Here is a 57,671-nt window from a genome sequence, read left to right on the forward strand (position 1 = left end):
CGTAAGGACACTAACACCTGAAGCTAGCGCGTCTACCAATTCCGCCACCTTCGCATACCATCGACACTAAAAAGTATCGTTACCACGGAGGCGCATTCTAGTGGTTTTCGGCGACACGTCAATAGTTAATTATGCAGGTTTTCTCGATTGCTGCAAAAATGGGCTATTCAGAGCGAAGGGAAGGCCTGGCGGCACGTCGAGCATGCCGCCGATGGGAAAAGAAGATTATTTCCTGGCCTGGCGAGTCATCACCGTGCGGTAAACTTTGAAACGGCCGGTTTGGGCGATCACTTCGTGGAAGCCAAACGTCTCATCCAGCACCTGCGGATACGGCAGGAAGGCATTGGCAACGATGCGCAGTTCGCCGCCGCTGTTCAGATGGCGGACCGCGCCGCGGATCAGCGCCTGCGCCGCTTCAAGACTGGTCTGCAGGCCGTCATGGAATGGCGGATTTGAGATGATCATGTCAAAACGGCCGTTGACTTCAGAGAAGACGTTACTGGCAAAAACCTCGCCTTCAAAACCATTCGCGGCAAGCGTCGCGCGGCTGGCTTCGACCGCCGGAGCGCTGACGTCGCATAGCGTCAGGCGTACCTTCGGTGAATGACTGGCCAGTACCGTGGCAAGCACTCCGGCGCCGCAGCCGACATCGAGCACTTTACCTTTGGTGTGCGGTTGCAGGGTCGACAGCAGCAGCTGGCTGCCGACATCAAGGCCGTCGCGGCTGAACACGCCCGGCAGCGTTTTAATGGTCAGATTATCGAGCGTGTACTCGTTCCAGTACTGTTCGGCGTTGAAGGAGGGCTGTTTTTCCAGACGGCCGTGGTAGAGACCGCAGCGGCGGGCGCTATCCACTTTATTCAGCGGCGCGTATTCGGCGAGCATTTGCTCGGCGCTACGTACGCCGCTGCGGTTTTCGCCGATCACAAAAATATCGCTCCCCACCGGCAGCAGAGAGAGCAGGTTCATCAGTTGGAACTGCGCTTCTGGCTTGTTCTTCGGCCAGTAGTAGATCAGGGTATCGCAATCGGCGACGTCGGCGGCCTCGGCCACTAAGCTAAAACGAACGTTGTCGCCCATCTGGCGATTCAGGACCTGCCAGTGGTGGAATTGTTGGGTATGAGCGCGGCTGCCCGCGGTATCCAGACGTGCAGGCAGGTCATCCTGCAGGTCACCGGCAAACAGAACGCGGGCGGACTCGAAATCATCACTGTGGCGCAGCAAGACTTCACTTGCCGGGGTAAAAGCTGACATGAAACACTCCTTCAATAAGACTGGCGCCGATTATAGTAGTTTGTTGGCGCAGATACGACGGATTTGCTATATTGCGCGCTTGTTTAACAGGAGTGTTTCGCTATGACTTCCCGACGAGACTGGCAATTACAGCAACTGGGAATTACCCAGTGGTCGCTGCGTCGCCCGGGGGCGTTGCAGGGCGAAATCGCTATCTCGCTTCCTGAACATATTCGTCTGGTGATGGTGGCGGAAACCCCGCCGTCGCTGACTGAACCGCTCATTAGCGATATTCTGCGCGCGCTCTCGATTCGCGCCGATCAGGTACTGCAGCTTACGCCGGACCGGGTAGCGATGCTGCCGCAAAATAGCCGCTGCAACAGCTGGCGACTGGGCTGCGAGACGCCGCTGTCGCTGGCGGGCGCCCAGGTCTCGACGCCCGTTTTTGATGAACTTCAGAGCAGCGTGCCGGCTCGCATCGCGCTCTGGCAACAAATCTGCGCACATGAACACGATTTCTACCCTCAGCACGGCTGATTTATCCAAAGCCTGGCAAATCGAAAAACGCGCCCACGCTTTTCCGTGGAGCGAACAAACCTTTGCCAGTAATCAGGGTGAACGTTATCTGAATTACCAACTGGCAGTGGATGGAGAAATGGCGGCATTTGCCATTACTCAGATTGTCCTTGATGAAGCGACGCTTTTTAACATCGCCGTCGACCCCGCCTACCAGCGCCGCGGCCTGGGACGGGAACTGCTGGAACATGTTATTGATGAAGTAGAAAAACTCGGCGTCGTCACGCTGTGGCTGGAGGTGCGGGCATCGAATGTCGCCGCCATCGCGCTCTACGAAAGCTTAGGCTTTAACGAGGCGACTATCCGCCGCAATTACTACCCTACGGCCGACGGGCGTGAAGACGCAATTATCATGGCTCTGCCAATCAGTATGTAAGACAAGGTGAAACGATGAAATGGGACTGGATTTTCTTTGATGCCGATGAAACGTTGTTTACGTTTGACTCTTTCAGCGGTTTACAGCGGATGTTTCTCGACTATAGCGTGACATTTACCGCCAAAGATTTTCAGGACTATCAGGCCGTTAATAAGCCGCTGTGGGTGGATTATCAAAACGGTGCCATCACCTCGCTACAATTACAGCATCAGCGTTTTGATAGCTGGGCGGAACGTTTGAACGTCCCTCCGGGCGAACTGAACGACGCTTTCATGAATGCGATGGCGGAAATCTGCGCGCCGCTGCCGGGCGCTGTATCGCTGCTGAATGCGCTGCAGGGCAAGGTAAAAATGGGCATCATCACCAACGGTTTTACCTCGTTGCAGCAGACTCGTCTGGAGCGAACAGGCCTGCGCGATCACTTTGATTTGCTGATTATTTCTGAGGAAGTCGGCGTCGCGAAGCCGGATGCGCGTATCTTCGATTACGCGCTGGCGCAGGCGGGTAATCCGTCGCGCGACAGGGTATTGATGGTTGGCGATACCGCCGAGTCGGATATCCGCGGCGGCGTTAATGCCGGGCTTGCCACCTGTTGGTTGAATGCGCACCAGCAAACGCTGCCAGCAGACCTGCAGCCAGACTGGACGGTGATCTCTTTAAGCGAACTGGAGCAACTCCTGTGTAAACACTAATTGCCTCCCCCCCATTGATGGGTAAAATAGCCGCAATTTTTCGTATTCCACATGCGCGGCCCATTGCCGCGTTTACTTAGAAGATTGAATTATGACGTTGTCTCCTTATCTGCAAGAGGTGGCTAAACGCCGCACTTTTGCCATTATTTCTCACCCGGATGCCGGTAAGACCACCATCACTGAAAAAGTGCTGCTGTTCGGACAGGCGATTCAGACCGCAGGTACCGTGAAGGGCCGTGGTTCCAGCCAGCATGCTAAATCCGACTGGATGGAAATGGAAAAGCAGCGTGGGATCTCGATTACCACCTCGGTGATGCAGTTCCCGTACCATGACAGCCTGGTTAACCTGCTGGATACCCCGGGGCACGAAGACTTCTCCGAAGATACTTACCGTACCCTGACGGCGGTTGACTGCTGTCTGATGGTTATCGATGCGGCGAAAGGCGTCGAAGATCGTACCCGCAAGCTGATGGAAGTTACCCGTCTGCGCGATACGCCGATCCTCACCTTTATGAACAAACTCGACCGTGATATCCGCGATCCGATGGAATTGCTGGATGAAGTCGAAAATGAGCTGAAAATCGGCTGCGCGCCGATTACCTGGCCTATCGGCTGCGGCAAGCTGTTTAAAGGGGTTTATCATCTTTATAAAGATGAAACTTACCTCTATCAGACCGGTAAAGGGCACACTATTCAGGAAGTGCGCGTGGTTAAGGGGTTGAATAACCCTGAACTCGATGCCGCGGTGGGCGACGATCTGGCGCAGCAGCTGCGCGATGAACTGGAACTGGTGCAGGGCGCTTCGAACGAGTTCGATAAAGAACTGTTCCTGGCGGGCGAAATTACTCCGGTGTTCTTCGGCACCGCATTAGGTAACTTCGGCGTGGATCATATGCTGGATGGTCTGGTGGAGTGGGCGCCGGCGCCGATGCCGCGTAACACTGATACCCGTGAAGTGACGGCTGCAGAAGAGAAATTCACCGGCTTCGTGTTTAAGATTCAGGCCAACATGGACCCGAAACACCGCGACCGCGTGGCCTTTATGCGCGTGGTTTCCGGCAAATACGAGAAAGGCATGAAGCTGCGTCAGGTGCGTATCGGCAAAGACGTGGTGATTTCCGACGCGCTGACCTTTATGGCGGGCGATCGCTCGCACGTTGAAGAAGCCTACCCTGGCGATATTATCGGTCTGCATAACCACGGCACCATTCAGATTGGCGACACCTTTACCCAGGGCGAAATGATGAAGTTCACCGGTATTCCGAACTTCGCGCCGGAACTGTTCCGTCGTATTCGCCTGAAAGATCCGCTGAAGCAGAAACAGCTGCTGAAAGGGCTGGTACAGCTGTCTGAAGAGGGCGCGGTACAGGTCTTCCGTCCGATCGCGAATAACGATCTGATCGTTGGCGCCGTCGGCGTGCTGCAGTTTGACGTGGTAGTAGCGCGTCTGAAAAGCGAATACAACGTTGAAGCGATTTACGAATCCGTCAACGTGGCCACCGCGCGTTGGGTTGAATCGACAGACGTGAAGAAATTCGAAGAGTTTAAGCGTAAGAACGAAGTTCAGCTGGCGCTGGATGGCGGCGATAATCTGACCTATATCGCCCCGACGATGGTGAACCTGAACCTGACGCAAGAGCGTTACCCTGACGTGGTGTTCCGCAAAACCCGCGAACACTAATATCTCTCTGGAGCGCGGCGATGCTGCGCTCCAGCCTGTTTTGCCCGTCTCCCTCCTTACCATAGAAAGTTCTTAAATCTGCGCGAATCGTAGCTTTTTTATTCAAACCCTCCGCCGCATCTCCGCTCATCTACTATATTTATTAAGCACTTTTCAGAAACCTGGCTGAATAAACAGCCATGTGTTTTACCAAAGCAGACATCGTGAGGGCATACCAATGACCAGACTAAAGAGCGCCAGGCTATTGCTGCCTCTCTTCTTAGGCTCAGCGTTGATAAGCGCCTCGACCTATGCGGAAACCACCGTCACCGATAGCGCCAAGGCTGCCGCGACCAGCGCCGGAGACAGCGTCGATAAGTCGATCAACAAGGTTGGCGATTTTATGGATGACAGCACGATCACCGCCCGTGTTAAGGCGGCGCTGATCGATGACAAAAGGATCCGTAGTACCGATATCTCGGTGAAAACGGAAAACAAAGTGGTGACCTTAAGCGGAACGGTGGAGAGCGCTGAGCAAAAATCACAGGCCGTTAGCGCGGCGAAAGGCGTCGAAGGGGTGAGTTCGGTAAGCGACAAGCTGACCGTGGCAGGTGAAAAATCGGCAAGCCTGAAGGGCTATGCTGGCGACACCGCTATCACCAGCGAAGTCAAAGCTAAACTGCTCGCGGACGATATCGTTCCGTCGCGTAAGGTGACGGTGGAAACCAGCAACGGGGTGGTACACCTCTCCGGAACCCTGGAATCGAGCAAGCAGGTCGATCGTGCGGCAGACATTGCCAAAGCGGTTACCGGTGTTAAGAGCGTGAAGAACGATCTTAAAGTGCAGTAAGGGTATTTATTAAAAGATATTCGCCAGCGGCGAGACCGCTGAGCGAGTTGTACGCAGGGTTGATGTATGCGCGGCCTGAGCGCGCAGAAAAGCGACCGTTAATCATATGGTAAGGAGAACAGTATGTTTAGATGGGGCATTATTTTTCTGATCATCGCGTTAATTGCCGCCGCATTGGGTTTTGGTGGTCTGGCGGGTACCGCGGCGTGGGCGGCTAAAATCGTCTTTGTTGTCGGTATTATCATTTTCCTGGTCAGCCTGTTTACCGGGCGAAAACGACCCTAGAGGCGATGTGCCGAAAGGCGTGAATCAATAACCGCGCAGTGATGACATAACGTCTTACATAAAGCCAGTCAATGTGACTGGCTTTTGCGGTTTCAGAGGACGACAATTTACGTTACTTTAATGACAGAAAATAAACAAACAGGAAAGCAGGGTGGGGCAGCGCATTCCCGTGACGTTGGGCAATATCGCCCCGTTAGCGGTAAAACCCTTCCGTCCAGGCAAATTGGCTCTGGTGTGCGAAGGCGGTGGTCAGAGAGGTATTTTCACAGCCGGGGTTCTGGACGAATTCATGCGCGCCGGATTTAACCCTTTCGACCTGATGCTTGGTACTTCCGCTGGCGCGCAAAACATCTCCGCTTATATCTGTAATCAGCAGGGCTACGCCCGTAAAGTCATTACGCGTTACACCACCTCGCGGCAATTTTTTGACCCGATGCGCTTCGTACGCGGCGGCAATCTTATCGATCTCGATTGGCTGGTCGATTCCACTGCACAACAAATGCCGCTGGCGATGAACTATGCCGAGGAGCAGTTCGCGCTGGGTAAAGAGCTGTGGATGTGTGCCTGCCGCGGTGACGACTACACGGCAAACTATTTTTCCCCTACCCGCCAGACCTGGCTTGATCTGATCCGCGCCTCCAGCGCCATTCCAGGTTTTTACCGTAGCGGTGTCCTGCTGGATGGCGTGAACTACCTCGATGGCGGCGTCAGCGACGCGATCCCTGTGCAGGAGGCAGCGCGCCGCGGCGCGCAGACTATTGTGGTTATCCGTACCGTCCCTTCGCAGATGTTCTACACTCCGCAGTGGTTTAAACGGATGGAGCGCTGGCTGGGGGAAAGCAGTTTGCAGCCTTTTGTGAACCTGGTACAGCACCACGAAACCACCTATCGCGCGACGCAGCAGTTTATTGAAAAGCCGCCGGGTAAACTGCGGATATTCGAAATCTATCCGCAGCGGCCACTGCGCAGTATGGCGCTTGGCAGCCGTCTGCCGGCGCTGCTGGAAGATTATAAAACCGGACGCCAGTGCGGCCGCTACTTCCTCGCTACGGTAGGGAAACTGCTGACCGAGCAACCGCCGCTGTTACGTCATGCGCCGCGTGTGGCAATGCCGACGCCGGTAGTGGTGCCGCCGCTGCCGGTAGCTAACGAAACGCCGCAACAGGCGATTATCACCGCGCCGCAGGCTAATGACCCTAGCTTTAATAACGAGGATCTGGCGTGACGTTACGCTTTATTGATACCCACTGTCATTTCGATTTTCCCCCATTTACAGAGGATGAACCGGCGAGTATCGCACGGGCGTCGCAGGCCGGCGTTGGGCGCATAATCGTGCCGTCGATATCCGCCGCGCGCTTTGCTCGCGTGCTGGCGCTGGCGGAGCAACACGAGCCGCTGTATGCCGCGTTAGGGATGCATCCCATTGTTATCGAACAGCATGATGACCGCGGGTTAGCGCAACTGGAAAGCTATCTTGCACAGCGTCATCCGAAACTCGTGGCCGTCGGGGAGATTGGCCTCGATCTCTACCGCGACGATCCGCAATACGATCGCCAACAGGCGCTGCTGGAAGCGCAATTGCGGCTGGCAAAGCGTTACGATTTGCCAGTGATCCTGCATTCGCGCCGCACCCACGATAAGCTGGCGATGTTGCTAAAAAAACATAACCTGCCGCGCGCCGGGGTGGTGCATGGTTTTGCCGGCAGCCTGCAGCAGGCGGAACGTTTTGTACAGCTGGGCTATAAGATTGGCGTTGGCGGTACCATTACCTATCCCCGCGCCAGCAAAACTCGCGATGTTATGGCGCGTCTGCCGCTTTCTTCGCTGCTGCTGGAAACCGATGCTCCGGATATGCCGCTGAATGGTTTTCAGGGACAGCCGAACCGCCCGGAACAGGCGGCCCGCGTCTTTGACTCGCTCTGCGAACTGCGCGCGGAACCGGCGCAGGAAATTGAAGCGGCACTACTGGCGAATACCAAAAACCTCTTTACCGCGCTAACCCTCTAACGACCCACATACTGGACAACGTCGTCCCCGGTTCTGGTCGGGTGTGACAATCCCATCATTTTTTATAAATATAAAATCCATTAAGTTTCAATCAGAAAGTATATTTATGGCCAGGATTTGCACAATTTGTGCGCCATGACGTCGAGATAACTCGTTTTGATATGTTAGAATAATAACATCACCATGAACTTCGGTTTGCCGATTATGCTTAAACAGGAGATGACGGTGAGGCTGGCGGGAAGTGCTGGTTAATTGTGATTTTTATCACATTACAGTAATGCAAATTAGTAATTAGTTTTCATTAACTGTGATGAATGTCGAAGTGTAATGGCGAGCGGTTGTTACAATAGTAACAGGCTCGCAAGGTGAACAAACTATTGAACCGGCAATACGCCGTCGGAGTATGAAATGACTGATTTGAAAGCAAGCAGCCTGCGCGCGTTGAAACTGATGGATCTGACCACCCTGAACGATGACGACACCAATGAGAAGGTGATCGCTCTGTGTCATCAGGCGAAAACGCCGGTGGGAAATACCGCTGCGGTCTGCATCTACCCGCGTTTTATCCCGATTGCCCGTAAGACGCTGAACGAACAAGGAACGCCGGATATCCGCATCGCGACGGTGACTAACTTCCCGCATGGTAATGACGATATCGATATCGCGCTGGCGGAAACCCGCGCGGCAATCGCTTATGGCGCGGATGAAGTGGATGTGGTTTTCCCGTACCGCGCGCTGATCGCGGGTAACGAGCAGGTGGGTTTTGATCTGGTGAAAGCCTGTAAAGAAGCCTGTGCGGCGGCGAATGTGCTGCTGAAAGTGATCATCGAAACCGGCGAACTGAAAGAAGAAGCGCTGATTCGTAAGGCGTCTGAAATCTCTATTAAAGCGGGCGCGGATTTCATCAAAACTTCTACCGGTAAAGTGCCGGTGAATGCGACGCCGGAAAGCGCGCGCATCATGATGGAAGTGATCCGCGATATGGGCGTTGAGAAAACCGTTGGCTTTAAACCTGCCGGCGGCGTGCGCAGCGCGGAAGATGCGCAACAGTTCCTGGCGATTGCTGATGAACTGTTCGGCGCCGACTGGGCCGATTCCCGTCACTACCGTTTCGGCGCATCCAGCCTGTTGGCTAGCCTGCTGAAAGCCCTGGGTCACGGCGACGGTAAGAGCGCCAGCAGCTACTAATCCCTTGATACGCCGGATGGTGCTGCGCTTATCCGGCCTACGAATGGATGCCTGTAGGCCGGATAAGGCGCTCGCGCCGCCATCCGGCAATTTATACTATTTGGGAGGTTACCGTGTTTCTCGCACAAGAAATTATTCGTAAAAAACGTGATGGTCATGTATTAAGCGATGAAGAAATTCGCTTTTTCATCAACGGTATCCGCGATAATACTATCTCTGAAGGACAGATCGCCGCGCTGGCGATGACCATCTTCTTCCATGATATGTCTATGCCGGAACGTGTCTCGCTGACCATGGCGATGCGGGATTCAGGAACCGTTCTCGACTGGAAAAGCCTTAACCTCAACGGCCCGATCGTCGATAAACACTCGACCGGCGGCGTGGGTGACGTCACCTCGCTGATGCTGGGGCCAATGGTTGCCGCCTGCGGCGGTTACGTACCGATGATCTCCGGGCGTGGTCTCGGCCATACCGGCGGTACGCTTGATAAACTGGAAGCGATCCCGGGTTTTGATATTTTCCCGGACGACGCGCGTTTCCGCGAAATTATTAAAGATGTCGGCGTGGCGATTATCGGGCAGACCAGCTCGCTCGCGCCGGCTGACAAACGTTTCTATGCCACCCGCGATATTACCGCGACGGTGGATTCCATCCCGCTGATTACCGCGTCTATTCTGGCCAAGAAACTGGCGGAAGGTCTGGACGCGCTGGTGATGGACGTTAAAGTCGGCAGCGGCGCCTTTATGCCGACTTATGAGCTTTCAGAAGCGCTTGCCGAAGCGATCGTTGGCGTCTCCAACGGCGCCGGCGTGCGCACGACCGCACTGTTAACGGATATGAACCAGGTGCTGGCCTCCAGCGCGGGTAACGCCGTTGAAGTTCGCGAAGCGGTACAGTTCCTGACCGGCGAATACCGCAACCCGCGCCTGTACGACGTCACCATGGCGCTGTGCGTGGAAATGCTGATTTCCGGCAAGCTGGCGGCGGATGACGCCGAGGCGCGCGCGAAATTGCAGGCGGTGCTGGATAACGGTAAAGCGGCAGAAGTCTTTGGCCGCATGGTGGCGGCGCAGAAGGGGCCGAGCGACTTTGTCGAAAACTATGCGAAATACCTGCCGACGGCAATGCTGAGCAAAGCGGTCTATGCTGAAGGCGCCGGATTTGTCTCTGAAATGGATACCCGCGCGCTGGGGATGGCGGTGGTGTCGATGGGCGGCGGTCGTCGCCAGGCTTCCGATACTATTGACTACAGCGTTGGCTTTACCGATATGGCGCGCCTTGACGATAAAGTTGATGGCGAACGTCCGCTGGCGGTGATTCATGCGAAAGATGAATCGAGCTGGCAGGAAGCGGCTAAAGCCGTGAAAGCGGCAATAAAACTGGACGCCCACGCCCCAGAAATTACACCGACGGTCTATCGCCGTATCACCAAGTAGCGATATACTGATCTGATCGCTTTTTTGCAGCGCATGATGTATGGAGAACAAGATGAAACGTGCATTTATTATGGTGCTGGACTCCTTTGGGATTGGCGCAACGGAAGACGCTGACCGCTTTGGCGATGTTGGCGCCGATACTCTGGGCCACATTGCGGAAGCCTGCGCCAAAGGTGAAGCTGACAATGGTCGTAAAGGCCCGTTGAATTTACCTAACCTGACCCGTCTGGGTCTGGTGAAAGCGCATGAAGGTTCTACCGGTAAAATTGCCGCCGGTATGGACGGTAATGCCGAAGTCGTTGGTGCCTATGCCTGGGCGCATGAACTCTCTTCTGGTAAAGATACGCCGTCTGGCCACTGGGAAATCGCCGGCGTGCCGGTGCTGTTTGACTGGGGCTACTTCAGCGACCACGAGAACAGCTTCCCGCAGGAACTGCTGGATAAACTGGTTAAGCGCGCGAACCTGCCGGGCTACCTCGGCAATTGCCACTCTTCCGGTACCGTGATTCTGGACCAACTGGGTGAAGAGCATATGAAAACCGGGAAACCGATTTTCTATACCTCTGCTGACTCGGTGTTCCAGATCGCCTGTCACGAAGAGACTTTCGGCCTCGACAAGCTGTATGAGCTGTGCGAAATCGCCCGTGAAGAGCTGACCGAAGGCGGCTATAACATTGGCCGCGTGATTGCTCGTCCGTTTGTTGGCGACAAAGCCGGTAACTTCCAGCGTACCGGTAACCGTCACGATCTGGCGGTCGAGCCGCCGGCGCCGACCGTGCTGCAGAAGCTGGTCGACGAGAAAAACGGCCACGTGGTTTCCGTGGGTAAAATCGCCGACATCTACGCCAACTGCGGCATCACTAAGAAAGTGAAAGCCACCGGACTGGACGCGTTGTTCGACGCGACCATCAAAGAGATGAAGGAAGCGGGCGACGAGACTATCGTCTTCACTAACTTCGTCGATTTTGACTCCTCCTGGGGCCACCGTCGCGACGTCGCTGGCTACGCGGCGGGTCTGGAGCTGTTCGACCGTCGTCTGCCGGAGCTGATGGAGCTGGTTGGGGAAGACGACATTCTGATCCTCACCGCCGACCACGGCTGCGACCCGACCTGGACCGGTACCGACCACACCCGCGAACACATTCCGGTGCTGGTGTACGGCCCGAAAGTGAAGCCGGGTTCGTTAGGCCACCGCGAAACTTTCGCCGATATTGGCCAGACGCTGGCGACATACTTTGGTACGTCGCCAATGGAATACGGTAAAAACATGCTGTGATACCCGTTGTCTTTCGCGCTGTAGATGCGTTGACTTCATTCGCTCACCCTGGTCACATAGTTAATCTATGCTCCCGGGGATTCACGAATTCGTCGCCTTCCTACGACGCGAAATCCTTAGGGTATTTGAATACGTTTTGTAGGCCTGATAAGGCGTAGCCGCCATCAGGCCCGAACAATTTATATAAGGATAAAACGATGGCCACCCCACACATTAACGCAGAAATGGGCGATTTTGCTGACGTAGTTTTGATGCCGGGCGACCCGCTGCGCGCGAAGCACATTGCAGAAACCTTCCTCGAAGACGTACGTGAAGTGAACAACGTGCGCGGCATGCTGGGCTTCACCGGTACCTACAAAGGCCGCAAAATCTCCGTGATGGGCCATGGTATGGGGATCCCATCCTGCTCTATCTACACTAAAGAGCTGATCACCGATTTCGGCGTGAAGAAAATCATCCGCGTCGGCTCCTGCGGTGCGGTACGTGAAGATGTCAAACTGCGTGATGTGGTTATCGGCATGGGCGCGTGCACCGACTCTAAAGTCAACCGTCTGCGTTTCAAAGACCACGACTTCGCGGCGATTGCCGATTTCGGCATGGTGCGTAATGCGGTAGACGCGGCGAAGGCGCTGGGCGTTGACGCGCGCGTTGGCAACATCTTCTCCGCTGATCTGTTCTATACGCCGGATCCGTCTATGTTCGACGTGATGGAAAAATACGGCATTCTGGGCGTGGAAATGGAAGCGGCCGGCATTTATGGCGTAGCGGCTGAGTTCGGTGCGAAAGCGCTGACCATCTGCACCGTTTCCGATCATATCCGCACTCACGAGCAGACCACTGCCGCTGAGCGTCAGACCACCTTCAACGATATGATCAAAATCGCGCTGGAATCCGTACTGCTGGGTGATAAAGAGTAAGACCTGTTGTGCCGGGTGGCGGCTTCGCCTGACCCGGCCTACGGTTTCCAGGCCCGCTAAACGCAGCGGGCTTTTTTATTAGCGCACCGCGCCGGCCAGCCACGCCGACAGTTCTTTCAGTTCCGCTTCCTGCTCAGGGAAATCGGCGAGCAGCGCCTCACACTGCTGCTGTAATATTTCCGCCCGATACTGACAACCGACTAACCGTGCCGCCAACGCCTCGAGCGGCGCCGGGTTCAGGCTATCGGTAAAAGCCTGGGCGCGGGTGATATGGCCCTTCTCGACGTCAAAATGCAGCTCGACGCCGCCCCAGCGAAAGCGCTCATCCAGCAGGTGGGAGAAAGCGGGCGCCTGGCCGAAGTTCCACTCCCAGCTGCTCTGGCGGGCGAAGGTCTCGGCAAAATTCGGCAGATCCGGCGTGTTGTCCGGCGAAATGACTTCCGCCTCTACCCGTTCGCCGTAATGGCTGAAAAATGCCTCCTGAATGGCTTCGCAACTCTGCTGATGGGTAATGCCCGGCAGGAGTTCAACCAGGTTCGCTACGCGCCCGCGTACCGAGGTAATGCCCTTGGCCTGCAGCTTTTTTTTGTCCGGATTAAGATAGTTGGCGAGACGGCTTAAGTCGGCGTTTAGCAGCAGGGTGCCATGATGAAAACCGCGGTCCATCGTTTCGCGATAGGCGGATCCGGAAACCTTGCGGTCGCCATTGTCGGTTTTCACGACCAGATCGTTGCGCCCGGAAGCCTCGGCGGTCACGCCAAGCGAATTCAACGCCGCGAGCACGATAGCGGTAGAAACGGTTTTGTCGTATTCCGGTTTGCCCGCCATAAAGGTAAAGCAGGTATTGCCGAGGTCGTGGAATACCGCGCCGCCGCCGCTGCTGCGCCGGGCCAGCCGGACGTGGTCCTCTTCCATGCGCCGGGTATTGCACTCCTTCCACGGGTTCTGCGCGCGGCCAATCACCACGGTGTCGGCGTTGCGCCACAGAAACAGTACCCGTTGGGTGGCCGGCATCTGGCGGAAAATACACTCCTCGACCGCGAGGTTAAACCAGGGGTCGTAGGAATCGGAGAGCAACAGGCGGAGCGTCGGCATAGGATATCCTTTTCTGATTAATCTTTATCTTCGTCCTGGACGGGCTTATTGGCGGTGAGCAGGAAGGGCGACTGCTGCCAGCGGGTACGTTTGCCCTGCAGCAACGTACGGGTCAGCACCACGCCGATGGCCAGCGACAACAGCAGCATCAGGCGTAAGATATTGGTGGTATTATCCACCTGTTTCGCCTCGGTGGCCAACGTGTGGGTATCCAGCGTCAGGCGCAGATAGCCGACCGGACCGTTTTTGCCGAGGATCGGCTCGACGATTTGCTGGTTAAAGTAGCCGCCAGCTTTTTTGCCATCCAGCGCCAGGCGGTCGCGCACATCGACGCTTTCGCCGGAGCGGGCCACCAAATCGCCTTGTTCATCATATACCCCGGCATCGAGCACCCGGCTTTTGTCCGTCAGCTGTTCCAGCAGGCGGGTAATGCGCTTTTCGTCGGGCGTTTCGCTACGCATCAGCGGCGCCAGGTTCAGCGTAACCTGCTGCGCCAGCGTTCGCGCCAGCTCTTCCAACTGCGGATTACGCTGCTTTTGGCTATTCTGACTGAACCACGAGGCGCCCTGCATCAGCGCGACGAGAAGCGCGAGACAGATCAGAACAATGACGGCGCGATGCAGTCGGAATTTCAGTTTTGCTCGTACCATATTCCACCTTTGAAAATTTGCAGCTTAATGTTGCCAGAAGCGCTGGTTACAAGGTAGCCTCATGCGTTATTTTCCTCGCCTGAATGAAGAGATGTGGAGCCGTAATGCCTAACAGTTTGACCTGGTGCGACCTGCCCGAAGATGTTTCCTTGTGGCCTGGGTTGCCGCTTTCCCTGAGCGGCGACGAGGTCATGCCGCTGGATTATCACGCCGGGCGCAGCGGCTGGCTGCTGTATGGTCGCGGTCTCGATAAACGTCGGCTGACGGCGTGGCAGCGCGAGCTCGGCGCGGCGCTGGTCATCGTCTCTTCCTGGGTCGTGGAAGACTATCAGGTGATTCGCCTGGCGGGTTCGCTGACGCAGCGCGCCACGCGCCTGGCCCATGAGGCCGGGCTGGACGTCGCGCCGCTGGGGAAAATCCCGCATCTGCGCACGCCGGGCCTGTTGGTGATGGATATGGACTCCACGGCGATTCAGATCGAATGTATCGATGAAATCGCTAAGCTTGCCGGCACCGGCGAACTGGTCTCGGAAGTGACCGAACGCGCGATGCGCGGCGAGCTCGACTTCACCGCCAGCCTGCGCCAGCGCGTCGCCACTCTGAAAGACGCCGACGCGAACATTCTGCTGCAGGTGCGGGAAGCGCTGCCGCTGATGCCGGGGCTGACCCAACTGGTGCTGAAGCTGGAAACGCTGGGCTGGAAGGTAGCCATCGCCTCCGGCGGCTTTACCTTCTTTGCCGAATATCTGCGCGATAAGCTGCATCTCGACGCGGTATTCGCCAACGAGCTGGAAATTATGGACGGCAAGCTCACCGGCAACGTGATCGGCGACATCGTCGATGCTAAATATAAAGCCAACACTCTGCGTAAACTGGCGGAAAAATATGAAATTCCGTCGGCGCAAACCGTGGCGATTGGCGATGGCGCCAACGATCTGCCGATGATCAAGGCGGCAGGTCTCGGCATTGCCTATCATGCGAAACCAAAAGTCAATGAACAGGCGGAAGTCACCATCCGCCACGCTGACCTGATGGGGGTATTCTGTATTCTCTCCGGCAGCATGAATCAAAAGTAAGAGGTTAACGTGGCGAAAGCTCCAAAACGCGCATTTGTCTGTAATGAATGTGGTGCGGATTATCCGCGCTGGCAGGGGCAGTGCAGCGCCTGCCATGCCTGGAACACCATCACCGAGATGCGCATCGCCGCCTCGCCGCAGGTGGCGAGAAACGAGCGTCTGTCAGGCTACGCCGGGAATGCCGGCGTGTCTAAGGTACAGAAGCTGTCGGAGATAAGTCTGGAGGCGCTGCCGCGTTTTTCCACCGGATTTAAAGAGTTCGACCGCGTACTCGGCGGCGGCGTCGTGCCGGGCAGCGCCATTCTGATCGGCGGTAACCCCGGCGCCGGGAAATCGACGCTGCTGCTGCAAACCCTCTGTAAGCTGGCCGAAGGGATGAAAACGCTGTACGTCACCGGGGAAGAATCCCTGCAGCAGGTAGCGATGCGCGCGCATCGTCTCGGGCTGCCGACGGCGAATCTGAATATGCTCTCGGAGACCAGCATCGAGCAAATTTGCCAGATTGCCGATGAAGAAAAGCCGCAGCTGATGGTCATCGACTCCATCCAGGTGATGCATATGGCTGATGTCCAGTCGTCGCCGGGGAGCGTGGCCCAGGTACGTGAAACTGCGGCCTATTTGACGCGCTTTGCCAAAACTCGCGGCGTGGCGATTGTGATGGTCGGCCACGTCACCAAAGATGGCTCGCTGGCCGGTCCGAAAGTACTGGAACACTGTATTGACTGCTCGGTGCTGCTGGACGGCGATGCCGATTCCCGTTTCCGCACGTTGCGCAGCCATAAAAACCGCTTTGGCGCGGTCAACGAACTTGGCGTCTTTGCGATGACCGAGCAGGGCCTGCGCGAAGTCAGCAACCCCTCCGCTATCTTCCTCAGCCGCGGCGATGAAGTCACCTCCGGCAGCTCGGTCATGGTGGTATGGGAAGGCACCCGCCCGCTGCTGGTTGAGATTCAGGCGCTGGTCGATCACTCGATGATGTCTAATCCGCGTCGCGTAGCGGTAGGCCTGGAACAGAACCGTCTGGCGATCCTTCTGGCGGTGCTGCACCGTCATGGCGGCCTGCAGATGGCCGATCAGGACGTCTTCGTCAACGTGGTTGGCGGGGTCAAAGTCACTGAAACCAGCGCCGACCTGGCGCTGCTGCTGGCGATGGTCTCGAGCCTGCGCGATCGTCCGTTGCCGCAGGATCTGGTGGTTTTTGGCGAAGTCGGATTAGCCGGTGAAATTCGCCCGGTGCCAAGCGGCCAGGAGCGCATTTCCGAGGCGGCGAAACATGGGTTCCGTCGCGCCATCGTACCAGCGGCCAATGTGCCCAAAAAAGCGCCGGAAGGGATGCAAATCTTTGGCGTGAAAAAACTGGCCGATGCGCTGAGCGTTTTTGACGACTTATAATGATACCCGTCATACTTTAGGGTATGACGGGTAGCAAACCCGAGTTTGCAGGAGGCACGCATAAACTATGTCGTCATTCGACTATCTGAAAAACGCCATTAAGCAAAAGGGTTGTACGCTGCAGCAGGTGGCGGAAGCCAGCGGGATGACCAAAGGTTATCTCAGTCAGCTATTAAACGCGAAAATCAAAAGCCCGAGCGCCCAGAAACTCGAAGCGTTACACCGCTTTCTCGGCCTTGAATTCCCGCGCAAACAAAAAAGCGTCGGGGTGGTTTTTGGTAAATTTTATCCGCTGCATACCGGGCATATTTACCTGATTCAGCGCGCCTGTAGCCAAGTCGATGAGCTTCATATCATCATGGGCTATGACGACACTCGTGACCGCGAGCTGTTCGAGGAGAGTGCCATGTCGCAACAGCCGACGGTTCCCGATCGTCTGCGCTGGCTGCTGCAAACCTTTAAATATCAAAAAAACATTCGCATCCATGCCTTCAATGAAGAGGGGATGGAGCCGTACCCGCACGGCTGGGATGTCTGGAGCCGTGGGATCCGCGCCTTCATGAGTGAAAAGGGAATCGAGCCAAACTGGATTTATACCTCAGAAGAGGCCGATGCGCCGCAGTATCTGGAGCATCTGGGGATCGAAACCGTGCTTATCGATCCGAAGCGAACCTTCATGAGTATCAGCGGCGGCCAGATCCGCGAAAACCCGTTCCGCTATTGGGAATATATTCCGACTGAGGTAAAGCCGTTCTTTGTGCGTACGGTGGCGATCCTCGGCGGCGAGTCGAGCGGTAAATCGACGCTGGTGAATAAGCTCGCCAATATCTTCAATACTACCAGCGCCTGGGAGTATGGCCGCGATTACGTCTTCTCACACCTCGGCGGCGATGAAATGGCGTTGCAGTATTCCGATTACGATAAAATCGCGCTGGGGCACGCACAGTACATTGATTTCGCGGTGAAATACGCCAATAAGGTGGCGTTTATCGATACCGACTTCGTCAGCACTCAGGCCTTCTGCCTGAAGTACGAAGGCCGCGAACATCCGTTCGTGCAGGCGTTAATCGATGAATATCGCTTTGATCTGGTGATCCTGCTGGAAAACAACACGCCGTGGGTGGCCGATGGGTTGCGTAGCCTCGGCAGTTCGGTAGATCGCAAAGAGTTTCAGACGCTGCTGGTGTCGCTGCTGAAAGAAAACGACATCGAATTTGTCCACGTGGAAGAGTCGGACTACGACGCCCGGTTCCTGCGCTGCGTTGAGCTGGTGAAGCAGTTGATGGGCGAGCAGGGGTAGGCTTTTTGCCGGATGGCGGCGTGAACGCCTTATCCGGCCTACAAGTGCTACACGCCTGGTAGGCCGGATAAGCGTAGCGCCATCCGGCACTTACAGATTACTTGGCAATGCGTTTGTACTTGATACGCTTCGGCTCCAGCGCATCGGCGCCGAGGGTGCGTTTCTTGTACTCTTCGTACTCGGTAAAGTTACCTTCGAAGAACTCAACTTTACCTTCATCCTGGTAATCCAGAATGTGGGTCGCGATACGGTCAAGGAACCAGCGGTCGTGCGAGATAACCATGGCGCAACCCGGGAACTCCAGCAGGGCGTTTTCCAGCGCGCGCAGGGTTTCGATATCCAGGTCGTTGGTTGGTTCATCGAGCAGCAGGACGTTACCGCCGACCTGCAACAGCTTCGCCAGGTGCAGACGACCACGCTCACCGCCGGACAGTTCGCCAACGCGTTTGCCCTGGTCGACGCCTTTGAAGTTAAAGCGGCCAACGTAGGCGCGGCTCGGCATCTCGGTGTTGCCGATCTTCATGATATCCAGGCCGCCGGACACTTCTTCCCAAACGGTTTTGCTGTTGTCCATCGCGTCGCGGAACTGATCGACGGAAGCCAGTTTAACGGTTTCACCCAGCGTGATGGTGCCGGAATCAGGCTGTTCCTGGCCGGACATCATGCGGAACAGGGTGGATTTACCCGCGCCGTTCGGACCGATGATACCGACGATAGCGCCTTTCGGTACGGAGAAGCTCAGATCGTCAATCAGTACGCGGTCGCCGTAAGATTTGCGCAGATTGCTGACTTCCAGAACTTTATCGCCCAGACGCGCTCCTGGCGGAATGAACAGTTCGTTGGTCTCGTTACGTTTCTGGTATTCGACGTTGTTAAGCTCTTCAAAGCGCGCCAGACGGGCTTTACCCTTAGACTGACGGCCTTTCGCGCCCTGGCGAACCCACTCGAGTTCTTTCTCGATAGATTTGCGGCGTGCAGCTTCCTGAGAAGCTTCCTGCGCCAGACGCTGATCTTTCTGCTCCAGCCAGGAGGAGTAGTTGCCTTCCCACGGAATACCTTCGCCGCGGTCAAGTTCGAGGATCCAACCGGCGACGTTATCGAGGAAGTAACGGTCGTGGGTAATCGCTACCACGGTGCCTTCGAAATCGTGCAGGAAGCGTTCCAGCCAGGCGACGGATTCGGCGTCGAGGTGGTTAGTCGGTTCGTCGAGCAGCAGCATGTCTGGTTTTTCCAGCAGCAGACGGCACAGCGCGACGCGGCGGCGTTCACCACCGGAAAGATTGGCGATTTTCGCATCCCAGTCCGGCAGGCGCAGGGCATCAGCCGCACGCTCCAGCTGTACGTTCAGGTTATGGCCGTCGTGCGCCTGGATGATCTCTTCGAACTTGCCCTGTTGCGCGGCAAGCTTATCGAAGTCGGCATCCGGCTCGGCGTATTTGGCATAAACTTCGTCCAGGCCTTTCAGCGCGTTAACCACTTCGGCGACCGCTTCTTCAACGGATTCGCGCACGGTGTGCTCCGGATTCAGCTGCGGCTCCTGCGGCAGATAGCCGATTTTGATGCCGGGCTGCGGGCGCGCTTCACCTTCGATCTCGGTGTCGATACCGGCCATGATGCGCAGCAGGGTAGATTTACCGGCGCCGTTCAGACCGAGAACACCGATTTTCGCGCCAGGGAAGAAACTGAGGGAGATATTTTTCAAAATATGACGTTTCGGCGGAACCACTTTGCCGACACGATGCATGGTATAAACGAATTGAGCCACGTTGGACTTCGCCTCTTTCTATTCTGATAGATAGTTCAAAGGCGAAGTGTAGCCTTTTTCGCGCGGTAATCCCAGCGAGGCGACAGGATTCACAGAAGCGTAAAAAAATGTTCAGGACATGGCATGTTTTCAGTTGTCTGATTAGCATAACTAAGCAATACCTGAATTTTTTGAAGCGGCACGATGCCGCGGTGATGCACCAAACTAGAGGAAGAGCTTGTGGAAAAAGCCAAAACTACGGCATGGCGTCTTCTGGCTGCCGGCGTGAGTCTGCTGACGCTAAGCCAGCTGGCGCATGCGGATTCACTGGATGAACAGCGCAGCCGCTATGCTCAAATTAAACAGGCGTGGGACAACCGCCAGATGGATGTCGTCAACCAGTTGATGCCCACGCTCAGCAGCTATCCGCTGTATCCCTACCTGCAATATCGACAAATTACCGATGACCTGATGAACCAGCCGCCGCTGGTGGTCACTAATTTCATTGCGGCGAACCCGACCCTACCGGCGGCGCGTTCGCTGAAATCACGCTTTGTTAATGAGCTGGCGCGGCGCACCGACTGGCGCGGCTTACTGGCGTTCAGCCCGGATAAACCGGCGACAACCGAAGCGCAGTGTAACTACTACTACGCCAAACTCAGCGTCGGCCAATCGCAGGAAGCCTGGAGCGGGGCGAAAGAGCTGTGGCTAACCGGCAAGAGCCAGCCAAATGCCTGCGATCCGCTGTTCAGCGCGTGGCGCGATTCCGGGCAGCAGGATCCGCTGGCCTATCTCGAACGAATTCGTCTGGCGATGAAGGCGGGCAATACCAGTCTGGTCCGCGTGCTTGCTCAACAGATGCCGTCAAACTATCAGAGCATCGCTTCGGCGGTGGTGGCGTTAGCCAACGATCCCAATAGCGTGATGACCTTTGCCCGCACCACCGGGGCCACTGACTTTACCCGCCAGATGGCGGCGGTCGCTTTTGCCAGCGTCGCGCGTCAGGATGTAGAAAACGCTCGTCTGATGATCCCGTCGCTGGTGCAGGCGCAGCAGTTGAATGAGGATCAAACCCAGGAGCTGCGCGATATTGTCGCCTGGCGCCTGATGGGCACCGATGTGACCGAAGCGCAGGCGGAGTGGCGCGATGACGCCATCATGCGTTCGCAATCAACCTCGCTGGTGGAACGCCGGGTACGTATGGCGCTCGGCAACGGCGATCGTCATGGGCTGAACACCTGGCTGGCGCGTCTGCCGATGGAGGCGAAAGAAAAAGACGAGTGGCGCTACTGGCAGGCGGATCTGCTGCTGGAGCGCGGGCGCGATGACGAAGCGAAGACGATCCTGCATTCGCTGATGCAGCAGCGCGGCTTCTATCCGATGGTTGCCGCTCAACGTCTGGGCGAAGAGTACACCTTCCGCATTGATAAAGCCTCCGGCACTATTGACCCGGCGCTGGCCTCTGGCCCGGAGATGGCGCGCGTTCGCGAGCTGATGTACTGGAACATGGACAACACCGCGCGCAGCGAATGGGCGAACCTGGTGAGCAGCCGGACCAAATCGCAGCAGGCGCAGCTGGCGCGTTACGCGTTTGATCAACACTGGTGGGATCTCAGCGTGCAGGCGACGATCGCGGGTAAATTGTGGGATCAACTGGAAGAGCGCTTCCCGCTGGCGTACAACGATCTGTTCGCACGTTACATTAGCGGCAAAGATATTCCGCAGAGCTACGCGATGGCGATTGCGCGTCAGGAAAGCGCCTGGAACCCGAAAGTGCGTTCACCGGTCGGCGCCAGCGGCTTGATGCAGATTATGCCGGGCACGGCGACGCATACCGTCAGCATGTTCAGCATTCCTGGTTATAGCGGCCCGTCTCAGCTGCTGGATCCGGAAACCAATATCAACATTGGTACCAGCTACCTGCAGTACGTCTACCAGCAGTTCGGCAATAACCGCATTTACGCTTCCGCCGCCTATAACGCCGGGCCAGGACGCGTACGCACCTGGCAGGGCAATAGCGCCGGGCGCATCGATGCGGTGGCATTTGTCGAGAGTATTCCGTTCTCGGAAACCCGCGGGTACGTAAAAAACGTCCTCTCTTACGATGCCTATTACCGCTACTTTATGGGCAAGCAGGATAACTTGCTGAGCGACGCCGAATGGCAACAGCGTTACTGATCGTCCGTAAGTATGTTATTCTTTGTACTCGTTGATGAGTACATTCGACGGGCAGCCTGGCTGCCCGTCTCAACATGGCGACGTAACATGACCCAACAATCTCCCTATTCAGCGGCAGTGGCCGAACAACGTCATCAGGAGTGGCTGCGCTTTGTGGCGCTACTGCAGCAGGCCTACGCCGAAGATCTTCACCTGCCGTTACTGCAGCTGATGCTGACGCCCGACGAGCGCGAAGCGCTGGGCACCCGGGTGCGTATTATTGAAGAGCTGCTGCGCGGCGAGATGAGCCAGCGCGAGCTGAAAAACGAACTCGGCGCCGGTATTGCCACGATTACTCGCGGCTCAAATAGCCTGAAATCGGCACCGGTAGAGCTACGCCAGTGGCTGGAACAGACGCTGCTTAACGATAAATAGCGTTATGGAATGGGCTGAGCGCCAGTACTACCGCCTGATGGTAGACGCTGCTGCGCGTCAGCTTACCCGCGGTAAAGACGCCGATAGCGCCCTCTTTGCGGCCTATCTGGTCGATCCCGGTATGTTGCGACATGACCGGCCCCAGCGCTTCTCCGGCGCGAACCTGCGCAAGGATCGCCTCCGGCAGCGGCAGGGTTGCCGAGCGCGCTTCGCCACGCTGCTGCCGGCTCTCAATCACTACCCAACTGAAGGTGCTGCCTTCGTCGATCCCGGCTTCGATCGCTACCCAAAAATCGGCTTCCGGCTGTGCGATCCGGGCATTAGCGACACGATTTCGTGCGCCAGCCCGCGTTTCCTCGCTGCCGAAGGGTTGTTCCGGCACGCCGCTCTCGACGGCGACGGACTCAATATGGCAGGATCCTTCGCCGAAGATCTCGTTAAAAGCCTGCAGAATTGCCTGAATTTTGGCGGGATTAGTGGTAGCTGAGACAACATGGTGCATAATCAAAACAACTCAGAATTAATTAACGTCATCGCAGTATACTCTAAATCACTCTGGCGGCAGCCGATCGCGCTGCTCGTTGAATGATGAAGGGTTCAGAACGGAAAATAAGCATGTTACAGGTATACCTTGTTCGCCACGGTGAAACGCAGTGGAACGCCGAGCGACGTATTCAAGGCCAGTCCGATAGTCCGCTGACCGCTCACGGTGAGCGCCAGGCATGGCAGGTTGGCGAGCGCGCCAGAACGCTGGGGATTACCCATATTATCGCCAGCGACCTCGGCCGTACCCGCCGCACGGCAGAAATTATCGCCGAAGCCTGCGGTTGCGGCGTGGTCACCGATTCACGCCTGCGCGAACTGGATATGGGGGTGCTGGAGAAGCGACATATCGACTCGCTTAGCGAAGAAGAGGAGGGCTGGCGCCGTCAGCTGGTCAACGGTACGCCGGATGGCCGCATTCCGCAGGGCGAATCCATGCAGGAGCTGAGCGAGCGTATGCGCGCGGCGCTATCGTCTTGTCTGGAGTTACCGCCAGGGAGCCGGCCGCTGCTGGTGAGTCATGGGATGGCGCTCGGCTGTCTGGTGAGCACGATCCTCGGACTGCCTGCTTATGCGGAGCGTCGTTTGCGCCTGCGCAACTGTTCGATTTCACGTGTTGATTACCAGCAGAGCCCGTGGCTGGCGTCAGGATGGGTGGTGGAGACTGCGGGGGACGTTTCGCATCTCGATGCCCCCGCGATGGACGAACTGCAGCGTTAGCGACGAATCGGAATCAGGTACTCGCAGCGCAGCTGAATTGGCGTGGCCTGGTTCCGGTTATCATCTTCCGGATAGAAGCGTTCAATATCCAGGCCCTTACGGCGGGTGAGGTTGAGCATCGGCATACAGGTGCCGTACACCGTCAGGATAAACTCCTGCAGCCCGGTACCTAACCCTTCGTAGGTGAACATCACATACTCGCCGCCTTCCAGAATCACCGGATGGGAATTATGCAGGTGGCCGTTCGCCAGCTCTGGCGTCAGCGCGGTGGTGTAGAACACCTCCTGCTCGTCATCTTTTTCCAGGCTTGGACGCGGTTCATGCAGGCCGTACAGCGTCGGCGGAATGCTGGGCGCGTTGCCGAGGAATTCGCGCCAGAACTGAACGCGCATCTGGTTACGGAATTCAGAAATCTCTTCCAGCTTACAGGTATAGCTTTGGGTCACGCCGACCAGTTGCGTGGTGCTCAGGGTCACGAATTCATGCTTCGGCATGGTAAATTCACCGAGGCGCAGCGGCGGACGCATCCCAAACGAGCTCCAGTCCGCAGAACGGCGATAGAGCGCGGGGGTCAGGTTAAACTGTTTTTTAAAGGCGCGGGTAAACGTCTGCTGAGAATCGAAGCGGTACTGTAGCGCGATGTCGAGGATCGGACGTGCGGTCAGGCGTAGCGCAACGGCGGATTTTGACAGGCGACGTGCGCGAATATAGGCACCGATAGCTTGACCCGTGACGTCTTTAAACATACGTTGCAAATGCCACTTGGAATAACCTGCCTTCGCCGCCACATTATCCAACGAGAGGGGCTGATCCAGGTGACCTTCCAGCCAGCTCAGGAGATCGCGAATAATCCCAGCTTGATCCATAAAATGTCCCCATCCTTTAAACTCAGGTACCTATATTAAGGTAGCGGATAATAGCATTTTTTGATGTTTTAGCATTCAGTGTTTTTTTTGCTTTTAAATGCGATTATCTGGTGGATATCGTTAGTAATTTTGTAAAGCTGTGATCTTTAAACCTTTTCCACAGCGTTTGTGATTATCACGCAGCGGAATTTTAAGAAATGGTAACAATATGAAATACAAGAAGTTAGTAGCAGGGTTGTTCTTACTGGCGGCGGGCCAACTGGCGCACGCCGAGCAAATTGGCTCCGTCGATACGGTATTTAAATGGCTGGGGCCGGATCACAAAATCGTAGTCGAAGCCTTCGACGATCCCGATGTACAGAACGTCACCTGCTATATCAGCCGGGCGAAAACCGGCGGTATTAAAGGCGGGTTGGGACTGGCGGAAGATACCTCAGACGCCGCTATCTCCTGTCAGCAGGTCGGGCCGATTGAGCTGACGGACAAGATCAAAAACGGCAAAAGTCAGGGCGATGTCGTGTTCCAGAAACGTACCTCGCTGGTGTTCAAAAAACTGCAGGTCGTTCGCTTCTTTGACGCTAAACGTAATGCGCTGGTGTATCTGACCTATTCGGATAAAGTGGTCGACGGCTCGCCGAAGAATGCCATCAGCGCCGTGCCAATCATGCCCTGGAATAAATAAACGGGAGTCGCAATGCAACAGCCACGGATTTGGTTAGTTGAGGATGAACAGAGTATCGCCGATACCCTTGTTTACATGCTGCAGCAGGAAGGATTCGACGTGACCGTTTTCGGGCGCGGGTTGCCCGCGCTTGATGCGGCGCTGCATCAGATCCCGGATTTAGCGATCCTCGACGTTGGTTTGCCCGATATTAGCGGCTTTGAACTATGCCGACGACTGCTGGCGCGCCATCCGGCATTGCCGCTATTGTTTCTGACCGCACGCAGCGAAGAGGTTGATAAGCTGCTGGGACTGGAAATTGGCGCTGATGACTACATCGCCAAACCATTTTCGCCGCGCGAAGTTTGCGCGCGGGTACGTACCGTTCTGCGTCGGCTACAGAAATTTTCAGCTCCTTCGCCGGTGGTGCGCGTTGGCGAGTTCCTGCTGGATGAGCAGGCGATGGCGATAAGCTGGTTTGGCTAACCGTTGAATCTGACGCGTTACGAATTCCTGCTGCTGAAAACCCTAATCAACGCCCCCGGTCGCGTATTCTCCCGCCAGCAGCTGATGGAACTGGTATGGAGCGATGCCTACGAGAGTATCGATCGCACCGTCGATACCCATATCAAGACCCTGCGCGCCAAGCTGCGGGCGGTGAATCCGAATGTTAACCCTATTAATACGCATCGCGGTTTGGGCTATAGCCTGGGAGGCTGTTGATGCGTATCGGGATGCGCCTGCTGCTGGGTTATTTTTTGATTGTCGCCATTGCCGCGTGGTTTGTGCTCTCAATATTTGTGCAGGAAGTCAAACCGGGCGTGCGTCGGGCAACGGAAGGCACGCTTAACGATACTGCAACGCTACTGGCGGCGCTGGCTCGTGATGACCTGCTTTCGGCAAACCCGCAGCAAGGGCGGTTGGCGCAGGCGTTTCAGTCGCTTAATCAGCAGCCCATCAACGCCAATATCAGCGGTATCAGGAAAATGCGCAATGAGTATCGCGTCTATCTGACGGATGCTCAGGGAAAGGTGGTGTTTGACTCCAGCGGGCAGGCGGTGGGCCAGGATTATTCGCGCTGGAACGACGTCTGGCTGACCCTACGCGGCCAGTACGGCGCGCGCAGCACGCGCAGCGATCCTGATGATGATAATAGCTCAGTCATGTACATTGCCGCACCGGTAATGGATAACGGCCGTATCATCGGCGTGGTGAGCGTCGGCAAACCTAATCTGGCCATGACGCCGGTGATTAAACGCAGCGAGCGGCGGATCCTGTGGGCTGGCGGCGCGTTGTTGGGGATCGCTTTACTGATCGGCGGTGGGATCGTCTGGTGGATTAACTTCTCAATTGGCAAACTGGTGCGTTACGCCGATTCGGTGACCGCCGAGCGTCCGCTACCTCTACCGAACGTCGGTAGTCGCGAGCTAAGCAAGCTGGCGCAGGCGCTGGAGAGCATGCGCGTGAAGCTTGAAGGCAAAAACGCGATTGAAAACTATGTCTACGATCTTACGCATGAACTCAAAAGCCCTCTGGCGGCCATTCGCGGCGCGGCGGAGATCCTGCGCGAGGGGCCGCCGCCCGAGATCGCCGCGCGTTTCACCGCCAATATTCTTGCGCAGAATACGCGCATGCAACTGCTGGTGGAAAAACTGCTGCAGCAGGCGCGGCTGGAAAATCGTCTGGAGATAACGCCGCAGTTGGTTTCGGTTGATGCGCTTTTCCAACGTCTGGCTGAAGACTGCGACATTGCGCTGACGGCGAAGGCCATCACCTTACGCTGGCAGGAGAGCGGGGTAACGGTGAATGGCGATAGCGAACTACTGGGGCAGGCGCTGGGCAATCTTATCGACAATGCGATTGACTTTACCCCCCGCGGCGGCGAAATTTCCCTGGCGGTAGAGATGCGTAATGAAGAGGCGTGGTTGAGCGTCACGGATAACGGTAGCGGAATTCCTGATTTTGCGCTGGAGCGCATCTTTGAACGCTTTTACTCGCTGCCGCGTGATGACGGCCATAAAAGCAGTGGTCTTGGCCTGGCGTTCGTTCGTGAAGTCGCGCGTCTACATCAGGGCGATATTAGTTTGCACAATCGCCCCGAAGGCGGCGTGGTCGCGACGCTACATCTTCACCGTCCCTTCACATAGCTTCAAACACACTGCACATAGCCCCCTTACAGTGAGCCCATCACGATTGGGAGAAGGCTATGATGAAATCACCGTTGTTCTGGAAAATTAGTACGTTGTTGGGCTGTATTTTGCTGTTGTCCGTGCCGCTGATGATGGTCAGAGCGCTTATTGTCGAGCGGGCGGACTATCGTAGCGATGTTGTGGATGCGATAGAGCACAGCACCAGCGGTTCACAAAAGCTGGCCGGGCCGCTGATCGCCATCCCGGTAACCGAGACGCTGACCCGAATGGAGAACCAAAAAGAGGTCGAATATCAGCGTAGCTGGATCTACTACTGGCTACCGGAATCGCTGGCGGTCAGCGGCGCGCAAAATGTGGAGTCGAGAAAAGTCGGCATTTACAGTGGGCAGGTCTGGCATAACACCCTGCAAATTAAGGCGCAGTATGATCCTACGCGGCTGACGGAGCTGAAAAAAGCGAATACCACGTTAGGAAAGCCGTTTTTAGTTCTCAGCGTGAGCGATGCCCGCGGCATAGGCGCCATCAACGCGCCAGTCATTAACGGTACGGCACTGGTCGTTGAACCGGGGCTGGGATTGAACGGCGGCGGTATGGGCATTCATATGCCGATGCCGGCATTAACCGCAGACAACAAACCGCTGGAGATTGCTTTTACCCTCGATCTTAATGGTACCGGCGACTTCTCCGTCGTACCGTTGGGCCGCAACAGCGAGCTGCGGCTAACCAGTAACTGGCCGCATCCGGGATTCCTGGGCAACTTCCTGCCTACAAAGCGTGAAGTGAGCGCCTCGGGTTATAGCGCGCACTGGCAAAGCAGCTGGTTCGCCAACAATATGGGCAGCTATTTCAACGATGATACCGATATTGAATGGCCGCGTTTACCCGCCTTCAGCGTGGACGTGATGTCGCAGGCCGATCAATATCAGCTCACCGATCGGGCGACTAAATACGCCATCCTGTTAATCGCGTTAACTTTTATGGCCTTCTTCGTTTTCGAGAGCCTGACGCATCGCCGTCTGCATCCAATGCAGTATCTGCTGGTGGGGTTATCGCTGGTGATGTTCTACCTGGTGTTGCTGGCGCTCTCGGAACATGTTGGGTTTACGCCTGCCTGGGTCGTTGCCAGCCTGATTGGCGCGGTGATAAACGGCGTTTATTTACAGGCGGTACTGAAAGGGTGGCGTAATAGTCTGTTATTTGTTGCAGCGCTACTGCTGCTGGATGGCGTGATGTGGTTACTGTTGCGTTCTGAGGATAGCGCGTTGCTGCTTGGCACCGGAGTGCTACTGCTGGCGCTGTGCGCGTTGATGTTCCTGACCCGCCGCGTGGACTGGTACGCCTTGTCACTACCGCAAAGCAATCCGGAAAAACCGCAAAGTAAGGATGACGACACGTTACGTATCTGGAAGTAAAAGAGACATAAAAAAACAGCGCCAGAAGGCGCTGTTTTTGCATTATAGCTGCGGCATAACCGAAGTTATTCCTGCAGATCGCCACAGAAGCGGTAACCTTCACCGTGAATAGTGGCGATGATTTCCGGGGTATCCGGCGTGGATTCGAAATGCTTACGAATGCGACGAATGGTCACGTCCACGGTACGGTCATGCGGCTTCAGCTCGCGACCGGTCATTTTCTTCAGCAGCTCTGCGCGCGACTGGATTTTGCCCGGGTTTTCGCAGAAGTGCAGCATCGCGCGGAATTCACTGCGCGGCAGCTTATACTGCTCGCCGTTTGGGCTCACCAACGAACGGCTGTTGATATCCAGTTCCCAACCGTTGAACTTGTAGCTCTCAACGCTGCGACGCTCTTCGCTCACGGTACCGAGGTTCATGGTACGGGAGAGCAGGTTACGCGCGCGGATAGTCAGTTCACGCGGGTTAAACGGTTTAGTGATATAGTCATCGGCGCCGATTTCGAGGCCAAGAATTTTATCAACTTCGTTGTCGCGGCCGGTAAGGAACATCAGCGCGACGTCAGCCTGCTCACGCAGTTCACGCGCCAGCAGAAGACCATTTTTACCTGGCAGGTTGATATCCATGATCACCAGGTTGATATCATTTTCAGACAGGATCTGATGCATTTCCGCGCCATCGGTCGCTTCGAATACATCATAACCTTCTGCTTCGAAAATACTTTTTAACGTGTTGCGTGTTACCAACTCGTCTTCAACGATAAGAATGTGCGGGGTCTGCATGTTTGCTACCTAAATTGCCAACTAAATCGAAACAGGAAGTACCAAAGTCCCTGACCTGCCTGGTACATGCCACAAATTAACATGTCCGGCGTAACATGACTAAAGTACGTAATTGCGTTCTTGATGCACTTTCCATCAACGTCAACAACATCATTAGCTTGGTCGTGGGTACTTTCCCTCTGGACCCGACGGTGTCAAAAACGGCTGTCATCCTAACCATTTTAACAGCAACATAACAGGCTAAGAGAGGCCGAACACCCAATAAAACTACGCTTCGTTGACATATATCAAGTTCAATTGTAGCACGTTAACAGTCTTGTGAAATCATTGCATCGATTTGCGACTTATCGTCACATTTCTTACACAGCTCAATTAGTTGCAACTATGAATTAATAAATGCAGTGAATCCTAAGCCTGTGGGCAAATGAAAACTGAAATATCATTGCCAAACATATGGATAAATGCGTTCTGTTAACATACTCCGTATTGGTGTCCAATGTGAACAGTTTAGTTTTTTTTAAGAGTAAGAAAGCCCATTTTTAGTGATTTTTGTTGCAAATTTGTAAATTTTCGCCGCGTAAAATGGGGGAGACCGCAGAGTCGCGCTGCGTAAGAGGATAAAGAGAAGCACAATGCGTTTATCAATTATTTTGGTGGCGCCCGCCAGGGCGGAGAACGTGGGCGCGGCGGCGCGAGCGATGAAAACCATGGGATTCAGCGAATTGCGGATTGTCGATAGCGAAGCGCATCAGCAGCCCGCCGCGCGCTGGGTGGCGCATGGTTCGGGAGATATTTTAGATAATATAAAAACCTACCCGACGCTTGAGCAGGCCCTGCACGATGTCGACTTTACCGTCGCCACTACCGCCCGCAGTCGCGCGCGTTTTCACTACTACGCCACGCCGCAGCAGTTGCTACCGCTGCTGGAAGAAAAAGCACAATGGATGAAACATACGGCGCTGGTCTTTGGCCGTGAAGATTCCGGATTAACTAACGATGAACTGGCGCTGGCCGATGTGCTTACCGGCGTGCCGATGGTCGCCGATTATCCCTCCTTGAATCTTGGGCAATCGGTGATGGTGTATTGCTATCAGCTGAGCTCACTGCAGCAGCAGACTGCGGTTCAGCAGCCTGAAACCGACGAAAAACAATTGCAGGCGCTTCGTCAGCGGGCGCTTTCACTACTTGGACGGTTGGGGGTCGATGACGACATGAAACTGGCCGACTGGCTACAACAGCGAATCGGGCTGTTACAGCAGCGCGACACCGCCATGCTGCATCGTTTGTTGCATGATATTGAAAAAAGTCTCCCGGAATAAAATACCGTAATAAGTTTTTTTTATAGTTTTGTGTACTGATTGCAATAGCAACAGTCTGGTAATGCGGCGGAAATATCGGGGTGCTGTGGCGGAATGATGGTGTTGGTTGAAAAGTCGCCAATTTAGAAATTCGTTGACTTAAGCAGGCAGATACTTTAACCAATATAGGCAGGACACAAGACAGATAAAAATACAGAGTACACAACATCCATGAATCGCATCGGCATGATTACCACCATTATCACCACCACCATTACCACAGGTAACGGTGCGGGCTGACGCGTACAGGAAACAACAGAAAAAAGCCCGCACCTGAACAGTGCGGGCTTTTTTTTTGACAAGAGATCAAGGGGTAAGAACCATGCGAGTGTTGAAGTTCGGCGGTACATCAGTGGCAAATGCAGAACGCTTTCTGCGAGTTGCCGATATTCTGGAGAGCAATGCCAGGCAGGGGCAGGTTGCGACCGTGCTGTCTGCCCCGGCGAAAATTACTAACCATCTGGTCGCGATGATTGAAAAAACTATCAGCGGCCAGGACGCTCTGACCAATATCGCCGACGCCGAACGCATCTTTGCCGACCTGCTGCAGGGACTGGCCGACATGCAGCCAGGCTTCCCGCTCGCACAGCTGAAAACCTTCGTTGATCAGGAATTTGCGCAGATTAAACACGTCCTGCACGGTATCAGTCTGCTGGGCCAGTGCCCGGACGGCGTTAACGCCTCGTTGATCTGTCGCGGTGAAAAGCTCTCTATCGCTATCATGGCGGCGTTGCTGGAAGCGCGCGGTCATAAAGTCAGCGTGATTAACCCGGTCGAAAAACTGCTGGCCGTCGGCCACTACCTTGAATCCACTGTCGATATTACTGAATCCACTCGCCGTATCGCCGCCAGCCAAATCCCGGCAGACCACATGGTGCTGATGGCCGGTTTTACCGCCGGCAATGAAAAGGGTGAACTGGTGGTGCTGGGGCGTAATGGCTCTGACTATTCCGCAGCCGTGCTGGCCGCCTGTATGCGCGCTGACTGCTGCGAAATCTGGACCGACGTCGATGGCGTTTATACCTGCGATCCGCGTCAGGTACCGGATGCGCGCCTGTTGAAATCCATGTCTTATCAGGAAGCGATGGAGCTTTCCTATTTTGGCGCTAAGGTGCTGCACCCGCGCACCATCGCGCCCATCGCCCAGTTCCAGATCCCATGCCTGATTAAAAATACCGGTAATCCGCAGGCGCCGGGAACGCTTATCGGCGCCAGCCTTGATGAAGACGGCCTGCCGGTAAAAGGGATCTCGAATCTCAACAATATGGCGATGTTCAACGTTTCCGGGCCAGGAATGAAGGGCATGGTTGGCATGGCGGCGCGCGTCTTTGCCACCATGTCCCGCGCCGGTATCTCTGTGGTGCTGATTACCCAATCCTCTTCGGAATACAGCATCAGCTTCTGCGTGCCGCAAAGCGACTGCGCTCGCGCGAAGCGGGTGATGGAAGATGAATTTTATCTCGAATTGAAAGAAGGTCTGCTGGAGCCGTTGTCAATCATGGAGCGGCTGGCGATCATCTCCGTCGTGGGGGATGGGATGCGTACGCTGCGCGGTATCTCGGCGAAATTCTTCGCCGCGCTGGCGCGCGCCAATATTAATATCGTGGCGATTGCCCAGGGCTCTTCCGAGCGCTCAATTTCGGTGGTCGTCAGCAATGACGATGCGACCACTGGCGTGCGCGTGACGCATCAGATGCTGTTTAACACCGACCAGGTCATCGAAGTCTTTGTGATTGGCGTCGGCGGCGTCGGCGGCGCGTTAATCGAACAGATTAAACGCCAGCAGAGCTGGTTGAAGGGCAAGCATATCGATCTGCGCGTATGCGGCGTCGCCAATTCGCAGGCGCTGCTGACCAACGTCCATGGTTTGAATCTGGAAAACTGGCGTGGCGAACTCGCGGAAGCGAAAGAACCCTTTAATCTGGGCCGTTTAATCCGCCTGGTGAAGGAGTATCACCTGCTGAACCCGGTTATCGTTGACTGTACCTCCAGCCAGGCGGTAGCCGACCAGTACGCTGACTTCCTGCGTGAAGGTTTCCATGTGGTGACGCCGAATAAAAAGGCCAACACCTCTTCACTGGATTACTATCACCAGTTACGCCACGCCGCCAGCAGCTCGCGGCGTAAATTCCTCTACGACACCAACGTCGGCGCGGGTCTTCCGGTCATTGAAAACCTGCAGAACCTGCTGAATGCCGGCGATGAACTGCTGCACTTCTCCGGGATCCTGTCTGGCTCGCTTTCATTCATTTTTGGTAAGCTGGATGAGGGGATGAGCCTCTCCGAAGCCACTAAACTGGCGCGTGAGATGGGCTATACCGAACCAGATCCGCGCGACGATCTTTCCGGCGTGGATGTGGCGCGCAAGCTGCTGATCCTTGCCCGCGAAACCGGGCGCGAGCTGGAGCTCTCGGATATTATCGTTGAGCCTGCGCTGCCTGCCGATTTTGATGCCAGCGGCGATGTTGATAGCTTTATGGCGCGCCTGCCGACGCTTGACGATCAATTCGCCGCGCGGGTTGCTAAAGCGCGCGACGAGGGTAAAGTCTTACGTTACGTCGGCAATATTGAAGAAGATGGCGTCTGCCGGGTGAAAATCGCTGAAGTGGACGGTAACGATCCGCTGTATAAGGTGAAGAACGGCGAGAACGCGCTGGCGTTTTACAGCCACTATTATCAGCCGCTGCCGCTGGTGCTGCGCGGCTATGGCGCGGGTAACGACGTAACCGCGGCTGGTGTGTTCGCCGACCTGCTACGTACCCTGTCATGGAAGTTAGGAGTTTAAGATGGTCAAAGTATACGCCCCGGCTTCCAGTGCCAATATGAGCGTCGGGTTTGATGTGCTGGGAGCCGCGGTGACGCCGGTCGACGGCACGTTGCTGGGGGATAACGTCTCGGTAGAGGCGGCGGCGGAGTTTAGCCTGCGTAACGTAGGCCGCTTCGCCGGCAAATTACCGTCGGCGCCGCAGGAAAATATCGTCTATCAATGCTGGGAAGCCTTTTGCCGCGAGATCGGTAAAACGGTTCCGGTGGCGATGACCCTGGAAAAGAATATGCCGATTGGCTCGGGCCTTGGCTCCAGCGCCTGTTCGGTGGTCGCCGCGCTGGTGGCGATGAACGAACACTGCGGCAAGCCGCTGAATGAAAACCGGATGCTGGCGTTGATGGGCGAGATGGAAGGGCGCATCTCCGGCAGCGTTCACTATGATAACGTGGCGCCGTGCTATCTTGGCGGTATGCAGTTGATGATTGAAGAGCAAGGCATCATCAGCCAGCAGATCCCGGGTTTTGATGAATGGTTGTGGGTGCTGGCCTATCCGGGCATTAAGGTCTCTACCGCCGAAGCGCGCGCGATTCTTCCGGCGCAGTATCGTCGTCAGGATTGCATCGCCCATGGTCGCCATCTGGCAGGGTTTATTCACGCCTGCTATAGCCGTCAGCCGCAGCTGGCGGCAAAGTTAATGAAAGATGTTATCGCCGAACCGTACCGTACCAAACTGCTGCCGGGCTTCAGCGAAGCGCGTCAGGCGGCGATGGAAATCGGCGCGCAGGCTTGTGGTATTTCCGGCTCCGGCCCGACGCTGTTCGCGTTGTGCGATAAACCGGACACCGCGCAGCGCGTCGCCGACTGGCTGGCCGCGCATTATCTGCAAAATCAGGAAGGCTTCGTTCATATTTGCCGGCTGGACACGGCGGGCGCTCGAGTAGTGGGATAAGTGATGAAACTGTATAACTTAAAAGATCATAACGAACAGGTCAGCTTCGCGCAGGCCGTGACGCAAGGGCTTGGCAAACAGCAGGGGCTGTTCTTTCCGCACGATCTGCCGGAATTCAACCTGACCGAAATCGACGAAATGCTCGAGCAGGATTTCGTGACCCGCAGCGCGAAAATCCTGTCGGCCTTTATTGGCGATGAGATCCCGCAGAATGAACTGCAGGCCCGCGTGGCTTCGGCGTTCGCCTTCCCGGCGCCGGTCACTCAAGTACAGGATGATGTCGGCTGCCTGGAGCTATTCCACGGCCCGACCCTGGCGTTTAAAGATTTTGGCGGCCGTTTTATGGCCCAGATGCTGACGCATATCGCAGGCGATAAGCCGGTGACGATCCTGACCGCGACCTCCGGCGACACCGGCGCGGCCGTGGCGCATGCCTTCTACGGCCTGCCGAACGTCAAAGTAGTTATCCTCTATCCGCGCGGTAAGATTAGCCCGCTGCAGGAGAAGCTGTTCTGCACCCTGGGCGGCAACATCGAAACCGTGGCGATTGACGGCGATTTCGACGCCTGTCAGGCGCTGGTTAAGCAGGCGTTTGACGATGAAGAGCTGAAAGTCGCGCTTGGTCTCAACTCCGCCAACTCTATTAATATCAGTCGTCTGCTGGCGCAGATCTGCTACTACTTCGAGGCGGTCGCGCAGCTGCCGCAGGAGGCCCGTAACCAGCTGGTGGTGTCGGTGCCAAGCGGCAACTTCGGCGATCTCACCGCCGGCCTGCTGGCGAAATCGCTGGGGCTGCCGATTAAGCGTTTTATTGCCGCTACCAACGCCAACGATACCGTGCCGCGCTTCCTGCAGGATGGCAACTGGGCGCCGAAGGCGACGCAGGCGACCCTGTCTAACGCCATGGACGTCAGCCAACCGAACAACTGGCCGCGCGTGGAAGAGCTGTTCCGCCGCAAAATCTGGCGTCTTAATGAGCTGGGATACGCCGCGGTTGATGATGAAACCACCAAAGCAACCATGCGTGAACTGAAGTCCATCGGCTACACCTCTGAACCGCATGCGGCGATTGCTTATCGCGCGCTGCGCGACCAATTGCAACCGGGCGAGTACGGGTTATTCCTCGGTACCGCGCATCCGGCGAAATTCAAAGAGAGCGTAGAAGAGATTCTGCAGGAGACGCTGCCGCTGCCGAAAGAACTGGCTGACCGCGCCGACCTGCCGCTGCTGTCGCATAATCTGCCGGCTGATTTCGCCGCGCTGCGTAAGCTGATGATGGGCTAATTAAGACTGAAAACACCCCTGTCGCTTACCGGACAGGGGTGTCGTCGTTTTTACTGCTCGTGGCGCTTAAACACCAGTTCGCCTTTCTCCGATGCTTCCCCATCAAAGAAATAGCCTTCGCTATTAAACGCCTGCAGCTGCTCCGGCCTGGTTAAACGGTTTTCAATGATGTAGCGGCTCATCAGACCGCGCGCTTTTTTGGCATAGAAGCTGATCACCTTGAATTTGCCGTTTTTCTCATCGAGGAACACCGGCTTAATCAATTGGCCCCGCAATTTTTTCGGTTTGACCGATTTAAAATACTCATCGGACGCCAGGTTGATGACGATATCGTCGCCCTGGGCCTGCAGCGCCTGATTGAGCTTATCGGTGATGATATCGCCCCAGAAATGATACAAATCTTTGCCCTGCGGATTTTCCAGCTTAATACCCATCTCCAGACGGTAGGGCTGCATCAGATCCAACGGGCGTAATACGCCGTAAAGGCCGGAAAGCATGCGCAGATGCTGCTGGGCAAAATCGAAATCCGCTTCGCTAAAGGTTTCGGCCTGCAGACCGGTATAAACGTCGCCTTTGAACGCCAGTATCGCCTGACGGGCATTCTGCGGGGTAAAGTCCGGATGCCAGTCGTGAAAACGGGTGGCGTTGAGATCGGCCAGCTTATCGCTGATGCTCATCAGCTTACCGATTTGCGGCGCCGTCAGCTTACGGGCGATACCGATAATCTGTTGAGAATGCTCCAGGAGTTCGGGCTGGGTATAGCGCGTCGTTGCCAGCGGGCTTTGATAATCGAGCGTTTTAGCAGGTGAAATCAGAATCAGCATATCCAGTCCTTGCAGGGAATTTCGACGAATTTTAACAAAAAAAGAGTACGGTGGGATCGATTGCTGCGATTACCGCGCTATTCACGCGGTATCTCATCCCAGGCGCCGGGCGCCAGATGTTGCTGAATTTCCGGATAGCGAGCGGGGTCGAAGACCGGTTGCACGCCGAGTTTGCGCTGGCGCAGATAATCGCTGGCGAGGATCCGAACCGTTGGCGACAGCAGCAAAATCGCCGTTAAGTTGGTGATCGCCATTAGCGCCATAATAATATCCGCCAGTTGCCAGACCACCGGAAGACTCACCAGGGTGCCTGTCAGTACCATCAACACGGTGATAACCCGGAGCGTCCAGATATGTAGCGGCTTATTGAGACGCAGGAAGATCAGATTGTTTTCGGCATAAATATAATTGGCGACAATCGAACTAAAAGCGAAGAACAGTAGCACAACAGCCACCAATCCCGGTCCCCAGCTGCCAATAAGATCGCCCATCGCGTGCTGCATGGTTTGAATACCGCTGACCGCACTGTCGCGGTTTTCGCGCGGCGCCAGCATGATAATGACCGCGCTGGCGGTACAGATAACAATGGTATCAATAAAGACGCCAATCATCTGTACGATGCCCTGCGCCGCGGGATGCGGAGGCCATGATGCAGCGGCAGCGGCAGCATTTGGCGTTGAGCCCATGCCTGCTTCGTTGGAAAACATCCCGCGCTGGAAACCGCCGGTAAGCGCCTGGCTGATGGTATAACCCACCGCGCCCGCCGCCGCTTCCTGCCAGCCAAAAGCGCAGCGGAAGATGGTTTCAAAAACCGCCGGCAGGGCGGCGAAGTGCCAGAGGCCAATCAACAGACTGGCGCCCACCCATATCAGAGCCATAAGCGGCACAAACCACTGCATCAATCGCGCCACGCCGCGTAATCCGCGGACGATAATCAACAGCGTTGCGGCAGCCAGCGCGGCGCCGACGGCGACCATCGGCAAATCGAAGGCATAGGCCATGGCGTGCGCCACCGAGTTGGCCTGCACGGTATTAAAAATCACCCCGTAGGCCAGCAGGAGCAGAATCGAGAAGACCACGCCCATCCAGCGCATCTCGAGGCCGCGGGCCATATACCACGCCGGGCCGCCGCGAAACTGGCCTTCGCCATCGCGCTCTTTGTACAGTTGGGCAAGAGAACATTCGGCGAAGCTGCTGGCCATGCCGAGTAGCGCGGAGACCCACATCCAGAACACGGCGCCGGGGCCGCCGGCGGCAATCGCTAATGCCACCCCCGCCAGATTACCGCTGCCGACGCGCGCCGCCAGGCTGGTGCACAGCGCCTGAAAAGACGTTAATCCGCCAGGCTGCGGGCGAAGACTTTTTTTAAGACTTTTGCCAAATTGGCGAATATAACGGAACTGAATAAACTCCGTTCGCCAGGTGAACCAAATACCGGCGCCCAGTAACAGGTAAATCATTACCGAGCCCCAGAGTATTTCATTGATAAACGAGAGAAAATCAGGCATTAAACGTCCTCTTGTCCATGCCGGCGCGCGGTGTAAGCGCTACCACTCCGGTGACAATCCTTTAGCATTCAGATAATTAATATGTCGAGTTTATCACACTCTGCGCTCTTGCATTGTCGGCGGTTGCGCTGACCCTATGGCGTGTTATCATCTTGGCAGACCGGTTACATCCCCTTAACTGCTGTTTAAGAGAAACACTATCATGACGGATAAATTGACTTCTCTGCGTCAGTACACCACTGTCGTAGCTGACACCGGAGATATCGCGGCAATGAAGCTGTATCAGCCTCAGGATGCCACCACCAACCCTTCTTTGATCCTCGGCGCGGCTCAGATCCCTGAGTACCGTAAGCTGATTGACGATGCTGTTGCCTGGGCTCGCGGCCAGAGCAGCGATCGCGCGCAGCAGATTATCGATGCTTCCGACAAACTGGCGGTGAACATCGGTCTCGAAATCCTTAAACTGATCCCGGGCCGTATTTCTACTGAAGTTGACGCCCGTCTGTCCTACGACACCGACGCCTCTATCGCGAAAGCGAAACGCCTGATCAAACTGTATAACGATGCCGGTATCGGCAACGATCGTATCCTGATCAAACTGGCTTCGACCTGGCAGGGCATTCGCGCCGCTGAGCAGCTGGAAAAAGAAGGCATCAACTGTAACCTGACCCTGCTGTTCTCCTTCGCTCAGGCTCGCGCTTGCGCCGAAGCGGGCGTCTTCCTGATTTCTCCGTTCGTTGGCCGTATCCTCGACTGGTACAAAGCGAACACGGATAAGAAAGAGTACGCGCCGGCAGAAGATCCGGGCGTGGTTTCCGTTAGCGAAATCTACGAGTACTACAAGCAGCACGGCTATGAAACCGTCGTGATGGGCGCAAGCTTCCGTAACGTTGGCGAAATCCTTGAGCTGGCCGGTTGCGACCGTCTGACCATCGCCCCTACGCTGCTGAAAGAGCTGGCGGAAAGCGAAGGCGCTGTCGAGCGTAAACTGGCGTTCAGCGGCGAAGTGAAAGCGCGTCCGGAACGCATTACTGAATCTCAGTTCCTGTGGCAGCACAACCAGGATCCGATGGCGGTAGACAAACTGGCGGAAGGTATCCGTAAGTTTGCCATCGACCAGGAAAAACTGGAAAAAATGATCGGCGACCTGCTGTAATCATCCCAGCGTGACCGGGCTACCGGTCACGCTACTTCTTTTGAATCCTGTCTGTAATTCTCTCCAGCGTGTATCATTCCGCTTAATTGCACTATTTGAACGGAATGAATATGAATAAATTACGCATCGGCTTAGTTTCTATTTCTGACCGCGCCTCCAGCGGCGTTTACCAGGACAAAGGTATTCCTGCGTTGGAAGAGTGGCTGGCGCGTGCGCTGACAACGCCCTTTGAACTGCAGACTCGCCTGATCCCTGATGAACAGCCCATCATTGAACAAACGCTGTGCGAGCTGGTTGACGAGATGGGCTGTCATCTGGTGTTGACCACCGGCGGCACCGGCCCGGCGCGCCGTGATGTGACTCCGGACGCAACTTTAGCGATTGCCGATCGCGTCATGCCCGGTTTCGGCGAGCAAATGCGCCAGGTTAGCCTACACTTTGTGCCGACGGCTATCCTCTCCCGGCAGGTTGGCGTCATCCGCAAGCAGGCGCTGATCCTCAACCTGCCTGGCCAGCCGAAAGCGATTCAGGAGACCCTTGAAGGGGTCAAAGACGCGGACGGTAAGGTGCTGGTGCATGGTGTCTTCGCAAGTGTACCTTATTGTGTACAGTTGCTTGAGGGACCGTATGTGGAGACGGAAGCGAGCGTTGTAGCAGCTTTTCGCCCGAAAAGCGCACGGCGTGAAACTTTATCCTGAATTTAATGCATTGCTGATATAACCTGCATCGCCGGTGGTGTGATGTTTTATTTACGGTATAGTGTTTTTTACTTTACACATTGCGTAATATTACTGCGGACGAAGCGCCAGTTATGTCACAACACACCCGAGCACTGAATCGACAGGATTATAAAACTCTGACGCTGGCCGCCCTCGGCGGGGCGCTGGAGTTTTATGACTTTATTATCTTTGTTTTCTTCGCCGCCGTCGTCGGCGAACTGTTCTTCCCGGCCGATATTCCTGAATGGCTACGTCAGGTACAGACCTTCGGTATTTTTGCCGCGGGTTATCTGGCGCGCCCTCTTGGCGGCATTATCATGGCCCACTTTGGCGACCTGGTCGGTCGCAAAAAAATGTTCACCCTCAGCATTCTGCTCATGGCGTTGCCGACGCTGGCGATCGGTCTGCTGCCGACTTATGCCTCAATGGGCATCGTTGCGCCGCTGCTATTACTGCTCATGCGTATTTTGCAAGGGGCGGCGATTGGCGGCGAAGTGCCGGGCGCCTGGGTCTTCGTGGCCGAACATGTCCCGGAAAAACGCATCGGTATCGCCTGCGGCACCCTGACCGCGGGATTGACCGTCGGGATCCTGTTGGGTTCGGTGGTGGCGACGCTTATCAACACCAGCATGACGCCGCAAGATATCCAGGACGGCGGCTGGCGTATTCCTTTCCTGCTGGGCGGCGTTTTTGGCCTGGTGGCGATGTATCTGCGTCGCTGGCTGCAGGAGACGCCGATATTTCTGGAGATGCAGAAGCGCAAAGCGCTGGCGCAGGAGTTGCCGGTGAAGGCGGTGGCGCTTAAGCACCAGAAGGCTGTCATCGTTTCGATGCTGCTCACCTGGCTGCTGTCCGCCGGCGTGGTGGTGGTGATTCTGATGTCGCCGGTCTGGCTGCAAAAACATTATGGCTTTGCGCCGGCGATTACCCTGCAGGCCAATAGCATCGCCACGATTATGCTGTGCATCGGCTGTCTACTCGCCGGTCTGGCGGCAGACCGTTTCGGCGCCAGCCGCACTTTTATCGTCGGCAGCCTGTTGTTGGCGGCCGCCAGTTGGGCCTTTTACCACCTTTCCGGCGCCAGCCCGCAGCGGCTGTTTCTGCTGTATGGGACGGTGGGGCTGTGCGTCGGCGTGGTGGGGGCGGTACCTTACGTGATGGTGCGCGCTTTCCCGGCGGAAGTGCGTTTTACCGGCATCTCATTTTCCTACAACCTGTCGTACGCCATTTTCGGCGGTCTGACGCCGATCGCCGTTACGATGCTGATGGGGGTTTCGCCGATGGCGCCGGCCTGGTACGTACTGGCGCTGTCGCTGATGGGGCTGGGGTTAGGTATCTGGCTGCGTCAGGGGTTGACGACGCAGGCGGTTTTACCGCAAGGAGAACTGCAGCGTTAAATTTAACGCCGCCGCCCGGTTTGCGGGCGGCGGCAGGCCATTAGCGTGGTTCGCCAATCGGCAGAACGGTGCGGCCGAACTGCTCGTTCAACACTTCACCCATCGCCAGGTAAATAGCGCTCGCGCCGCATACCAGACCGACCCAACCGGCAATTTTAACAATGCCTTCGTTATCGACCAGGTGACCAATCGCCAGCAGCGCGAACAGTACCGTCAGGCTAAGAAAGACGAACTGCAGCATGCGCGCGGCTTTCAGCGTGCCGAAGAACATGAACAACGTAAAGATACCCCACAGGCCGAGATACATGCCCAGGAAGTGCGCGTTCGGCGCATCAGCCAGGCCCATTTTCGGCATCATAAGGATCGCGACCAACGTCAGCCAGAAGGAGCCGTAGGACGTAAAAGCGGTTAAACCAAAGGTGTTGCCTTTTTTATACTCGAGCAGGCCGGCAAAAATTTGCGCAATGCCGCCGTAAAAAATGCCCATCGCCAGGATAGCTACATCGAATGCGAAAAGGCCGCTATTTGCCAGGTTAAGCAGAATAGTGGTCATGCCAAAGCCCATAAGGCCCAGCGGTGCCGGATTAGCCAACTTAGTGTTGCCCATAATTCCTCAAAATAATGATTAGAAAGGGAAGCATTACCCCGCCACTTGCGGTGGGGCGCGGCATAATAATGAGGCGTGCAGAGGCTGTCTATGATCTGGCGGGGTATTTTTCAGCAATTTACCTTTCGCGGCGATAATGGCCAACTCTTCGGCGAACGAGTGCGATATCCAATGAATATGTTCTTATTTACTATTTATTTTTTGTATGGGTTATACCGGCTATTTTTATCGTCTGGCGTGTCGTTTGCTCTCGCGTCTGCGTTTTGCCAGAAAATTTTTTTTTGGCCTGCCCCTTGATGAAAACCAGGGCGACCCCATCTTGTAGTCAACCGCAGTGAAGAACCTGAAAAAAAATGATGTCAGGGCAGTTGAAACCGCACGTTTCGCCCTTATTACAGGTTCACAACCACATGTTGATCGAATTTTTAGTGGAGACGTTTAGATGGGTAAAATTATTGGTATCGACCTGGGTACTACCAACTCTTGTGTAGCGATTATGGATGGCACTACCGCTCGCGTGCTGGAGAACGCCGAAGGCGATCGCACCACGCCTTCTATTATTGCCTATACCCAGGATGGTGAAACTCTGGTTGGTCAGCCGGCTAAACGTCAGGCAGTGACAAACCCGCAAAACACCCTGTTTGCGATTAAACGCCTGATTGGTCGCCGCTTCCAGGATGAAGAAGTTCAGCGTGACGTTTCCATCATGCCGTACAAAATCGTTGCTGCAGATAATGGCGACGCCTGGCTTGATGTGAAAGGCACCAAAACCGCGCCGCCGCAGATTTCTGCTGAAGTGCTGAAAAAAATGAAGAAAACCGCTGAAGATTATCTGGGTGAGCCGGTAACTGAAGCTGTTATCACCGTACCTGCGTACTTCAACGATGCTCAGCGTCAGGCAACCAAAGATGCCGGTCGTATCGCAGGTCTGGAAGTTAAACGTATCATCAACGAACCGACTGCCGCTGCGCTGGCTTACGGTCTGGATAAAGAAGTCGGCAACCGCACTATCGCGGTATACGACCTCGGTGGTGGTACCTTCGATATCTCTATTATCGAAATCGACGAAGTTGACGGCGAAAAAACCTTCGAAGTTCTGGCAACCAACGGTGATACCCACCTGGGTGGTGAAGACTTCGATACTCGTCTGATCAACTACCTCGTTGACGAGTTTAAGAAAGAGCAGGGTATTGACCTGCGCAACGACCCGCTGGCGATGCAGCGTCTGAAAGAAGCCGCAGAAAAAGCGAAAATTGAGCTGTCTTCCGCTCAACAGACCGACGTTAACCTGCCGTATATCACCGCAGACGCGACCGGTCCGAAACACATGAACATCAAAGTGACTCGCGCGAAACTGGAAAGCCTGGTTGAAGATCTGGTTAACCGTTCCATCGAGCCGCTGAAAGTTGCCCTGCAGGATGCCGGTCTGTCCGTTTCCGATATCAACGACGTGATCCTCGTTGGTGGTCAGACTCGTATGCCGATGGTGCAGAAGAAAGTTGCTGAGTTCTTTGGTAAAGAACCGCGTAAAGACGTTAACCCGGATGAAGCTGTAGCTATCGGCGCAGCCGTTCAGGGTGGTGTACTGACTGGTGATGTTAAAGACGTTCTGCTGCTGGACGTTACCCCGCTGTCGCTGGGTATCGAAACCATGGGCGGCGTGATGACCGCGCTCATCAGCAAAAACACCACGATCCCGACCAAGCACAGCCAGGTGTTCTCTACTGCGGAAGACAACCAGTCCGCGGTAACCATCCATGTGCTGCAGGGTGAGCGTAAACGCGCTTCCGATAACAAATCTCTGGGTCAGTTCAACCTGGATGGTATTAACCCAGCACCGCGCGGTATGCCGCAGATCGAAGTGACCTTCGATATCGATGCTGACGGTATCCTGCACGTTTCCGCTAAAGATAAAAACAGCGGTAAAGAGCAGAAGATCACCATCAAGGCTTCTTCCGGTCTGAATGAAGAAGAAATTCAGAAAATGGTTCGCGAAGCGGAAGCTAACGCTGAATCTGACCGTAAGTTCGAAGAGCTGGTTCAGACCCGTAACCAGGGCGACCATCTGCTGCACAGCACCCGTAAGCAGGTTGAAGAAGCAGGCGACAAACTGCCGGCTGACGACAAAACTGCAATCGAGTCTGCGCTGACCGCACTGGAAACTTCTCTGAAAGGTGAAGACAAAGCGGACATCGAAGCGAAGATGCAGGCGCTGGCCCAGGCTTCCCAGAAGCTGATGGAAATCGCTCAGCAGCAGCACGCTCAGCAGCAGGCTGGCGGCGCTGACGCTCAAGAAAGCAGCGCGAAGGATGACGATGTTGTCGACGCTGAGTTCGAAGAAGTGAAAGACAAAAAATAATCGCCCTTTGAACGGGTAAAACACTGGCACGGGCGAAGAGGTTTCCTCTCCGCCCGTGCACGCATGTTAAGGGGCTGAAAAACACCAATGGCAAAGCAAGATTATTACGAGATTTTAGGCGTTTCCAAAACAGCGGAAGAGCGTGAAATCAAAAAGGCGTACAAGCGCCTGGCCATGAAATACCATCCGGACCGTAACCAGGGTGACAAAGAGGCCGAAGCCAAATTTAAAGAAATCAAAGAAGCGTATGAAGTCCTGACTGATGCCCAGAAGCGTGCAGCCTACGATCAGTACGGCCACGCCGCGTTTGAACAAGGCGGCATGGGCGGCGGCGGTTTCGGTGGCGGCTTTGGCGGCGGCGCGGATTTCAGCGATATCTTTGGCGATGTGTTCGGCGATATCTTCGGCGGTGGCCGTGGTCGTCAGCGCGCGGCGCGCGGCGCAGATCTGCGTTACAACATGGAATTGACGCTGGAAGAAGCGGTCCGTGGCGTCACCAAGGAAATCCGCATCCCGACGCTGGAAGAGTGCGATGTCTGCCACGGCAGCGGCGCCAAATCCGGAACTCAGCCGCAGACCTGTCCAACCTGTCACGGTTCCGGTCAGGTCCAGATGCGTCAGGGCTTTTTTGCCGTTCAGCAAACCTGTCCACACTGTCAGGGACGCGGTACGCTGATTAAAGATCCGTGCAATAAATGCCACGGTCACGGTCGCGTTGAAAAAACCAAAACCTTGTCGGTGAAAATCCCGGCTGGCGTCGATACCGGCGACCGTATTCGTCTGGCTGGCGAAGGCGAAGCGGGCGAGCATGGTGCTCCGGCGGGCGATCTGTACGTTCAGGTTCAGGTCAAACAGCACGCGATCTTCGAGCGTGAGGGGAATAATCTGTACTGCGAAGTACCGATCAACTTCACCATGGCTGCGCTTGGCGGCGAGATTGAAGTACCGACGCTGGATGGCCGCGTTAACCTGAAAGTTCCTGGCGAAACGCAAACCGGCAAACTGTTCCGCATGCGCGGCAAGGGCGTTAAATCCGTTCGCGGCGGTGCTCAGGGCGATCTGCTGTGTCGCGTGGTGGTAGAAACGCCAGTGGGTCTTAACGACAAGCAGAAACAATTGCTTAAAGAGCTGCAGGAAACTTTTGGCGGTCCGACGGGTGAGAAAAACAGCCCGCGTTCCAAAAGCTTCTTCGATGGCGTGAAAAAATTCTTTGATGATTTAACGCGTTAATTGCGTTTAATCACCTTATTAGCACAAGCCTGAACATCCCTGTTCAGGCTTTTTTCTACCCTAACCTCAGCCTTGAATAGAAACGCTATACTTTGTTTAGCATGTCCGGATTTGATTTATTTTGAGTATTATCTATATTGCTTTTTTCGATAAAAGAGGCTGACAGTGGATGGGATCGAAAGGTGCCAATAAGGGCTTTGATTATAATTTAATCAAGGTTCTTGACGCTGTCATTTCGGCAGGAAATGCCGCGAAGGCGGCGAAAAAATTGGCCATCACTCCCGCCGCGGTCTCTTTGGCATTAAGACGTCTGCAAAACTTCTATCAGCAGGAGCTGTTTGTCAGAAGCAAAGATGGTTTACTGCCAACGGCGAAAGCACTCGAAATACACCAAAGTTTCCGTCAGGCCATGTCGCTTGTCGACAATACTTTTCTGCCGGAAAATAAGGATGATGACACCCGGATTACGATCCTTGGAAGCGATTTCATCGAAAGTTATTACCTTTCCCAACTGTACGGTAGCGCGCTTTTCGAGCAGGGCGTTATCAACCATTTTTCATCCCGCAACATTAGCTGCGATAAAGCTAAAGAGCTTTTATTGACCGCTCAATGTGATTTATCGATCGGTTCTGAACCGCTGGTTGAGCCCGGACTCGATAATCAAATTATTGATAGCTTCAGAAACTTTGTCTGTATTTGTGCCAAAGGTCATTTATTCAGCGAGCTGTCGCAGCTTTCTTTGCATCAATTCTACTCTTCCCGCCATGCCATGTATCAACCGGGGATTACTTCACTCACCATCATCACTGATAACGGATTATTTAAAGATGATGTTTATTATAACGGCTCACGTACTATGGGCTATTGTAGCGATTCTATCACCGGGCTGGTTAGCATGGTAGAAAGAACCGCATTGATTGCACTGTTACCTTTGAAACTGGCGTTGTTTTATAAAAATCAGCGTAAATATGATATAAATTTTATCCAACCGCCCCCTGAGTTGATGTTTAAATCCGTGCAGGTTTATGCTTCATGGAACAAAAACAGTAGAAATATATCAGCGATAAATGAAACGGTTTCCATGTTACATACGCTGTCCTCATTCAGACGGTAAGTTTCCTCATCTTACCGTCATTAATATGATGTGGTTAGTCATGATGTTCTTTGATTACCTTTCCACTATTCCGCCGCTTACACTCCTGATGAATCTTTTTTAAACTTTAGTTATTCAGGAGCGATTATGTCTATTCCTAATCATTTAGAGACAACGGAAGTTGTATTACTGGAAGTAGAAATACTTCTGATCATTATTTCTATCGGCGCCTGGGGCGGGTTCGTTAGTTTCCTGCTTCGCAGGAAACTAACGAAGAGGCTGGCGAAGCCCATCAGGGAATTATGACCTGCCTGACGCAGGTAGTCATATCTTGTTTTACCAGTTTTCTCCTTAGCGCTATTGCTATCGAAAAAGGGTTTAGCTTTAATATGGTGCTGTTAGCCGCTGGTTTAGGCGGTGTATTTGCCGGCCCGATTTTAAAAATCCTCGGAGAAAAAGTTAAAAATGCTGTTGGCGGTTCGAAACTCAAATAGCATTATCAGGTAATAAAAGGCTCATCCTTGAGTCTTTTATTACGGATTTGTTTGTCTCAACTATGTCACTCGGTTTTTAATCCAGCCGTAAATGAACTCTTCATTTTGTCGGCGATTTTCGCAGATATCCAGATAATAAGCGCCCTGGCTACAGTTGAGCGCTTTCACTAACACCGCTTCTCCTTCTTTACCTCGTTGCGATAAATAGGAATTTAGCGCATGTAAGGTTTGCGGGCCGATGCTGCCATCTGCTTTTATATCCGGATAATACTGCTGCTCGCGGTTCATCACGTTAAGCCAGCGCTGTAGCCACGTGCAAGGGTGATGGGGACCAATATTCACGGCGGCGTCGCAGAGTTCAAATGCTACCGCCCAGGAAAGTTGCGATACTTGTTCAAAGCCGGGTTTGATCCAGTAATCCGTTTCCAGGATTGCATAGGCTTCATTGTGAGAAAGTTCACTCATTTTCCCCTGGTAACCATGCGCTCGCGCCGTTGCTTCTGTGATACCCCAGTTAGTCTCTCCGCCTTTATCTTTCGGGTTGGTGCTGTAACCGCCTTCCAGTCCCAGAATTCCATCAATAATTGGATTCATTTTTTTCTCCCTGAATTAATGAATATGCATGTACATCATTGTACCTAGCGTGACGGAAAAGACGGTGGTCAGGGCTGCCAGCGTTTTACGGAAAAACTGCTTCCTGGCTTTTGGTTTTTTTGGCTCGACTTTCTCAATGGCGATATCCTTATTGACCTGTAATCCCTGGCGCGGGATGGTAATGAAGAGATCGTTTATGCCCAACGCCTTCAGGTCTCGTCTGATTAAATACAGTATCTGCGTTAGATTGGCATCATTCACAAAATGACTTCTGCTACCCCATAGCTCATTAGTGATTTTCTGGCGTTCGATAATCTCCAGATGAGCGTTTTCAATAATGAAGCTAAGACATTTAGAACGCATTGCTGTCATTCTAATAACTTGCGAGTTTGAGCTCGTTCTTAGTTCATATTTCTGTTCATTGTAGATGCAGTTGTTATTGATGAGATAAGTTTTCATAACGTCTTCCTTTAGATTTGCACATCCTGATTGTCGTTGGTGAATATATTGCACAAGAAATGGCTTAATCCATTTTTTTGTCATCGGTTTTATTGTATTGCCATTTGATGGGGAGACCTTCGTCACATAATCTCATGCAAATTAAATGATGGTTAATTACTACCTAAATTATATTTAATATGCTGTCTATTTTTTATCTTTCCTGCTGAAAGACGGACCTCGTTTGCCCAATGATTCCACGCTGATGTTTCCTGAGTAGGCATCATTAAAATGATTTTTTAGTGCTGATGAATTGATGAGATTTTGTGATTAGCCGATTCTTTGTGAGTCATGGATTATTGGTCTCGCAGAACGAACTGCGATAAATTTTAAACTTAAAAGGAAATTTAAAATGGCTACCAGCAAACTGATTAAAGGCGATACTCTTACCGAAACCAGCAACGCCGCTGATGGTTTTAACCCAGCAACTGAAGTTAGCAACTATAGCTATACTTCAGCGCGTGTCGCAAAGCCGGTCTATAACAAATATAAAGCAGCAACCACTAAGCCGAAGGTATTTGGCTATTATACCGACTGGTCTCAGTATGATGGTCGCCTGCAAGGGGACGATTCTAAAGATAACCGCGGTCGCGGCTACGACCTGACCAATATCTCACCGACTGCTTACGATAAAATTATTTTCGGCTTCGTTGGCGTGACCGGTTTCCATAAAAATGATGGCCAGTATCGTGACGTCGTGGCTGAAGGCGCGGAACAGTGCGGTAAAGTTAAGTACGAACCGACTTTCCTTGATCCATGGGGTGATTTCCAGTCTTACGTCAACGTTGGACATAGCGTTAGCGGCTGGGATGTTGATCCGAAGACCGTGACTCAAGAAAATTGTAAAGGTCTGCTCGGCGGTCTGCGCGATCTGCAGGCGAAAGCGAAACAGCAGGGCCATAACCTGGTGCTGTCCATGAGCATCGGCGGCTGGACCATGAGTAACGGCTTCCATGAAACCGCAGCGTCTGATTCCGCACGTAAAACCTTCGCCAAAGGCGTGGTGAAACTGTTCAAACAGTTCCCGATGTTCAGCGAAGTGGATATCGATTGGGAATACCCGAACGCCGAAGGCGCTGGCAACCCATTCGGCCCGGAAGATGGTGAAAACTATGCGTTGCTTATTGGCGAACTGCGTAAGCAACTGGATTCCGCCAGCCTGAGCAATGTGAAAATCTCCATCGCCAGCTCCGCGGTCGTGAAGACCTTTGATTACTCCAACGTGAAAGCGCTGATTAAAGCAGGTCTGTACGGCATCAACCTGATGACCTATGACTTCTTCGGTACCCCGTGGGCGGAAAGCGTTGCTCATCACACTAACCTGAATGCGCTGGAAGAGGGCGGTTGGGGCGTCAACACTATCGTGGAACATCTGCTGTCTGAAGGTTTCCCTGCTGAAAATATCAACATTGGTTATGCCGGCTATACCCGTAATGGCCGTAACGTTGAGCTGGAGTCGCTGTCTCCGCTGAAAGGCACCTATAACCCGGGTAACGGCGATACCACCGGTACTTTCGAATCCGGCACTAATGAATGGTATGACGTGATCTACAACTACCTGGATCTGGAAAACCAGAAAGGCCGTAACGGTTTCAACGTCTACACCGACCAGGTCGCTAATGCTGACTACCTGTATAACCCGGAATCCAAGCTGTTCATGTCTCTGGATACTCCACGTTCAGTAAAAGCGAAGGGCGAATATGCAGCAAGCCTGGGTCTGGGTGGTATGTTTACCTGGACTATCGATCAGGACAATGGCGTGTTGCTGAACGCGGCTCGTGAAGGTCTGGGCTATGAAATTGAATCTGAAGTCATCGATATGGAACCGTTCTACTTCGAAGGCATCAACGTAGAAAAAGATGAATCTGAAGAAGACGATAAGGCAACTGATGTCAATCATGCGCCAAAAGCCGCTATCGAGCTGCTGGTTGTCGGCGGTTCTACCGTCCAGCTGTCAGGCGCGGGTTCTTCTGATGAAGATGAGGATGAACTGAGCTATAGCTGGGGCGTACCGTCTGAAATTACCGTCGCGGATAAAACTGCGGAAGTGATTGAGTTTGTGGTGCCTGAAGTGAGCGCGAAAACGGCCTTCCAGTTCACTCTGTTTGTGCGTGACTGCTACAACGAACCTTCCACTCAGCAACGTTTTGTGCTGACGGCGGTGCCAGCATTAGCATCTCAGGGCGAACCTGAACCGGCTGATGAAGAAGAAGATGAAACCGACATTATTCCGGTTCCAGACGAAGATACTACACCGGCTGAAGATGACGCCTCTGCCGATGATGCGGCAGACCAGGATGCGCCACACGCGCTGTGGGATGCTAACACCGTATACGGCGCAAGCTGGGGTACCTTCGAAACCGTGAGCTGGAAAGGTCACAACTACCAGGTGAAATGGTGGTCCCAGGGCGACCAGCCTGACCTGAACTGCGGTCAGAGCGGCGCATGGACTGACTTAGGCGCTTACTAATACTTCTGCGCTTAACGAGGTATGGGCTCCATGACAAAGCCCCGGTTTTCCGGGGCTTTTTTCCACCAGGGAATGAGGAATCGCGTTGATGACCATTGCAATTAAAAATAGCCAGATTGATGTGAATAGCTGGTACCAGAAAGTCACTTTAACCTTCACAAACGAAAGTAACCGCCCGCTAGATCTGAACCTGGCGACAATTAGCTTTACCGCCTCCGGGCATCCGGATCCGTGGGGCAATACGGGAGGCACGCTAAAAGGAGATCGTTCGTTAACTTTGCGTGACACCGCCCAGGGAACCCTGGAATTCAATAAAATCATCATTAACAACAGTAGTGAACTGCTGCTGCAGGCAGGGGAAAGCGGTACCCTGTTTTTTAGCCTGGCTGCCACCCAGGTACCGGTAAAAATGTCCACCTTTACGTTAACTCTGGCTGACGATACCGCTGATGAAGTTGAGCCAGAACCTGAAGTACCAGCGGATGACACCGCTGATGAGGTTGAACCAGAACCTGAAGTACCGGCGGATGACACCGCTGATGAGGTTGAACCAGAACCTGAAGTACCGGCGGATGATACCGCTGATGATATTGAGCCAGAACCTGAAGCGCCCATCGATGATGCGATTACCGGCGCGGGACTGACCCTGGTATCTGGGGAGGTGAAAACGTCCAGTTGGTACCAACGTATTGCCCTGACGCTGACGAATCACTATTCGCAGTCCGTCGATATTAATCAGTTGAAATTAGGTTTCACCGCGACAGCGCATCCCGATCCGTACAGCCCATTTAGCGGCACCATGCTGGGGAATCAGGCGGTAACGCTGGCCAGCGATGGCGGTTGGCCGATTGAAAAAAATACCATCACAATCAATAACGACGGCGAGTATCTGTTGGCTTCCGGTAAATCGGCGGTGCTGGAGTTTTATCTTTCGGCCACGCAAACGCCCGTCGCGCTTAGCGATCTGACGGCGACGCTGGCCCATGATCCTGGACGCCAGGGACAAATCATTGTGCAATTCCCAGCGCAGGCGCAGAGCACCTCGCTGAAGCCGGAGATCGAACTGCAGTATCCGGATGGCCGCCAGCAGCGCTTTGCCGGTGAATGGGGCGCTTCGCTAACCATCGGCGATCTGAGCGCTGGTCGTTATGGTATGACGGTACTGGAGTTGTGTAACGATGAAATGAGGATTTCACCTGTTACTGAAAACTATGCGTTGACACTCTCGTCCGGTAACGCCGTCGAACGGTGCCAGATTGCTTATCAGCCAGCGGTGCTCTTTGCCGCGATCGAGCTGCTACTGGCGGATGATGAACTGGAAGGCGCGGAAGTCGTCGTTGAGCTGTGGTCGGAAGCAGGCGTGCGCGAACGTACTCTGACGCTGATGGCGAATCAACCGCAGCGCGTCACTCGGCTATTAGCAAATCATCAATATGCTATTTGCCTGCAGCCGACGACGATGAACAACCAGTTGCTGACAACGCCTGCGCAGCCTGCGACCTTCGTGCCGACGGTAGGCACGACGGTTCAGGCAGACGTTGCGCTACAAAAAACGCCCGTTGCGAGCGATAACTTTGTTGAAGTTGCGGTGACGGTATTAGGCTTACCACAGGGTACGGCAGCTCAACGCTATCGTTTCCGCTGCGGCAGCTACCAGTACAGTTTCGTGCTGGCCAGTGATACTCGCCAGCAGAAGCTGCCGCTGCGTTTATCTGCCGGGGAATATAGCGTGCAGGTAGCAGATGTATACATCGCCGGTACGCCGTGGCGCTGTGATGTCAGCGCGCCGTTGCGTTTGCTGCAAAGCGTTAATAACGTCACGCTTGAGTTTATCCAGGGCGTTCCGTTGCAGGTAAAAGGTTGGCCGAATTATCTGGCGCACGGCGGCGTGACGGTGAATGCGGCGGAGACGGTCGATCTTTATCGTGGCGTGCCGTTCAGCGCGCTGTTTAAATATGATGGTTTTGATGGCGGCGGCGATCCGATTCCGGCGGCGGAAGTGGACACTAACGGCGATGGCTTCCTTGATTATGCCTCACTACCGATCCATAAAACCGTGCCTTTGGTTCGCGAGATCGAGGCCGACGCCGGCCGTGCGGTGATGCCGGTGATGGTGGTCTATACCGCCAATGCCAGCGGCGGCAGCGCGGTATCGGACCTGCAGGACGAACAGCGTCTACGCAATCACTTTGGTAGCTTCATTACCCAGTGTCTGGCGGCGCAATCCTGGAAAGATGACCAGCATCCGGTTCCGGCAACCTTTGTCCTGAATCCAGACTTCCTTGGCGCCATGCAGCAGGAGCCTTATGGCTATACCGCGCTGCGTAAGGCCAATAGCGTACAGGTCAATGTCCAACTGGCGGCGGCGATTAATGCGCTTCCTTCGATGCCAGGGTTCAGCGCGCCGACGCTGCCGACTTTCAGCAACGATTTGTACGGCTACGTACAGGCGATTAACTATATCGTTCGCCAGTTCGCGCCGGACATCGCTTTCGGCTGGCAGACCAACGTTTGGGCGACGGGCACGGCAGATTGGCTGCTGCGCGCCAATGCCGCGCCGCGGGAACAAGGGGCGGCGATCGCTGACTTCATTAATGAACTGGGCGTGTACGGCGGCGACTATGCGCCAGACTTTATCGCATTTGATAAATTTGAACGCGACTGCTTCAGCCCGGATGCCTTAGCCCACTACGGCTGGAACGCTACCTGCTGGATGAACTATCTGGGCATGGTGAAGGAGACCGCCAGAGCATTACAGAAACCGGCGATGTTGTGGCAGATCCCCGGCGGCCATATGCCGACGGTTGCGGAAGGGACCAGTAAAATCGCTGCGGCGCATTTTGCGTCAGGCGGTACTTTCTTCATGGGGGATTCGCGGATTGGCAGCGATATCGACACCATTACCCCGGCGCTGTTAAATACCGCGGTGAACAGCACGACCTATGGCGTCGCGACGGTGGGTGATTTTCTGCGCCGCGATGGCGGATACGATTGGAGCCAGATGCAGGCGTTAAATCTGCCGGACTATAACGTTTTTGCCGTGCTGTGGGGCGGCGGTTCGACCGTCAGTATCACCACTATTCATTCCAACGGTGAAGATGGCGGTTGGTTGGCGGAGAAAATGGTGGAGTACTACGCGGCGCCCCGCTACTTTAGTTAATTCTCTGTATTTCATGTAGCGTTAAGGCGGTGATTCAGTGGCGGTACTATACTGGATCGCTGCCTTTTCTCTTTCTTGTTATATCATAAGAAATAATTTCATTTGTTATAGTGTGTAATGTTAAAAATGATTAATAACATTTTGAGATCTTTGTTGGTTATTTGTTTGAGGATTATCTTATTTGATAAATGATTGATTATTTGTGCTTTCATCATACATTTATTCTATATTTAATATTTATTTATTATTAATTGCAGGCTAACTAATGTATGTATATCTTTATTTCTCATATGATTATGGATATTTAATGAAGATATAATGAAATTAAATGGTTTCGAAAATGATAATGAGAATGCCTTGCACTCATATATTTTCTCTCAGCAGGCTAAACCGCATGCAGCGATTGACGCCTTATTTTCAGCGCTCTTGCCCTTTGGTAAATCTTTCGTCGTGCAGTCGGGTGAAGAATTTTCACTATACACAGAGCAGAGCAGCCGCATTGTGTTGCTGGAGTCCGGTATCTTCTCAATTTGCCGCAGTGATCGAGGCTTGAACGTGCTATCGGTTTTCGCTCCGTCAATTGCTGGACTGATAGATAGCTACGGTGTGACATACGATGTTCCCACCCGCCCGGAGCATTTTTTGATTGCTGAAACAGAATGCCGTGGTCGTGCAGTCTCGTTAGCGGATTTTATTAAGGTGACGGATGAGTGCAATCTTTGGCACGACGTAGCTCGTTTTCTCGCTTATCGTCTGATGGTGATGAACGTTCGCGACCGGGAGCTGGTTGGCGTTGACTCTTATCTTAAGGTTCGTGCGTTATTAATCGAAATTGCCGCCTACAACGACGAATATCGCCAGAGCATTAATGTTCTGAACTTTATTCAACGTCGTACCGGAATATCGCGGAGTCGTACCATGAAGCTTCTTTCTGAATTGCGAAAGGGCGGATATATCAATATTGATGGTGGACGTCTGTTAGGGATTAAAAAACTGCCACTGGCTTACTAGTTGCTGTATCTAAATAACAGCCATAACGATTTATTTACTGTAAAAACAGTCAGTTAATGGTGGTCCTATAAAAACAGTTTTTGTCGATTGCAACTCTCTGGTCAATTTATAATAATTAAATAACGGCAGAAATTAATTATCTATCGGCGCTTATAAATAAGCGCTGGTTTGCTATTCATTGAATATAGTATTTCTGTACGCTACAAACTTTAACGTTTTTGCGCCCGGTACCAGCAAGAGATCTCTGTGAAGAGAGCTCGGTACTAAAATTCGTTATTAATTCTATTTTCGACTTGTGTATTTAAAAGGTTATTTATGAAAAAACATCTTTTAGTGATGGTCATGACTGCCATGACGGCGGGCGGTATGAGCTGCGCGGCGAATGCGGATACCGCGACGGTCTCCGGTGGTACGGTGAATTTTACGGGACAGGTTGTGAATGCCGCATGCTCCGTTTCTGCTGACTCTATCGATCAAACCGTTACCCTGAGCCAGGTTCGCACCAGCAAACTGACGGCAGCCGGAATGGTAGCTAATCAGAAAGAAGATTTCTCAATCAAACTGGAAGATTGCGATACCACCGTCAGCCAGAATGCGGCGGTTATCTTTAATGGTCAGCAGGACAGTTCACTCGCCGGTTCGCTGGCGAATACCGCAGGCGCAGGCTCGGCGACTAACGTTGCGCTGCAGCTCTACGGCCCGGATGGACAGGTTCTGAACATCGGCGACACCTCCGGTGCGATCACTCTGATTAATGGCGAAAACACCGTACCGCTGAGCGTTGATTATGTCGCTACCGGCGCGGCGACTGCAGGTAACGTCGCAGCGACCGCGACCTTCAGCATGGTCTATTCCTGATTGGTATCCGCATCTCCTCCGTTGTTGGCAGCGGAGGGATGCATTTCATCTCCTCCGTGGTTATCAAAAAAATGAGTACGCGAATTACCCCGATTTTATTTTCGTTATTGCTGCTGGCGGCGCTGGGAGTAACTCAGTTGGCCTATGCAGGAGGTATTGCGCTGGGTTCGACCCGGGTTATTTATCCGCAGGGTGATAAGCAGGTCTCTCTGCCGATAATAAACTCCTCCAGCAATAATGTATTTTTAATCCAATCGTGGGTGGCGAATGCCGATGGCGACCGAAGCGCCGATTTTGTCGTTACCCCGCCGCTGTTCGTCATTCAGCCGGGGAAAGAAAATCTGCTGCGTATTATGTACGTTGGCCCCTCCCTGCCGACAGATCGCGAAAGCGTTTTTTATCTCAACAGTAAAGCCATTCCCTCGGTTAATAAAAGCAAGCTGGCGGCGAATTCGCTGCAAATCGCCACCCAAAGCGTCATTAAACTGTTTATTCGCCCCAAACACTTACCGGTTGCCTCGGTAGATGCTCCGGCAATGTTACGCTGTCAGCGTGCCGACGATCGCCTGACCATCGTCAATCCATCTCCCTATTATGTCTCGCTGGTTGATATTCATGTCGGCGGGCAGAAGTTAGCCAATTCAATGGTCCCGCCGAAAAGCGAGATAACATTGCAAGGCGGCGTAGGGCAGGTGACTTTCCAGTCGATTAACGATTTCGGCGCTACCACGCCGCTGCAAACCTGTTTGAGTCATTGATATTGTGTTGAAACTCGATGTCGCCGCTCGCCAGTTGACGGTGGGTAGACTTCCGGCGCTTATCAGCCTGGCTCTGATCTCGGCAAGCCTATGCACGCTGCCGCGTAGCTGGGCCGAAAACTATTTTAACCCGGCTTTTTTATCTGACGATCCGTCGAAGATCGCCGATCTTTCCCACTTTGAGGATAATGGCCAGGCACCAGGGGTTTATCGGGTCGATGTCTACCTTAATGGCGCATTGTTGACGACGCGCGATATTGCTTTTCGTGCGAACCAGCAGTCTGCCGATGGATCAGGCCTTCGCGCGTGCCTGACACCTGAGATGCTCAACGGCATGAATGTGAATATCAGCGCATTTCCGCAGTTGGCGAAGGCCGCTGCGGGCGACTGCGTCGATCTTGCTGCTGCGATCCCTGCGGCTTCCAGCGTTTTTGACTTTAGCCAGCAGCGTCTCAATATCAGTATTCCGCAGGCGGCGCTAAACAACCAGGCGCGGGGCTATATTCCGCCACAAAACTGGGATGAAGGTATCAATGCGTTGTTGCTCAACTATACGTTTACCGGCGCGAATAGCCGGGACCGCAGCGTTGGCGGCGGCAATAGCGATAGTTATTTCCTCGGCCTCAATAGCGGAGTAAATCTTGGCGCCTGGCGTTTACGTGATTACTCGACATGGAACTACAACAGCGATAATCAGCAACAGAAAAGCGACTGGCAGCACATCAGCACCTACGTTGAACGTGATGTGGCGGCGCTGAAAGGCGAGTTGACGGCGGGCGATAGCTACACCCCCGCGGGCGTTTTCGACAGCCTGCCGTTTCGTGGGCTACAGCTGGCGTCTGACGACAATATGCTGCCGGACAGCATGAAAGGCTTCGCGCCGACTATCCACGGCATCGCCAAAAGCAACGCTCAGGTGACGATACGTCAGAACGGCTACACCATCGACCAGCGCTATGTACCGCCTGGCGCATTCACCATCGACGATCTCTATCCGACCTCCTCCAGCGGCGATCTCAACGTCGAGATCAAGGAGTCCGACGGCAGCATCTCCAGCTATAACGTGCCTTATGCCGCCGTACCGGTTCTGCAACGCGA

The 57,671-nt window shown here is 54.3% G+C and carries 51 protein-coding genes, 2 pseudogenes and 1 other annotated feature (1 of these 54 running past the window's edge); of the genes and pseudogenes, 41 read left to right on the forward strand and 12 right to left on the reverse strand.

Annotation, left to right across the window (positions count from 1 at the left end):
* Positions 1 to 225: 225 nt before the first annotated feature.
* A complete protein-coding gene (gene rsmC, locus ABLV07_RS21665; RefSeq protein WP_032709834.1) occupies positions 226 to 1,254 on the reverse strand; it encodes a 16S rRNA (guanine(1207)-N(2))-methyltransferase RsmC in 1,029 nt (342 codons plus the stop codon).
* A gap of 102 nt (positions 1,255 to 1,356) precedes the next feature.
* Here rsmC and ABLV07_RS21670 point away from each other — a divergent pair, with 102 nt between their 5' ends.
* The 12 genes from ABLV07_RS21670 to deoD all read left to right on the forward strand — a co-directional run bounded on the left by ABLV07_RS21670 (position 1,357) and on the right by deoD (position 12,496).
* Positions 1,357 to 1,770, forward strand: a complete 414-nt coding sequence (locus ABLV07_RS21670; RefSeq protein WP_032715969.1) for a DNA polymerase III subunit psi — start codon at positions 1,357 to 1,359, stop codon at positions 1,768 to 1,770.
* Complete coding sequence (rimI, locus tag ABLV07_RS21675; protein WP_015368389.1) at positions 1,739 to 2,185, forward strand: ribosomal protein S18-alanine N-acetyltransferase; 447 nt, start codon at positions 1,739 to 1,741, stop codon at positions 2,183 to 2,185. The genes ABLV07_RS21670 and rimI overlap by 32 nt, the downstream gene beginning before the upstream one ends.
* Before the next feature lie 14 nt (positions 2,186 to 2,199).
* Positions 2,200 to 2,877 carry a pyrimidine 5'-nucleotidase gene (yjjG, locus tag ABLV07_RS21680; RefSeq protein ID WP_348853827.1) on the forward strand — a complete coding sequence of 226 codons (678 nt, stop codon included), beginning with the start codon at positions 2,200 to 2,202 and terminating at the stop codon, positions 2,875 to 2,877.
* A gap of 91 nt (positions 2,878 to 2,968) precedes the next feature.
* Positions 2,969 to 4,558 carry a peptide chain release factor 3 gene (prfC, locus tag ABLV07_RS21685; RefSeq protein WP_020079669.1) on the forward strand — a complete coding sequence of 530 codons (1,590 nt, stop codon included), beginning with the start codon at positions 2,969 to 2,971 and terminating at the stop codon, positions 4,556 to 4,558.
* Positions 4,559 to 4,775: 217 nt separating this feature from the next.
* Complete coding sequence (osmY, locus tag ABLV07_RS21690; protein WP_032709836.1) at positions 4,776 to 5,387, forward strand: molecular chaperone OsmY; 612 nt, start codon at positions 4,776 to 4,778, stop codon at positions 5,385 to 5,387.
* Positions 5,388 to 5,510: 123 nt separating this feature from the next.
* A complete protein-coding gene (locus ABLV07_RS21695; protein ID WP_015368384.1) occupies positions 5,511 to 5,672 on the forward strand; it encodes a DUF1328 domain-containing protein in 162 nt (53 codons plus the stop codon).
* 151 nt (positions 5,673 to 5,823) lie between these two features.
* On the forward strand, positions 5,824 to 6,897 hold the full coding sequence (locus ABLV07_RS21700; protein WP_015368383.1) for a patatin family protein: 1,074 nt from the start codon (positions 5,824 to 5,826) through the stop codon (positions 6,895 to 6,897).
* Positions 6,894 to 7,679 carry a metal-dependent hydrolase gene (locus ABLV07_RS21705; RefSeq protein WP_015368382.1) on the forward strand — a complete coding sequence of 262 codons (786 nt, stop codon included), beginning with the start codon at positions 6,894 to 6,896 and terminating at the stop codon, positions 7,677 to 7,679. The genes ABLV07_RS21700 and ABLV07_RS21705 overlap by 4 nt, the downstream gene beginning before the upstream one ends.
* A gap of 408 nt (positions 7,680 to 8,087) precedes the next feature.
* Positions 8,088 to 8,867, forward strand: a complete 780-nt coding sequence (gene deoC / locus ABLV07_RS21710) for a deoxyribose-phosphate aldolase (RefSeq protein ID WP_015368381.1) — start codon at positions 8,088 to 8,090, stop codon at positions 8,865 to 8,867.
* 113 nt (positions 8,868 to 8,980) lie between these two features.
* Positions 8,981 to 10,303, forward strand: a complete 1,323-nt coding sequence (deoA, locus tag ABLV07_RS21715) for a thymidine phosphorylase (RefSeq protein ID WP_348853829.1) — start codon at positions 8,981 to 8,983, stop codon at positions 10,301 to 10,303.
* A gap of 52 nt (positions 10,304 to 10,355) precedes the next feature.
* Positions 10,356 to 11,579, forward strand: coding sequence for a phosphopentomutase (deoB, locus tag ABLV07_RS21720; RefSeq protein ID WP_015368379.1), 1,224 nt, complete (start codon positions 10,356 to 10,358; stop codon positions 11,577 to 11,579).
* Between the two features lie 197 nt (positions 11,580 to 11,776).
* On the forward strand, positions 11,777 to 12,496 hold the full coding sequence (gene deoD, locus ABLV07_RS21725) for a purine-nucleoside phosphorylase (RefSeq protein ID WP_002887789.1): 720 nt from the start codon (positions 11,777 to 11,779) through the stop codon (positions 12,494 to 12,496).
* A 78-nt stretch (positions 12,497 to 12,574) separates the two neighbouring features.
* Here deoD and lplA read toward each other — a convergent pair whose 3' ends face one another.
* Together lplA and ABLV07_RS21735 are read right to left on the reverse strand one after the other, a co-directional pair.
* Entirely contained in the window at positions 12,575 to 13,591 is a 1,017-nt protein-coding gene (gene lplA / locus ABLV07_RS21730; protein WP_348853830.1) for a lipoate--protein ligase LplA, read from the reverse strand.
* Between the two features lie 17 nt (positions 13,592 to 13,608).
* The gene (locus ABLV07_RS21735; protein ID WP_015368377.1) at positions 13,609 to 14,241 is read right to left on the reverse strand and encodes a YtjB family periplasmic protein; all 633 of its coding nucleotides are present in this window, start codon (positions 14,239 to 14,241) and stop codon (positions 13,609 to 13,611) included.
* 104 nt (positions 14,242 to 14,345) lie between these two features.
* Here ABLV07_RS21735 and serB point away from each other — a divergent pair, with 104 nt between their 5' ends.
* The 3 genes from serB to nadR all read left to right on the forward strand — a co-directional run bounded on the left by serB (position 14,346) and on the right by nadR (position 18,009).
* Positions 14,346 to 15,317, forward strand: coding sequence for a phosphoserine phosphatase (gene serB / locus ABLV07_RS21740; protein WP_015368376.1), 972 nt, complete (start codon positions 14,346 to 14,348; stop codon positions 15,315 to 15,317).
* A gap of 9 nt (positions 15,318 to 15,326) precedes the next feature.
* On the forward strand, positions 15,327 to 16,709 hold the full coding sequence (gene radA / locus ABLV07_RS21745) for a DNA repair protein RadA (protein ID WP_015368375.1): 1,383 nt from the start codon (positions 15,327 to 15,329) through the stop codon (positions 16,707 to 16,709).
* 67 nt (positions 16,710 to 16,776) lie between these two features.
* Positions 16,777 to 18,009, forward strand: coding sequence for a multifunctional transcriptional regulator/nicotinamide-nucleotide adenylyltransferase/ribosylnicotinamide kinase NadR (gene nadR, locus ABLV07_RS21750; RefSeq protein WP_020079664.1), 1,233 nt, complete (start codon positions 16,777 to 16,779; stop codon positions 18,007 to 18,009).
* A gap of 97 nt (positions 18,010 to 18,106) precedes the next feature.
* Here nadR and ettA read toward each other — a convergent pair whose 3' ends face one another.
* The gene (ettA, locus tag ABLV07_RS21755) at positions 18,107 to 19,774 is read right to left on the reverse strand and encodes an energy-dependent translational throttle protein EttA (protein ID WP_015368373.1); all 1,668 of its coding nucleotides are present in this window, start codon (positions 19,772 to 19,774) and stop codon (positions 18,107 to 18,109) included.
* Between the two features lie 219 nt (positions 19,775 to 19,993).
* On the opposite strand from ettA, the gene sltY reads away from it, so the two are divergent.
* Both sltY and trpR read left to right on the forward strand, forming a co-directional pair.
* Positions 19,994 to 21,931 carry a murein transglycosylase gene (gene sltY / locus ABLV07_RS21760; RefSeq protein WP_045365402.1) on the forward strand — a complete coding sequence of 646 codons (1,938 nt, stop codon included), beginning with the start codon at positions 19,994 to 19,996 and terminating at the stop codon, positions 21,929 to 21,931.
* Positions 21,932 to 22,018: 87 nt separating this feature from the next.
* Positions 22,019 to 22,345: a trp operon repressor gene (gene trpR, locus ABLV07_RS21765; protein ID WP_015368371.1), complete on the forward strand. Its 327-nt coding sequence runs from the start codon at positions 22,019 to 22,021 to the stop codon at positions 22,343 to 22,345.
* On the opposite strand, the gene yjjX is transcribed toward trpR, so the two are convergent.
* Positions 22,332 to 22,847 carry an inosine/xanthosine triphosphatase gene (gene yjjX / locus ABLV07_RS21770; RefSeq protein ID WP_015704327.1) on the reverse strand — a complete coding sequence of 172 codons (516 nt, stop codon included), beginning with the start codon at positions 22,845 to 22,847 and terminating at the stop codon, positions 22,332 to 22,334. The two genes, trpR and yjjX, sit on opposite strands and share 14 nt — an antisense overlap.
* A 113-nt stretch (positions 22,848 to 22,960) precedes the next feature.
* Here yjjX and gpmB point away from each other — a divergent pair, with 113 nt between their 5' ends.
* A complete protein-coding gene (gpmB, locus tag ABLV07_RS21775) occupies positions 22,961 to 23,608 on the forward strand; it encodes a 2,3-diphosphoglycerate-dependent phosphoglycerate mutase GpmB (RefSeq protein WP_015704328.1) in 648 nt (215 codons plus the stop codon).
* On the opposite strand, the gene robA is transcribed toward gpmB, so the two are convergent.
* Positions 23,605 to 24,474, reverse strand: coding sequence for an MDR efflux pump AcrAB transcriptional activator RobA (gene robA, locus ABLV07_RS21780; RefSeq protein ID WP_020079662.1), 870 nt, complete (start codon positions 24,472 to 24,474; stop codon positions 23,605 to 23,607). The two genes, gpmB and robA, sit on opposite strands and share 4 nt — an antisense overlap.
* 208 nt (positions 24,475 to 24,682) lie before the next feature.
* Here robA and creA point away from each other — a divergent pair, with 208 nt between their 5' ends.
* The 4 genes and pseudogenes from creA to creD all read left to right on the forward strand — a co-directional run bounded on the left by creA (position 24,683) and on the right by creD (position 28,697).
* Positions 24,683 to 25,156: a protein CreA gene (gene creA, locus ABLV07_RS21785; protein ID WP_015368367.1), complete on the forward strand. Its 474-nt coding sequence runs from the start codon at positions 24,683 to 24,685 to the stop codon at positions 25,154 to 25,156.
* A gap of 12 nt (positions 25,157 to 25,168) precedes the next feature.
* Positions 25,169 to 25,858: pseudogene (creB, locus tag ABLV07_RS21790) on the forward strand (two-component system response regulator CreB).
* Complete coding sequence (gene creC, locus ABLV07_RS21795; RefSeq protein ID WP_348853831.1) at positions 25,858 to 27,282, forward strand: two-component system sensor histidine kinase CreC; 1,425 nt, start codon at positions 25,858 to 25,860, stop codon at positions 27,280 to 27,282. The pseudogene creB and the gene creC overlap by 1 nt, the downstream one beginning before the upstream one ends.
* Before the next feature lie 59 nt (positions 27,283 to 27,341).
* Positions 27,342 to 28,697 carry a cell envelope integrity protein CreD gene (gene creD / locus ABLV07_RS21800; protein WP_032713281.1) on the forward strand — a complete coding sequence of 452 codons (1,356 nt, stop codon included), beginning with the start codon at positions 27,342 to 27,344 and terminating at the stop codon, positions 28,695 to 28,697.
* A 65-nt stretch (positions 28,698 to 28,762) separates the two neighbouring features.
* Here creD and arcA read toward each other — a convergent pair whose 3' ends face one another.
* Entirely contained in the window at positions 28,763 to 29,479 is a 717-nt protein-coding gene (gene arcA, locus ABLV07_RS21805) for a two-component system response regulator ArcA (RefSeq protein ID WP_002887843.1), read from the reverse strand.
* 95 nt (positions 29,480 to 29,574) lie between these two features.
* On the opposite strand from arcA, the gene yjjY reads away from it, so the two are divergent.
* The 6 genes from yjjY (at position 29,575) to thrC (ending at position 35,837) form a co-directional block, all read left to right on the forward strand.
* Positions 29,575 to 29,715, forward strand: a complete 141-nt coding sequence (gene yjjY, locus ABLV07_RS21810) for a protein YjjY (RefSeq protein ID WP_001541509.1) — start codon at positions 29,575 to 29,577, stop codon at positions 29,713 to 29,715.
* 396 nt (positions 29,716 to 30,111) lie between these two features.
* Positions 30,112 to 30,798: a tRNA/rRNA methyltransferase gene (locus ABLV07_RS21815; RefSeq protein ID WP_032706622.1), complete on the forward strand. Its 687-nt coding sequence runs from the start codon at positions 30,112 to 30,114 to the stop codon at positions 30,796 to 30,798.
* Positions 30,799 to 31,008: 210 nt separating this feature from the next.
* On the forward strand, positions 31,009 to 31,077 hold the full coding sequence (gene thrL / locus ABLV07_RS21820; protein WP_004222578.1) for a thr operon leader peptide: 69 nt from the start codon (positions 31,009 to 31,011) through the stop codon (positions 31,075 to 31,077).
* Positions 31,016 to 31,134: a sequence feature (Thr leader region), on the forward strand. It overlaps the preceding gene by 62 nt.
* Before the next feature lie 25 nt (positions 31,135 to 31,159).
* A complete protein-coding gene (gene thrA / locus ABLV07_RS21825; protein WP_042892484.1) occupies positions 31,160 to 33,622 on the forward strand; it encodes a bifunctional aspartate kinase/homoserine dehydrogenase I in 2,463 nt (820 codons plus the stop codon).
* A gap of 1 nt (position 33,623) precedes the next feature.
* Positions 33,624 to 34,553, forward strand: coding sequence for a homoserine kinase (gene thrB / locus ABLV07_RS21830; RefSeq protein ID WP_020079659.1), 930 nt, complete (start codon positions 33,624 to 33,626; stop codon positions 34,551 to 34,553).
* Positions 34,554 to 34,556: 3 nt separating this feature from the next.
* The gene (thrC, locus tag ABLV07_RS21835; RefSeq protein WP_015368359.1) at positions 34,557 to 35,837 is read left to right on the forward strand and encodes a threonine synthase; all 1,281 of its coding nucleotides are present in this window, start codon (positions 34,557 to 34,559) and stop codon (positions 35,835 to 35,837) included.
* A gap of 50 nt (positions 35,838 to 35,887) precedes the next feature.
* Here the strand turns inward: thrC and yaaA are convergent, their stop codons facing one another.
* Positions 35,888 to 36,661 carry a peroxide stress protein YaaA gene (yaaA, locus tag ABLV07_RS21840; RefSeq protein ID WP_348853832.1) on the reverse strand — a complete coding sequence of 258 codons (774 nt, stop codon included), beginning with the start codon at positions 36,659 to 36,661 and terminating at the stop codon, positions 35,888 to 35,890.
* 77 nt (positions 36,662 to 36,738) lie between these two features.
* Positions 36,739 to 38,169 carry a sodium:alanine symporter family protein gene (locus ABLV07_RS21845; RefSeq protein ID WP_032713285.1) on the reverse strand — a complete coding sequence of 477 codons (1,431 nt, stop codon included), beginning with the start codon at positions 38,167 to 38,169 and terminating at the stop codon, positions 36,739 to 36,741.
* Between the two features lie 202 nt (positions 38,170 to 38,371).
* On the opposite strand from ABLV07_RS21845, the gene tal reads away from it, so the two are divergent.
* From tal to ABLV07_RS21860, 3 genes are all read left to right on the forward strand, one after another.
* Positions 38,372 to 39,325, forward strand: a complete 954-nt coding sequence (gene tal, locus ABLV07_RS21850; RefSeq protein WP_032715979.1) for a transaldolase — start codon at positions 38,372 to 38,374, stop codon at positions 39,323 to 39,325.
* Positions 39,326 to 39,435: 110 nt separating this feature from the next.
* Positions 39,436 to 40,023 carry a molybdopterin adenylyltransferase gene (gene mog, locus ABLV07_RS21855; protein WP_015368355.1) on the forward strand — a complete coding sequence of 196 codons (588 nt, stop codon included), beginning with the start codon at positions 39,436 to 39,438 and terminating at the stop codon, positions 40,021 to 40,023.
* Between the two features lie 113 nt (positions 40,024 to 40,136).
* Positions 40,137 to 41,441: an MFS transporter gene (locus ABLV07_RS21860; RefSeq protein WP_101739377.1), complete on the forward strand. Its 1,305-nt coding sequence runs from the start codon at positions 40,137 to 40,139 to the stop codon at positions 41,439 to 41,441.
* A 40-nt stretch (positions 41,442 to 41,481) separates the two neighbouring features.
* Here the strand turns inward: ABLV07_RS21860 and satP are convergent, their stop codons facing one another.
* Entirely contained in the window at positions 41,482 to 42,048 is a 567-nt protein-coding gene (gene satP / locus ABLV07_RS21865) for an acetate uptake transporter (RefSeq protein ID WP_047041277.1), read from the reverse strand.
* A 442-nt stretch (positions 42,049 to 42,490) separates the two neighbouring features.
* Between satP and dnaK the strand changes: the two genes are divergently transcribed.
* The 4 genes and pseudogenes from dnaK to ABLV07_RS21885 all read left to right on the forward strand — a co-directional run bounded on the left by dnaK (position 42,491) and on the right by ABLV07_RS21885 (position 47,224).
* Positions 42,491 to 44,407, forward strand: coding sequence for a molecular chaperone DnaK (gene dnaK, locus ABLV07_RS21870; protein ID WP_020079654.1), 1,917 nt, complete (start codon positions 42,491 to 42,493; stop codon positions 44,405 to 44,407).
* Positions 44,408 to 44,494: 87 nt separating this feature from the next.
* Positions 44,495 to 45,637 (forward strand): molecular chaperone DnaJ, encoded by a 1,143-nt coding sequence (dnaJ, locus tag ABLV07_RS21875; protein WP_020079653.1) that lies wholly within the window; start codon positions 44,495 to 44,497, stop codon positions 45,635 to 45,637.
* Positions 45,638 to 45,806: 169 nt separating this feature from the next.
* Positions 45,807 to 46,751 carry a LysR family transcriptional regulator gene (locus ABLV07_RS21880; RefSeq protein WP_100279214.1) on the forward strand — a complete coding sequence of 315 codons (945 nt, stop codon included), beginning with the start codon at positions 45,807 to 45,809 and terminating at the stop codon, positions 46,749 to 46,751.
* A 126-nt stretch (positions 46,752 to 46,877) separates the two neighbouring features.
* A pseudogene (locus ABLV07_RS21885) lies at positions 46,878 to 47,224 on the forward strand (phage holin family protein).
* A gap of 60 nt (positions 47,225 to 47,284) precedes the next feature.
* On the opposite strand, the gene ABLV07_RS21890 reads toward ABLV07_RS21885, so the two are convergent.
* Positions 47,285 to 47,818, reverse strand: a complete 534-nt coding sequence (locus ABLV07_RS21890) for a glycoside hydrolase family 108 protein (protein WP_045395844.1) — start codon at positions 47,816 to 47,818, stop codon at positions 47,285 to 47,287.
* Positions 47,819 to 47,833: 15 nt separating this feature from the next.
* Entirely contained in the window at positions 47,834 to 48,277 is a 444-nt protein-coding gene (locus ABLV07_RS21895; protein WP_015368346.1) for a transcriptional regulator, read from the reverse strand.
* 391 nt (positions 48,278 to 48,668) lie between these two features.
* Here ABLV07_RS21895 and ABLV07_RS21900 point away from each other — a divergent pair, with 391 nt between their 5' ends.
* The 6 genes from ABLV07_RS21900 to ABLV07_RS21925 all read left to right on the forward strand — a co-directional run.
* Complete coding sequence (locus ABLV07_RS21900; protein ID WP_045411727.1) at positions 48,669 to 50,786, forward strand: glycosyl hydrolase family 18 protein; 2,118 nt, start codon at positions 48,669 to 48,671, stop codon at positions 50,784 to 50,786.
* Positions 50,787 to 50,874: 88 nt separating this feature from the next.
* Positions 50,875 to 53,946 carry a chitinase gene (locus ABLV07_RS21905; protein ID WP_348853833.1) on the forward strand — a complete coding sequence of 1,024 codons (3,072 nt, stop codon included), beginning with the start codon at positions 50,875 to 50,877 and terminating at the stop codon, positions 53,944 to 53,946.
* 318 nt (positions 53,947 to 54,264) lie between these two features.
* The gene (locus ABLV07_RS21910; protein ID WP_015704343.1) at positions 54,265 to 54,957 is read left to right on the forward strand and encodes a winged helix-turn-helix transcriptional regulator; all 693 of its coding nucleotides are present in this window, start codon (positions 54,265 to 54,267) and stop codon (positions 54,955 to 54,957) included.
* Between the two features lie 315 nt (positions 54,958 to 55,272).
* Positions 55,273 to 55,815, forward strand: a complete 543-nt coding sequence (locus ABLV07_RS21915) for a fimbrial protein BcfA (RefSeq protein ID WP_063402422.1) — start codon at positions 55,273 to 55,275, stop codon at positions 55,813 to 55,815.
* Positions 55,816 to 55,886: 71 nt separating this feature from the next.
* On the forward strand, positions 55,887 to 56,573 hold the full coding sequence (locus ABLV07_RS21920; RefSeq protein WP_045379021.1) for a fimbria/pilus periplasmic chaperone: 687 nt from the start codon (positions 55,887 to 55,889) through the stop codon (positions 56,571 to 56,573).
* A gap of 7 nt (positions 56,574 to 56,580) precedes the next feature.
* On the forward strand, positions 56,581 to 57,671 hold the 5' end (the start) of the coding sequence (locus ABLV07_RS21925) for a fimbrial biogenesis usher protein (protein ID WP_164514947.1). The gene runs 1,513 nt beyond the window's last position; 1,091 of the gene's 2,604 nt are visible here — the first part of the coding sequence; the start codon lies at positions 56,581 to 56,583; its stop codon lies off the right edge, out of view.

It is taken from the genome of Klebsiella sp. CN_Kp097 (assembly GCF_040064495.1).
In the GTDB taxonomy this organism is placed as follows: Bacteria; Pseudomonadota; Gammaproteobacteria; order Enterobacterales; family Enterobacteriaceae; genus Klebsiella; species Klebsiella aerogenes.

What these genes read in the sequence shown, in the direction of transcription:
- thrB (WP_020079659.1), top strand. Translation starts at nt 33,624, where the DNA reads ATGGTCAAAGTATACGCCCCGGCTTCCAGTGCCAATATGAGCGTCGGG.
- tal (WP_032715979.1), top strand. Translation starts at nt 38,372, where the DNA reads ATGACGGATAAATTGACTTCTCTGCGTCAGTACACCACTGTCGTAGCT.
- ABLV07_RS21695 (WP_015368384.1), top strand. Translation starts at nt 5,511, where the DNA reads ATGTTTAGATGGGGCATTATTTTTCTGATCATCGCGTTAATTGCCGCC.
- deoB (WP_015368379.1), top strand. Translation starts at nt 10,356, where the DNA reads ATGAAACGTGCATTTATTATGGTGCTGGACTCCTTTGGGATTGGCGCA.
- yjjG (WP_348853827.1), top strand. Translation starts at nt 2,200, where the DNA reads ATGAAATGGGACTGGATTTTCTTTGATGCCGATGAAACGTTGTTTACG.
- ABLV07_RS21915 (WP_063402422.1), top strand. Translation starts at nt 55,273, where the DNA reads ATGAAAAAACATCTTTTAGTGATGGTCATGACTGCCATGACGGCGGGC.
- ABLV07_RS21815 (WP_032706622.1), top strand. Translation starts at nt 30,112, where the DNA reads ATGCGTTTATCAATTATTTTGGTGGCGCCCGCCAGGGCGGAGAACGTG.
- ABLV07_RS21910 (WP_015704343.1), top strand. Translation starts at nt 54,265, where the DNA reads ATGAAATTAAATGGTTTCGAAAATGATAATGAGAATGCCTTGCACTCA.
- nadR (WP_020079664.1), top strand. Translation starts at nt 16,777, where the DNA reads ATGTCGTCATTCGACTATCTGAAAAACGCCATTAAGCAAAAGGGTTGT.
- ABLV07_RS21735 (WP_015368377.1), bottom strand. Translation starts at nt 14,241, where the DNA reads ATGGTACGAGCAAAACTGAAATTCCGACTGCATCGCGCCGTCATTGTT.
- ABLV07_RS21845 (WP_032713285.1), bottom strand. Translation starts at nt 38,169, where the DNA reads ATGCCTGATTTTCTCTCGTTTATCAATGAAATACTCTGGGGCTCGGTA.
- dnaK (WP_020079654.1), top strand. Translation starts at nt 42,491, where the DNA reads ATGGGTAAAATTATTGGTATCGACCTGGGTACTACCAACTCTTGTGTA.
- creA (WP_015368367.1), top strand. Translation starts at nt 24,683, where the DNA reads ATGAAATACAAGAAGTTAGTAGCAGGGTTGTTCTTACTGGCGGCGGGC.
- satP (WP_047041277.1), bottom strand. Translation starts at nt 42,048, where the DNA reads ATGGGCAACACTAAGTTGGCTAATCCGGCACCGCTGGGCCTTATGGGC.
- robA (WP_020079662.1), bottom strand. Translation starts at nt 24,474, where the DNA reads ATGGATCAAGCTGGGATTATTCGCGATCTCCTGAGCTGGCTGGAAGGT.
- deoD (WP_002887789.1), top strand. Translation starts at nt 11,777, where the DNA reads ATGGCCACCCCACACATTAACGCAGAAATGGGCGATTTTGCTGACGTA.
- ABLV07_RS21905 (WP_348853833.1), top strand. Translation starts at nt 50,875, where the DNA reads ATGACCATTGCAATTAAAAATAGCCAGATTGATGTGAATAGCTGGTAC.
- ABLV07_RS21880 (WP_100279214.1), top strand. Translation starts at nt 45,807, where the DNA reads ATGGGATCGAAAGGTGCCAATAAGGGCTTTGATTATAATTTAATCAAG.
- serB (WP_015368376.1), top strand. Translation starts at nt 14,346, where the DNA reads ATGCCTAACAGTTTGACCTGGTGCGACCTGCCCGAAGATGTTTCCTTG.
- ABLV07_RS21895 (WP_015368346.1), bottom strand. Translation starts at nt 48,277, where the DNA reads ATGAAAACTTATCTCATCAATAACAACTGCATCTACAATGAACAGAAA.
- rsmC (WP_032709834.1), bottom strand. Translation starts at nt 1,254, where the DNA reads ATGTCAGCTTTTACCCCGGCAAGTGAAGTCTTGCTGCGCCACAGTGAT.
- ABLV07_RS21670 (WP_032715969.1), top strand. Translation starts at nt 1,357, where the DNA reads ATGACTTCCCGACGAGACTGGCAATTACAGCAACTGGGAATTACCCAG.
- yjjY (WP_001541509.1), top strand. Translation starts at nt 29,575, where the DNA reads ATGACTAAAGTACGTAATTGCGTTCTTGATGCACTTTCCATCAACGTC.
- rimI (WP_015368389.1), top strand. Translation starts at nt 1,739, where the DNA reads ATGAACACGATTTCTACCCTCAGCACGGCTGATTTATCCAAAGCCTGG.
- arcA (WP_002887843.1), bottom strand. Translation starts at nt 29,479, where the DNA reads ATGCAGACCCCGCACATTCTTATCGTTGAAGACGAGTTGGTAACACGC.
- ABLV07_RS21890 (WP_045395844.1), bottom strand. Translation starts at nt 47,818, where the DNA reads ATGAATCCAATTATTGATGGAATTCTGGGACTGGAAGGCGGTTACAGC.
- yaaA (WP_348853832.1), bottom strand. Translation starts at nt 36,661, where the DNA reads ATGCTGATTCTGATTTCACCTGCTAAAACGCTCGATTATCAAAGCCCG.
- osmY (WP_032709836.1), top strand. Translation starts at nt 4,776, where the DNA reads ATGACCAGACTAAAGAGCGCCAGGCTATTGCTGCCTCTCTTCTTAGGC.
- prfC (WP_020079669.1), top strand. Translation starts at nt 2,969, where the DNA reads ATGACGTTGTCTCCTTATCTGCAAGAGGTGGCTAAACGCCGCACTTTT.
- mog (WP_015368355.1), top strand. Translation starts at nt 39,436, where the DNA reads ATGAATAAATTACGCATCGGCTTAGTTTCTATTTCTGACCGCGCCTCC.
- thrA (WP_042892484.1), top strand. Translation starts at nt 31,160, where the DNA reads ATGCGAGTGTTGAAGTTCGGCGGTACATCAGTGGCAAATGCAGAACGC.
- gpmB (WP_015704328.1), top strand. Translation starts at nt 22,961, where the DNA reads ATGTTACAGGTATACCTTGTTCGCCACGGTGAAACGCAGTGGAACGCC.
- ABLV07_RS21920 (WP_045379021.1), top strand. Translation starts at nt 55,887, where the DNA reads ATGAGTACGCGAATTACCCCGATTTTATTTTCGTTATTGCTGCTGGCG.
- ABLV07_RS21900 (WP_045411727.1), top strand. Translation starts at nt 48,669, where the DNA reads ATGGCTACCAGCAAACTGATTAAAGGCGATACTCTTACCGAAACCAGC.
- trpR (WP_015368371.1), top strand. Translation starts at nt 22,019, where the DNA reads ATGACCCAACAATCTCCCTATTCAGCGGCAGTGGCCGAACAACGTCAT.
- dnaJ (WP_020079653.1), top strand. Translation starts at nt 44,495, where the DNA reads ATGGCAAAGCAAGATTATTACGAGATTTTAGGCGTTTCCAAAACAGCG.
- thrC (WP_015368359.1), top strand. Translation starts at nt 34,557, where the DNA reads ATGAAACTGTATAACTTAAAAGATCATAACGAACAGGTCAGCTTCGCG.
- creD (WP_032713281.1), top strand. Translation starts at nt 27,342, where the DNA reads ATGATGAAATCACCGTTGTTCTGGAAAATTAGTACGTTGTTGGGCTGT.
- deoC (WP_015368381.1), top strand. Translation starts at nt 8,088, where the DNA reads ATGACTGATTTGAAAGCAAGCAGCCTGCGCGCGTTGAAACTGATGGAT.
- yjjX (WP_015704327.1), bottom strand. Translation starts at nt 22,847, where the DNA reads ATGCACCATGTTGTCTCAGCTACCACTAATCCCGCCAAAATTCAGGCA.
- creC (WP_348853831.1), top strand. Translation starts at nt 25,858, where the DNA reads ATGCGTATCGGGATGCGCCTGCTGCTGGGTTATTTTTTGATTGTCGCC.
- lplA (WP_348853830.1), bottom strand. Translation starts at nt 13,591, where the DNA reads ATGCCGACGCTCCGCCTGTTGCTCTCCGATTCCTACGACCCCTGGTTT.
- ABLV07_RS21860 (WP_101739377.1), top strand. Translation starts at nt 40,137, where the DNA reads ATGTCACAACACACCCGAGCACTGAATCGACAGGATTATAAAACTCTG.